The organism is candidate division WOR-3 bacterium (genome assembly GCA_016867815.1).
Taxonomy (GTDB): Bacteria; Hydrothermota; Tepidihabitantia; order Tepidihabitantales; family Tepidihabitantaceae; genus UBA2258.
The window spans coordinates 1-57,671 of the sequence record VGIR01000007.1 but is presented as its reverse complement, the minus strand read 5'-3'; the positions used below and the strand labels follow the sequence as shown (position 1 = coordinate 57,671).

54 protein-coding genes and 1 tRNA gene (1 of these 55 running past the window's edge) are annotated in these 57,671 nt (G+C 62.7%); 22 read left to right on the top strand and 33 right to left on the bottom strand.

What is annotated here, in order from left to right; genetic code table 11:
- The 10 genes from FJY68_02255 to FJY68_02210 form a co-directional block, all read right to left on the bottom strand.
- A protein-coding gene (locus tag FJY68_02255) for a signal recognition particle protein (GenBank protein ID MBM3330659.1) crosses the window boundary here: on the bottom strand, nt 1-428 show its 5' portion. The gene continues 859 nt to the left of window position 1, outside the view; the window shows 428 of its 1,287 coding nt (coding positions 1-428); it begins with the start codon at nt 426-428; the stop codon falls past the left edge of the window.
- 143 nt (nt 429-571) lie between these two features.
- Nucleotides 572-1,210, bottom strand: coding sequence for a ribulose-phosphate 3-epimerase (gene rpe, locus FJY68_02250; protein ID MBM3330658.1), 639 nt, complete (start codon nt 1,208-1,210; stop codon nt 572-574).
- Entirely contained in the window at nt 1,207-1,950 is a 744-nt protein-coding gene (locus FJY68_02245; GenBank protein ID MBM3330657.1) for a PASTA domain-containing protein, read from the bottom strand. The genes rpe and FJY68_02245 overlap by 4 nt, the downstream gene beginning before the upstream one ends.
- Nucleotides 1,947-2,876, bottom strand: coding sequence for a methionyl-tRNA formyltransferase (locus FJY68_02240; GenBank protein MBM3330656.1), 930 nt, complete (start codon nt 2,874-2,876; stop codon nt 1,947-1,949). The genes FJY68_02245 and FJY68_02240 overlap by 4 nt, the downstream gene beginning before the upstream one ends.
- Entirely contained in the window at nt 2,867-3,466 is a 600-nt protein-coding gene (gene def, locus FJY68_02235; protein ID MBM3330655.1) for a peptide deformylase, read from the bottom strand. Before def ends, FJY68_02240 begins: the two co-directional genes overlap by 10 nt.
- Nucleotides 3,402-3,737 (bottom strand): preprotein translocase subunit YajC, encoded by a 336-nt coding sequence (yajC, locus tag FJY68_02230; GenBank protein MBM3330654.1) that lies wholly within the window; start codon nt 3,735-3,737, stop codon nt 3,402-3,404. The genes def and yajC overlap by 65 nt, the downstream gene beginning before the upstream one ends.
- 23 nt (nt 3,738-3,760) lie before the next feature.
- Nucleotides 3,761-4,369, bottom strand: a complete 609-nt coding sequence (gene nadD, locus FJY68_02225) for a nicotinate (nicotinamide) nucleotide adenylyltransferase (protein MBM3330653.1) — start codon at nt 4,367-4,369, stop codon at nt 3,761-3,763.
- A gap of 1 nt (nt 4,370) precedes the next feature.
- Entirely contained in the window at nt 4,371-5,120 is a 750-nt protein-coding gene (gene bamD, locus FJY68_02220; GenBank protein MBM3330652.1) for an outer membrane protein assembly factor BamD, read from the bottom strand.
- Nucleotides 5,117-5,932, bottom strand: coding sequence for a purine-nucleoside phosphorylase (locus FJY68_02215; protein MBM3330651.1), 816 nt, complete (start codon nt 5,930-5,932; stop codon nt 5,117-5,119). Before FJY68_02215 ends, bamD begins: the two co-directional genes overlap by 4 nt.
- Nucleotides 5,886-6,386, bottom strand: a complete 501-nt coding sequence (locus FJY68_02210) for a DivIVA domain-containing protein (protein MBM3330650.1) — start codon at nt 6,384-6,386, stop codon at nt 5,886-5,888. The genes FJY68_02215 and FJY68_02210 overlap by 47 nt, the downstream gene beginning before the upstream one ends.
- A 562-nt stretch (nt 6,387-6,948) precedes the next feature.
- Here FJY68_02210 and FJY68_02205 point away from each other — a divergent pair.
- From FJY68_02205 to FJY68_02175, 7 genes are all read left to right on the top strand, one after another.
- Nucleotides 6,949-7,578 (top strand): hypothetical protein, encoded by a 630-nt coding sequence (locus FJY68_02205; protein MBM3330649.1) that lies wholly within the window; start codon nt 6,949-6,951, stop codon nt 7,576-7,578.
- A 147-nt stretch (nt 7,579-7,725) separates the two neighbouring features.
- Nucleotides 7,726-9,663: an ABC-F family ATP-binding cassette domain-containing protein gene (locus FJY68_02200; protein MBM3330648.1), complete on the top strand. Its 1,938-nt coding sequence runs from the start codon at nt 7,726-7,728 to the stop codon at nt 9,661-9,663.
- Between the two features lie 129 nt (nt 9,664-9,792).
- Entirely contained in the window at nt 9,793-10,206 is a 414-nt protein-coding gene (locus tag FJY68_02195; GenBank protein MBM3330647.1) for a peptide chain release factor-like protein, read from the top strand.
- A 91-nt stretch (nt 10,207-10,297) separates the two neighbouring features.
- A complete protein-coding gene (locus tag FJY68_02190; protein ID MBM3330646.1) occupies nt 10,298-10,948 on the top strand; it encodes a GyrI-like domain-containing protein in 651 nt (216 codons plus the stop codon).
- Nucleotides 10,949-11,023: 75 nt separating this feature from the next.
- A complete protein-coding gene (locus tag FJY68_02185; GenBank protein ID MBM3330645.1) occupies nt 11,024-12,199 on the top strand; it encodes a T9SS type A sorting domain-containing protein in 1,176 nt (391 codons plus the stop codon).
- Nucleotides 12,200-12,356: 157 nt separating this feature from the next.
- Nucleotides 12,357-13,586, top strand: coding sequence for a tetratricopeptide repeat protein (locus FJY68_02180; protein MBM3330644.1), 1,230 nt, complete (start codon nt 12,357-12,359; stop codon nt 13,584-13,586).
- 92 nt (nt 13,587-13,678) lie between these two features.
- Nucleotides 13,679-14,899 carry a tetratricopeptide repeat protein gene (locus FJY68_02175; protein ID MBM3330643.1) on the top strand — a complete coding sequence of 407 codons (1,221 nt, stop codon included), beginning with the start codon at nt 13,679-13,681 and terminating at the stop codon, nt 14,897-14,899.
- Between the two features lie 60 nt (nt 14,900-14,959).
- Here FJY68_02175 and FJY68_02170 read toward each other — a convergent pair whose 3' ends face one another.
- Nucleotides 14,960-15,535: a hypothetical protein gene (locus FJY68_02170; GenBank protein ID MBM3330642.1), complete on the bottom strand. Its 576-nt coding sequence runs from the start codon at nt 15,533-15,535 to the stop codon at nt 14,960-14,962.
- Nucleotides 15,536-15,801: 266 nt separating this feature from the next.
- Here FJY68_02170 and rocD point away from each other — a divergent pair, with 266 nt between their 5' ends.
- The 11 genes from rocD (at nt 15,802) to FJY68_02115 (ending at nt 31,357) form a co-directional block, all read left to right on the top strand.
- Nucleotides 15,802-16,998, top strand: coding sequence for an ornithine--oxo-acid transaminase (gene rocD, locus FJY68_02165; protein ID MBM3330641.1), 1,197 nt, complete (start codon nt 15,802-15,804; stop codon nt 16,996-16,998).
- 126 nt (nt 16,999-17,124) lie between these two features.
- Nucleotides 17,125-18,318, top strand: coding sequence for a dihydropteroate synthase (gene folP / locus FJY68_02160; protein MBM3330640.1), 1,194 nt, complete (start codon nt 17,125-17,127; stop codon nt 18,316-18,318).
- Nucleotides 18,319-19,077 carry a TIGR00159 family protein gene (locus FJY68_02155; protein MBM3330639.1) on the top strand — a complete coding sequence of 253 codons (759 nt, stop codon included), beginning with the start codon at nt 18,319-18,321 and terminating at the stop codon, nt 19,075-19,077.
- A 3-nt stretch (nt 19,078-19,080) separates the two neighbouring features.
- On the top strand, nt 19,081-21,927 hold the full coding sequence (locus FJY68_02150) for a tetratricopeptide repeat protein (GenBank protein ID MBM3330638.1): 2,847 nt from the start codon (nt 19,081-19,083) through the stop codon (nt 21,925-21,927).
- A 162-nt stretch (nt 21,928-22,089) separates the two neighbouring features.
- Nucleotides 22,090-24,918 carry a DUF2723 domain-containing protein gene (locus FJY68_02145; GenBank protein ID MBM3330637.1) on the top strand — a complete coding sequence of 943 codons (2,829 nt, stop codon included), beginning with the start codon at nt 22,090-22,092 and terminating at the stop codon, nt 24,916-24,918.
- A gap of 95 nt (nt 24,919-25,013) precedes the next feature.
- Nucleotides 25,014-25,406, top strand: coding sequence for a hydrogenase maturation nickel metallochaperone HypA (locus FJY68_02140; protein ID MBM3330636.1), 393 nt, complete (start codon nt 25,014-25,016; stop codon nt 25,404-25,406).
- A 451-nt stretch (nt 25,407-25,857) separates the two neighbouring features.
- A complete protein-coding gene (locus FJY68_02135; GenBank protein ID MBM3330635.1) occupies nt 25,858-28,260 on the top strand; it encodes a YncE family protein in 2,403 nt (800 codons plus the stop codon).
- A 200-nt stretch (nt 28,261-28,460) separates the two neighbouring features.
- Nucleotides 28,461-29,735 carry an IS256 family transposase gene (locus tag FJY68_02130; protein MBM3330634.1) on the top strand — a complete coding sequence of 425 codons (1,275 nt, stop codon included), beginning with the start codon at nt 28,461-28,463 and terminating at the stop codon, nt 29,733-29,735.
- Nucleotides 29,736-30,135: 400 nt separating this feature from the next.
- Nucleotides 30,136-30,387 (top strand): hypothetical protein, encoded by a 252-nt coding sequence (locus FJY68_02125; GenBank protein ID MBM3330633.1) that lies wholly within the window; start codon nt 30,136-30,138, stop codon nt 30,385-30,387.
- 154 nt (nt 30,388-30,541) lie between these two features.
- Complete coding sequence (locus FJY68_02120) at nt 30,542-30,961, top strand: hypothetical protein (protein MBM3330632.1); 420 nt, start codon at nt 30,542-30,544, stop codon at nt 30,959-30,961.
- Between the two features lie 33 nt (nt 30,962-30,994).
- A complete protein-coding gene (locus FJY68_02115) occupies nt 30,995-31,357 on the top strand; it encodes a hypothetical protein (protein MBM3330631.1) in 363 nt (120 codons plus the stop codon).
- A gap of 154 nt (nt 31,358-31,511) precedes the next feature.
- On the opposite strand, the gene FJY68_02110 is transcribed toward FJY68_02115, so the two are convergent.
- The 7 genes from FJY68_02110 to FJY68_02080 all read right to left on the bottom strand — a co-directional run bounded on the left by FJY68_02110 (nt 31,512) and on the right by FJY68_02080 (nt 39,855).
- Nucleotides 31,512-32,543: a glycosyltransferase family 4 protein gene (locus FJY68_02110; GenBank protein MBM3330630.1), complete on the bottom strand. Its 1,032-nt coding sequence runs from the start codon at nt 32,541-32,543 to the stop codon at nt 31,512-31,514.
- A gap of 136 nt (nt 32,544-32,679) precedes the next feature.
- Nucleotides 32,680-34,239, bottom strand: coding sequence for a hypothetical protein (locus FJY68_02105; protein MBM3330629.1), 1,560 nt, complete (start codon nt 34,237-34,239; stop codon nt 32,680-32,682).
- Entirely contained in the window at nt 34,236-35,633 is a 1,398-nt protein-coding gene (locus FJY68_02100; protein MBM3330628.1) for a hypothetical protein, read from the bottom strand. Before FJY68_02100 ends, FJY68_02105 begins: the two co-directional genes overlap by 4 nt.
- Nucleotides 35,630-36,733 (bottom strand): glycosyltransferase family 4 protein, encoded by a 1,104-nt coding sequence (locus tag FJY68_02095; protein ID MBM3330627.1) that lies wholly within the window; start codon nt 36,731-36,733, stop codon nt 35,630-35,632. Before FJY68_02095 ends, FJY68_02100 begins: the two co-directional genes overlap by 4 nt.
- A gap of 32 nt (nt 36,734-36,765) precedes the next feature.
- Complete coding sequence (locus FJY68_02090; GenBank protein MBM3330626.1) at nt 36,766-37,731, bottom strand: histone deacetylase; 966 nt, start codon at nt 37,729-37,731, stop codon at nt 36,766-36,768.
- A gap of 70 nt (nt 37,732-37,801) precedes the next feature.
- Nucleotides 37,802-38,887 carry a hypothetical protein gene (locus FJY68_02085; protein MBM3330625.1) on the bottom strand — a complete coding sequence of 362 codons (1,086 nt, stop codon included), beginning with the start codon at nt 38,885-38,887 and terminating at the stop codon, nt 37,802-37,804.
- Complete coding sequence (locus tag FJY68_02080; protein MBM3330624.1) at nt 38,884-39,855, bottom strand: hypothetical protein; 972 nt, start codon at nt 39,853-39,855, stop codon at nt 38,884-38,886. The genes FJY68_02085 and FJY68_02080 overlap by 4 nt, the downstream gene beginning before the upstream one ends.
- A gap of 88 nt (nt 39,856-39,943) precedes the next feature.
- Here FJY68_02080 and FJY68_02075 point away from each other — a divergent pair, with 88 nt between their 5' ends.
- The 3 genes from FJY68_02075 (at nt 39,944) to FJY68_02065 (ending at nt 42,202) form a co-directional block, all read left to right on the top strand.
- Entirely contained in the window at nt 39,944-40,393 is a 450-nt protein-coding gene (locus FJY68_02075) for a hypothetical protein (GenBank protein MBM3330623.1), read from the top strand.
- Between the two features lie 73 nt (nt 40,394-40,466).
- A tRNA-Pro gene (locus FJY68_02070) sits at nt 40,467-40,540 on the top strand.
- Nucleotides 40,541-40,777: 237 nt separating this feature from the next.
- Nucleotides 40,778-42,202, top strand: a complete 1,425-nt coding sequence (locus FJY68_02065) for a fibronectin type III domain-containing protein (GenBank protein MBM3330622.1) — start codon at nt 40,778-40,780, stop codon at nt 42,200-42,202.
- 122 nt (nt 42,203-42,324) lie between these two features.
- On the opposite strand, the gene FJY68_02060 is transcribed toward FJY68_02065, so the two are convergent.
- The 15 genes from FJY68_02060 to FJY68_01990 form a co-directional block, all read right to left on the bottom strand.
- Complete coding sequence (locus tag FJY68_02060) at nt 42,325-43,644, bottom strand: PDZ domain-containing protein (GenBank protein MBM3330621.1); 1,320 nt, start codon at nt 43,642-43,644, stop codon at nt 42,325-42,327.
- Nucleotides 43,645-43,677: 33 nt separating this feature from the next.
- Nucleotides 43,678-44,226: a 2-oxoacid:ferredoxin oxidoreductase subunit gamma gene (locus FJY68_02055; protein ID MBM3330620.1), complete on the bottom strand. Its 549-nt coding sequence runs from the start codon at nt 44,224-44,226 to the stop codon at nt 43,678-43,680.
- Between the two features lies 1 nt (nt 44,227).
- Nucleotides 44,228-45,013, bottom strand: coding sequence for a 2-oxoglutarate oxidoreductase (locus FJY68_02050; GenBank protein MBM3330619.1), 786 nt, complete (start codon nt 45,011-45,013; stop codon nt 44,228-44,230).
- Nucleotides 45,010-46,074, bottom strand: coding sequence for a 3-methyl-2-oxobutanoate dehydrogenase subunit VorB (gene vorB / locus FJY68_02045; GenBank protein ID MBM3330618.1), 1,065 nt, complete (start codon nt 46,072-46,074; stop codon nt 45,010-45,012). The genes FJY68_02050 and vorB overlap by 4 nt, the downstream gene beginning before the upstream one ends.
- A 13-nt stretch (nt 46,075-46,087) precedes the next feature.
- A complete protein-coding gene (locus FJY68_02040; protein MBM3330617.1) occupies nt 46,088-46,312 on the bottom strand; it encodes a ferredoxin family protein in 225 nt (74 codons plus the stop codon).
- Between the two features lie 56 nt (nt 46,313-46,368).
- Entirely contained in the window at nt 46,369-47,298 is a 930-nt protein-coding gene (locus FJY68_02035; protein ID MBM3330616.1) for a hypothetical protein, read from the bottom strand.
- Nucleotides 47,299-47,635: 337 nt separating this feature from the next.
- Complete coding sequence (locus FJY68_02030; GenBank protein MBM3330615.1) at nt 47,636-50,395, bottom strand: cation-translocating P-type ATPase; 2,760 nt, start codon at nt 50,393-50,395, stop codon at nt 47,636-47,638.
- Nucleotides 50,396-50,460: 65 nt separating this feature from the next.
- Entirely contained in the window at nt 50,461-51,396 is a 936-nt protein-coding gene (locus tag FJY68_02025) for an SPFH/Band 7/PHB domain protein (protein MBM3330614.1), read from the bottom strand.
- Nucleotides 51,396-51,836, bottom strand: coding sequence for an NfeD family protein (locus FJY68_02020; protein MBM3330613.1), 441 nt, complete (start codon nt 51,834-51,836; stop codon nt 51,396-51,398). Before FJY68_02020 ends, FJY68_02025 begins: the two co-directional genes overlap by 1 nt.
- Nucleotides 51,837-51,892: 56 nt before the next feature.
- Nucleotides 51,893-52,522: an RNA 2',3'-cyclic phosphodiesterase gene (gene thpR, locus FJY68_02015; protein ID MBM3330612.1), complete on the bottom strand. Its 630-nt coding sequence runs from the start codon at nt 52,520-52,522 to the stop codon at nt 51,893-51,895.
- Nucleotides 52,486-52,980, bottom strand: a complete 495-nt coding sequence (locus FJY68_02010; GenBank protein ID MBM3330611.1) for a CinA family protein — start codon at nt 52,978-52,980, stop codon at nt 52,486-52,488. Before FJY68_02010 ends, thpR begins: the two co-directional genes overlap by 37 nt.
- The gene (locus FJY68_02005; GenBank protein MBM3330610.1) at nt 52,980-53,483 is read right to left on the bottom strand and encodes a phosphatidylglycerophosphatase A; all 504 of its coding nucleotides are present in this window, start codon (nt 53,481-53,483) and stop codon (nt 52,980-52,982) included. Before FJY68_02005 ends, FJY68_02010 begins: the two co-directional genes overlap by 1 nt.
- The gene (gene secF, locus FJY68_02000; protein MBM3330609.1) at nt 53,447-54,349 is read right to left on the bottom strand and encodes a protein translocase subunit SecF; all 903 of its coding nucleotides are present in this window, start codon (nt 54,347-54,349) and stop codon (nt 53,447-53,449) included. The genes FJY68_02005 and secF overlap by 37 nt, the downstream gene beginning before the upstream one ends.
- A 3-nt stretch (nt 54,350-54,352) precedes the next feature.
- On the bottom strand, nt 54,353-56,074 hold the full coding sequence (secD, locus tag FJY68_01995; GenBank protein ID MBM3330608.1) for a protein translocase subunit SecD: 1,722 nt from the start codon (nt 56,072-56,074) through the stop codon (nt 54,353-54,355).
- Nucleotides 56,071-56,787, bottom strand: a complete 717-nt coding sequence (locus FJY68_01990; protein MBM3330607.1) for a pyridoxine 5'-phosphate synthase — start codon at nt 56,785-56,787, stop codon at nt 56,071-56,073. The genes secD and FJY68_01990 overlap by 4 nt, the downstream gene beginning before the upstream one ends.
- Before the next feature lie 177 nt (nt 56,788-56,964).
- Here FJY68_01990 and FJY68_01985 point away from each other — a divergent pair, with 177 nt between their 5' ends.
- Nucleotides 56,965-57,156, top strand: coding sequence for a hypothetical protein (locus FJY68_01985; protein ID MBM3330606.1), 192 nt, complete (start codon nt 56,965-56,967; stop codon nt 57,154-57,156).
- Nucleotides 57,157-57,671: the final 515 nt, after the last annotated feature.

The window sequence follows — 57,671 nt, the reverse complement described above, 5'->3', positions numbered from 1 at the left end:
TGGTCGGAAGCGGCCGGCCGCTTGGGGTCGCAGGCGACGAGCAGAGGCTTGCGGTTCCGGAACTTGTGCGCGAGCTTGCCGGCAAAGGTCGTCTTGCCGGTGCCCTGCAGGCCGACGAGGCTGATGACCACAGGGTTGGAACTCAAGTCGAGCTTGGGCGTTGTCTCGCCCAGCAGCTCGACCAGTCCCTGGTAGAGAGTGGCGTTGATGAGTTCACCGGGCTTGAGGCTGGCCGCCACGTTCTTCTCTTTGAGCTTGGCCTCGACCGAGCGGATGAAGTGACCGACGACCTTGTAGTTGACGTCGGCTTCGAGCAGCACCGTGCGGACCTCGCGCAGGGCCTGCGATACCTCGCGGTCTGATAGGCGTCCGAAACCCAGCAGCTTGCGGCGAAGCTGGGTGAACCGGTCGGTCAGTGCGTCGAACATATCTAGAAAAGGGTTCGAGGGCTGGAGGGTTCTAGGGTTCCAGTGTCATACACCGGGCCACAGGAGAGACGTCCGAGAGTGGCGGTCCCAGGTCCGGACTTCGTCATTGCCCCTTTCCACTTTGTCATCATCTTCTACATTCGTTACGACTTCAGGGCCTTGATGACTGCGGCGTAGTCCGGGCTGCGGAAGATGGCGCTGCCGGCGATGACCCAGTGCGCGCCTGCTTCAGCCACCAGGTTGCAGTTCTGCGGGTTGACCCCGCCGTCGACCGATATCGTCGCTCTGGAGCCAGACTCGGCGATGAGCCTGGCCGTCTCGCGGATACGGGCCGCCGATTCCCGGGAGAACTCCTGGCCGCCGAAGCCCGGGTAGACGCTCATCACCAGCACGTCCTGCACGTCGGCGATGACCGGGCGGAGGGACTCGACCGGAGTGTTGGGGTTGAGAGATATCCCGGCAGCCTTGCCGGCGGCGCGGATTGTCTCGATACACTGCTCCGGCGACTCAGCTGCTTCGATGTGGAAGGTGATGAGGTCGGAATAGGCGAGAAACTTCTCAACCAGCCACTCCGGTTCCTGCACCATGAGGTGAGAGTGGACAGGCACGTTCACGGCCCGGCGCACGGCCTTTGCCAGCGGGACTCCGAAGCTCAGGTTCGGGACAAAATGGCCGTCCATCACGTCGAGATGGATGGCGTCCGCGCCCGCGTTCACCACCGCCGCCAGTTCGTCGGAGAGACGGAGGAAGTCGCAGTCGAGTATCGACGCGGATACCTTCATCTTCTGCCCGGCGGGATGGCTACGATCAGGCTTACCGTATCGAGGTCACGGACCGTCATGCCTTCTTCCGGGTACTGGATAAGCACGTTGCCTGCAGGTTCGTCGCTCGGGGCCTGTTTCACGTTTCCGAGGATGAGTCCCTGTGATGCCAGTATGCCGGAGGCGGCTCCCACGTTCATGCCGACCAGGCCCGGCATCGGGAAGTTGCCGACCCGGGAGGAGATCTGGATGGTTATGCGTTCGCCTTCGTCGACCTCGAAGCCGGCGGGGGGACGCGTTGATACCACTTGTCCCGCCGGCAGAGTTAGTGAGCGGAGTGATTCGACTCCGGCAACGGAGATCCCCGACGCGGAGAGCAGGGTGGTGGCTCGGGCGAGAGTGAGCCCTTCGACATGGGGGACCTTCATCCGGGAGCCGCCTATGCTCACGTCGATGTGCACCTTGCGCCCGAGCTTGACCCTTTGCCGGGGTTCAGGGTGCTGGGTCACTACCCGGTCCGGGGGTACGGTTGCGTTGGAGACGCTGCGAACGTCGCCGAGAACCAGCCCGGCCTTGATGATCGACTCCTCGGCTGCGAATCGGTCAATGCCGACGAGATCTGGTACTGTTGTTTCCCGTCCGCGCCCGACGACCATCGGCATCACGAGCCAATTGAGGACGACGATGAGCAGGGCGATTGCCAGCAGAATGAGGATGAGCGTGCGCAGGGCGTGGCTGCGGCGCTTGCGGCGCTGTCTCATGCGGCAAACCTTTCACCGGCAACCGGACGGTGGCCGTTGCGGAAATCCTGACCGGTCTGGGCCCGCTTGCCCTCGGGCTTGAGTTCGGTGATCTCCAGCGCGCCCGCACCGGCGGCGACCACAAGACCCGGGTGATCGAAGAGGATCTGGCCGGGCTCTCCCGGGTCTGAAACCGGGCTGACCTCAGAGCGAAGCAGGACGATGCGCCTCTGGCGGAAGCTGGTTACCGCTCCGGGCTCGGGGGAGAGTGCCCGAATCCGATTGTGTATCTGTTGAGCCGATTCCCGCCAGTCGATGCTGCGTTCTGCCTTGGCTATCTTCGCGGCACGGGTGGCCAGTTCCGGGTCCTGCAAAGCGCGGCGGGCCTTGCCTTCTGCAAGCTGAGTCAGGGACTGCAAGATGAGCCGGGCGCCGACATCCGCCAGTCTGCGCGACAACTCGCCCGCCGTTTCGTTCGGGCCGACGGCGACGACCTCCTGCTCGACTATGTCGCCGGCGTCAACCTGCTCGGAAAGAGCGATGATGGTCACGCCGGTTTCGTGTTCGCCCGCAAGCAGGGCGCGCTGAATCGGCGCCGCACCTCGATACCGGGGAAGTAACGAAGGGTGGATGTTCAGGAAACCGAAGGCAGGGACTGAGAGTGCGGCTGGTTTCAGGATATAGCCGTACGCGGCCAGGACCGCGGCGTCCGGGGCTTGAGATCCAAACTCAGAGATGAACGCCGGAGCGTTGGGGTCCTGGGGGGTCAGGACTTTGATGCCGAGCGCACGCGCTTCTTGTTCTGTGGGGCTGGGGACGAGCTTCCGGCCTCGGCCGCTGGGTTGCGGCGGCGCGGTGACAACAGTTTCGATCCTGTGCGCGGACCGGGCGAGGCTACGCAGGGCAGGCACCGCGAAGTCAGAAGTGCCGAAGAAAGCTACGCGCACCGTTCCCTTTCCTCCAGTTCCTTGAGCTTCGTGCCGAGCATCCGCCGCCGCGACTCGCTCAGGTGGTCGATGAACAGCACCCCGTTTAAGTGGTCTATCTCATGCAGCAGTGCCCGAGCCAGTAGCCGCGTGCCTTCGACAGTGATCGGCTGCAGTTCCTCGTTGAGCCCGGAGATGCGCACGAATTCGGGACGGGGCAGGAAGTCGAACAGCCCGGGCAGGGAGAGACACCCTTCTTCGGCTTCGACGAGGCCCTCGGTCGCGACCACCTCCGGGTTGATGATGCAGTACGGCTCCCGGTCGTCGTCGACAGCGCGCGGGTTGATGGCAAACGCAGCGACCGTCTCGGCAATCTGGTTGGCGGCGAGTCCCAGCCCGTCCTGCGTCAGCATACTGACTTTCAGGTCCTCCAGGAACTTGACCAGATCGGACGTAAGTTCCCCGATGAGCCGTGACTTGGTCCTGAGTGCCCGGTGGCCGTACAGGACTACCCGGCGGTTGACGCCCGCCGGTTTCGCTGCCGGGCTACTTTTCGGCGCCAAACTTGTAGCTGACCGCTGACTTGTCGACCTCGAGTTCGGTGTTCTCAGCGACCTTGACCAGGAAAGTCTGTTCCCTGACGTTGGACACTATGCCGTGGATGCCGGAACCGAGCACTACGCGATCGCCCCGCTTGATCTGTTCCAGCATTTGCGTGTGCTTCTTCTGGCGGCGCTGCTGGGGCAGGATCATCAGGAAATAGAGGACGGCGAAGATCAGGATAATGGGCAGGAACCCGAGGATCGAGTTCATGCCGCCGGCAGCAGGCGCGCCCGGAGTCGCGGTTGGGGCCGGCGTCTGGGCGAGGGCGATTCCAAACATAAGGTCTCCTTTGGGCAATTGCCCTATGCGGTTCTTCTTGTTCGCGGGCCAGGATACAGGCGGTGTCGCCGCAGGTACTCGGCGACAACTACAGGTAACATATAGCGGATAGAGAGGTTCTTGGCAAGTCTTGCCCGGATGGCTGCGGCCGAGATTCCGACCGGAATCACCGGGCAGAACCGGACCCGTTTCGGGTCGTGTCCGGGGAAGAGCGGAGGCCGCTCCTCTCCGGGCCGGCTCATGACCACGATCCGCGCCAGGTTGGTGAGCCGGCCGGGTTGATGCCAGGACGCGACGTCCCGGTATTGGTCACTACCCACGATCAGGTGCAGTGTCGCTCCCGGGTGCAGCGACCGCAGTTCGCGCAGCGTATCGACTGTATAGGAGGGCCCAGGGCGGCTTTCCTCAATCGCGCACAGCTTGAACCCGGGTTCGCTATCGATGGCGAGCTGCGTCATGGACAGCCGATGGCGATAGGCAGTCAGGGGACCATGTTTGTGGGGAGGATGGTAGGCAGGAACGAAGAGGATGCGGTCCAGGCGCAGCTGATACCGCATATCCCCGGCCGTCAGCAGGTGACCGAAATGAATGGGATTGAACGACCCTCCGAACACACCGAGCCGGAGCGGCACTTCAGTCGGTGCGGGCCAGCGCGCCGCGAGCGAGCTTCTTGACCGTCTCCTCCGACGAGCCGGTTGCGATCTCCATCAGCACTTCGCGTGCCTTCGCTGTGTCTGCGGTCTCCAGCAGGCTGACAGCGAACCGGTACCTTTCGATGCCGGGCCAGCGATCTGCCGGGTAGGTCCCGTTCACATAATGATAGTAGATCAGTGCCGATTTGTACTCGCCGGAGGTGTAGTAGATCCTAGCGGCGTCGAATTCTCGTAGGGCGAGCCGCTCGGCGATGTCCCCGAGCAGCTGCTCGGCCTCCGGGCGGAACGGCGAGTCCGGGTAGGATTCCAGGAACTGGTCGATGGTCTCGCGGGCCTTGAGCGCCCGGACCTGATCACGCACATGACTTGGCGCGGATCGCAGGTAGGAGACTGCGAGCTTGTAGGTGGCTTCCTCCTGGAACCGGGCGTTCGGGAAGTTCCTCAAGTAGAAGTCGAACTCGCTCTGGGCCTGGATGTAGTCCTTGCTGCGGAAGTAGGTCTCGGCCAGGTAGTACTGGGCGTCCGAGGCCTGGCGGGAGCCGGGAAAGTTGAAGATTACGAACGTGAACTGCTCCTCGGCCTCTTTATAGAGTTTCGCTTCCAGGCTGGCAGTTGCCCGGTCTATTGCCTGTTGCGCGTCCCGGGGAACGTTCTGGAGTTGGGCGCGCTTCGTGCACCCGGCGGCGGCAAAGAAGAGCAAGATGAATGTGAATCGGCGCAAGCGCATCATATGAGTTTCACCACCTCGCCGACGACTGCCGTCAGGCTCGGTTCGGCTTTGGCTGCCATGGCCAGGACTTCCTGCAGGCCGACCGGTTGCATGGCGTCCGGCAGGCCCATGTCCGTAATCACGGAGAATCCAAGCACGCGCAGCCCCGCGTGCCGGGCGACAATGACCTCGGGGACGGTAGACATGCCGACGAGGTCGGCACCGATGGTCCGGATGTAGCGGTACTCAGCTGCGGTTTCCAGGTTCGGGCCCGTGACCCAGGCATAGACGGCGGGGTAGAGACGGATGCCGAGCTTCAGCGCCGCATCCATGGCAAGGCTCACCAGCAAGGGGTCGTAGCAGCCGGCCATGTGCGGGAAGCGGGGACCCAGGGTGTCGTCGTTTGCCCCGCGCAGGGGATTGAGTCCGGTCAGGTTGATGTGGTCGGTGATGACGGCAACCTCGCCTGCGTGGAACTGCGGGTTGACGCCGCCGGAGGCATTCGAGACAATCAGCGTGCCCACGCCCAGCTCCTTCATGACGCGTACGGGGTGGGCGATCTGATCGGGTTCGTAGCCCTCGTAGTAGTGGAACCGTCCCTGCATCACGGCCACCGGGCGACCGCCCAGCATGCCGAGTAGCAGACGGCCGCGGTGGCTTTCTACGGTTGGCGGCGGGAAGTGTGGTATCTCCGAGTAGGGGATGGCGGTGTCTACAGCGACGTCCCCGGCCAGCTTCCCGAGTCCGGTGCCGAGGATGATGCCGAGTTCTGGTTGGAAGTCGGTCTTAGCTCTTATCGCCTGGACGCTTTGGGCTATCTGCTGTTTCAGCATTCGGTTTCCTGTTGCTCATTCGCTCGGCCAGCGCCAGGTAGGTCCGGGCGACTGCGGCCACCTCTTCACTCAGGGCCAGGCGCTTCGCCTCGAGCGCGCGCAGTTCTTCGCCGGTGCCCCGGGTCTGTTGTTCGGCATTGCGCTTGATCTGCTCCGCCTCGAGCTTCGCCTTCTCGATGATCAGTTGAGCTTCCTTCTTCGCGTCATCACGCAGCTGGTTGGTGGCCTTCTGCGCGGTCACCAGCGTATCCTTCAGCAGCTGCTCAGTGTCCTCGTACGCCTTCAGGTGTTTGGCCAGCTCTTCCGCTTTCTCGGTGAGCTGCGCACGTTCCTTGCGCAGGTTCTCTATCTCAGTGGCGAGCTCGCCGATGAACTCCTCGACCTCGGCTTTGTCAAGGCCGCCCCGATGGGTCGAGAAGGTCTTCTTTCTGATGTCCATGGGTGTGATAGCCATCACGGGATTCTATCGGTAGGCTCAAGGCTGTCAACGGAAACGGCAGGCCCTGCCTCGCAGGGAAGAGGTCGGCTGTCGAAGACTGCGACCTCCGGTCTGCGGACTGGAGCTTGTGGCTTGAGGCCCGTGCGACAAGGCCGCGCCTGCCGTGCTGCGTTCCTAGACGGGCCGTGTCCTCGAAACCCCCGGTTCATCTAAGTGAACCGCGGGGTTTGGCCTCGGAGATGTGGGAGAGAGCGAAAGACCCATGGGACAAGGCATAGCGGGAAGCCGTCAGCCGGCTTGGTCTTGCGTCATGACGACCCGCTGCCTCTTGCGCCGGCTCGAACAGCTTCCTGCGAGGACGCAGTGCTATTCGGCGTGGTTTGACAGGCCAGCCCTTGGCGAGGATAGTCGCTCGGAGGTAATGACCATATGAAGAAACTGCTCCCGTTCCTGTCCATCCTGATGCTGGCATTCGTCGGCTGTCCGAAGAAGCAGACCGTCGCCAGACCGCCCAGCGCCGACATCGTCGTCGCAGCGGACGGCTCGGGCGACTACAAGGAAATCAACGAAGCCCTGGATGCGGCCGATGACGGCGTCGTCCTCTATGTTGCACCCGGGGACCTACAAGGAGGAGGTCGAGGTCGAGAAGGACGAAACTACCCTACTCGGCGCCGGTCCGGGCAAGACCGTCATTGACGCCGGCGGCGAGTTCGCGGCGCTCACTCTCTCGGGCGAGGACTGCACGGTGGAAGGTCTAACCCTCACCGGTGGTGTATCGCACGTCATCAACGTCAAGGACGGCCATCACGACATCAGTCGTTGTCTGATCTACGGCAACGACGACCGAGGTATCTACCTGTCGAACATGTTCGGGACCGGCACCGCGCGTATCGAGTACTGCACTATCGTCGACAACGGTCCTTCCGGCATCTACTCGATAGACGACCCGTCGGGGACCGAGATCCGTTTCTGCATCATCGCGGGCAACGGCCGCGGTGTCGTTTCGGACGAAGACAAGGGCGGGATGACGATTGAGTACAATGTGCTCGACAACGAAGGTGAGAACTTCGATGACGTACCCGAAGGTGAGGGTAACGTCGAGAGCGACCCGAGGTTCATCAATCCGAAGGGCGGCGACTACAGACTTGAGAAGAGCTCGCCGGCGATAGACGTCGACGGCAAAGGACACACCGCCGGCTGCTTCTAGAGAACACGGGACGCGACCCGCGACCATTCTTCGCCGCCATAGACCTCCTGGCGGCGCTCCTTGGCGCTGGTGCGGGACTCTCGACCGAGGTCTGGCGGCTACGTCCACCGTTCTTGAATGGCGGACGTTTCAGGGTAGGCTTGGCACGTGATTTCCCTGTCAAACATCACGATGGAGTTCGGTACGCAGGAGCTCTATCGGGACGTGAACCTCTTTGTCGGGCCTGAGGACCGGATAGGGCTGGCCGGGGCCAACGGGTCGGGCAAGTCGACGATCATCAAGTTGATGTCCGGCGAGCTGGAGCCGACCCGCGGTTCCGTGGACAAGCGCAAGGGCACCTGTATCGGGTATCTTCCTCAGACCGGCGCGGTCGTGGGCACGCGCACCGTCCTGGAGGAGGCGCTCACGGCCTTCAAGCACCTGGATGAAGTCCATGACGAGATGCGGGCGCTCGAGCACCGGATGCAGGACGCGAACATGCCGGCCGAGGAACTGCAGGAGATTCTCGACCGCTACGCCGTGCTCGATCACCACTACGGCCATGAAGCCTACGACCGGCAGGCCCGGGCCGAGAAGGTGCTCATGAGCCTCGGGTTTGAGGAGGATGACTTTCACAAGCAGACCCGCACCCAGAGCGGCGGATTCCAGGTCCGACTCGCACTGGCGAGGATGCTGCTCGAAGACCCGGATGTGCTGCTGCTCGACGAGCCGACCAACTACCTCGACATCCGATCCATCGAGTGGCTTCAGGAGTACCTCACCAGCTTCAAGGGTGCGGTGGTGATGATCGCCCACGACCGGTATCTGCTTGACGCGCTGGTGCAGAAGATCTGGGCGATCGAGTCGAAGCGCGTCCACATCTTCCCCGGCAACTACTCGAAGTACCTGAGTGACAAGGTGCAGCGGGATGAGCGGCAGCTCAAGAAGTACGAAGAGCAGGTGCAGTTCATCAAGCGTACCGAGCAGTTCATCGCCCAGTACAAGGGGCGCAAGGATACCGCTCCGCGGGCGATGAGCCGGCAGAAGATGCTCGACCGGCTGGAGCGAGTGACGCCGCCGGAGTCAGCGCCGGCAATCCGCATCCGGTTCCCGGAATCGGATACCGTCTACGGAAAGGCAGTCGACCTGCGCGGAGTGTCCAAGTCGTTCGGCCCGAAGCAGGTGCTCCGGGACGTGAACCTGGCGGTAGGCGGAGGAGAGAAGATTGGTCTCTTCGGCGCGAACGGTCAGGGCAAGACGACGCTGCTGCGGACCATTGCCGGCAAGCTGGAACCTGATTCGGGCGAAGCCTGGACCAGCCAGAAGACGCAGGTTGCGTGCTATGAGCAGGGCGCGGAGGAGACCATCAACCCGGAGATGACCGTGCTCGAAGCTGCCGCCGACGCGGGTGCCGGGTTCACGGAGAATGAACTCAAAGGCATTCTGGGCACGTTTCTCTTCTCGGGAGACGCAATAGACAAGAAGGTAGCGGTGCTGTCCGGCGGCGAACGCAGCCGGCTGGCGATCATCCGGGCGCTGCTGACGCCGTCGAATCTCCTGATCCTTGACGAGCCGACCAACCACCTTGACATTCAGTCGCGGGAGATACTCTTTGAGGCGATAAGACGGTACAGTCGGACCGTCGTGTTTGCCGCGCACGACCGGTTCATGCTCGATGAGCTGGCAGACAAAACGGTGCGGATCGAAGGCGGCAGGGCGGTGCTGTTCCCCGGGAATTACAGCTATGCGGCAGGCCGCGTAGTCAAGCGCGAGGCGGCAGGCCCGAAGCCTCAAGCGCCAAAGACAAGGCAAGAAGGGCACCCGACGAGGCCCGAAGTCAAAACTCCGAAGTCGCATGTACACGGTCCCACGTCCCATGCCCGGGGTCCCAAGTCCAAGTCCCATGGTCCGAGTTCTGCTCATCAACACCAGGGCGATGGGGTGGCCGACATCGAACGCCGGCTGAGGCAACTCGAGAACGAGTACGATTCAGCCCGGCAGACGATGGATTTCAACCGGGTGCGGGAGCTGGCCGACGAGCGCAGGTACCTCGAAGCCGAGCTTCAGGCCCGCAAGGCCGACCAGGTCGACGGCGGTAGGGGGTAGGTTCGAGGGCCTGGAGTACTGAGCCACGAAAGCACGAAAACGGATGAAACGGATTCCTGGTCTCTTTCTGTCCCTCTGTATTGTGTCTCTCGCGTTTTCGTGGCAACCTCGAGGGTCAGTGGCTGAGTAATGGCCTCAGGTGTGAGCACCGACAAAGAGGCGGTACTTACCGCCCGGCTCGCAGCACTCGGCGTCAAACCCGGTGACCTGATTGAGAGGTTCATCAGGGCCGGGGGCCCGGGCGGGCAGAACGTCAACAAGACCTCGACAGCGGTCTATCTCAAGCATGTGCCAACCGGTATCGAGGTCAAGGTCCAGCAGGAGCGGTCGCAGGCTCTCAACCGGTTTCTGGCGAGAAGGGCGCTGGCGGACAGACTTGAGGCCCGTCTGTTGGGCGAGCAAAGCGCGGAGGCGGCGAGGGTCGCGAAGTTGAGACGCCAGAAGCGGCGCCGCTCGCGCCGGGCGAAGGAGAAAGTTCTTGCGGCTAAGTCGTTGCAGGCCCGCAAGAAGGCGTTGCGCACCGCCCCGGCTGACGACTGCTGAACAGGGGTACTGGACTTGACAAGCGGACAGCCGGGTCTATAATCCCGCCGTTCCTCGACATTCGTAGAAACCCAAAAAAGGAGTAGTGCAGATGAAGAGAGTCCTGAGCTTCGCCATCGGCCTGATGGTAGTAGCCATGATGGTCGGCTGCGGCGGCAGCGAACAGCCGGCCAAGACCGAGAAGCCGGCCGAACCGGCGTTTGTTGCGCAGACCATGAACCTCCCGGCGATGAAGGTGGCCTCGATTGCCAAGACGGGGCCCTATGCCGAGATCGGCAAGGACCTGAGCGTCCTGATGGCCGCGGTGCAGGAGCAGAAGCTGACCGTGCGTGGCACGCCGTTCGCCGTTTTCCATGACAACCCGGCGGCCGTCAAGCCGGAGAGCACCCGCTACGAGGTCAGCGTCCCGCTCGACACGGCCACCAAGAATATGACCGACAAGAAGACCGGTATGGTCGTCAAGGACGCAGAGCCGATGATGATTGCCGTGACCGACTACATGGGTCCCTACGATCAGGTCGGGCCGGTCTACGAGAAGCTCTACAAGTGGATCGCAGAGAACAAGTACGAGGCCGCCGGCCCCATGCTTGAGTACTATCTGAACGATCCCGCCAAGGTCAAGCCCGAGTCGCTGCAGACCAAGGTCGGCGCCGTGATCAAGCCGGTCGCTCCGCCTGTCGATACTACTAAGAAGGCCGAGGAGCCGAAGAAGGAAGGGCCGAAGCCCCCGACCAAGAAGTAGCCCGCGGGTTTCGCCTACGCGATTTCCGGCCCCGCCTCGCGCGGGGTCGGCCTTTTGTGTGTGTGGGGGGGCGAGATGACTTTACTTGACAGGCGGGTGAGAGCGCCAGAGAATAGGCCCTCGGGTTGCGGCCGGAGATACTCAGAATGCGGCTTCTATCCGGCCGTGCCCGTGTCCGGTAGAAGTGGATGTTTGGATGTCCGCAACCAGGGAGGACAGAGGATGAGGATGTTGGTACTGCCGCTGACGCTTTTCGCAGCCGTGGCTCTGGCTACTGAGATCAAAGTGGCCATCGAGATCGACTCCGCATCGACGGGCCGCATTCCGCCGAATGCGTGCTACCGGATTGACTCGCTCTGCAAGGCGCAGGGCTGGGAGGACTCCATCGTCACCGGTTCCGATATTGACGAGGCTTCGGAACTCGCGGAATATGACGTGGTCGTCACCGGCGATCGTGGATACGCCGACAACGATTTCCAGACCTATCAGAGCGCGTTGAAGGACTGGGTTCGAAGCGGAGGAGGTTTTGTCGGCCTCGGCTGGATTGTCTACGGCGTATACCGCGCCAGCGCCTGGCAGATGGACTCGATACTGCCGGTGAGTTGCTCCCTGGACTACAACTTCTTCGCATCCGGTCGGATCCTCGTCACCGACAGCACCCATCCGGTGACTCTGAATGTGCATGACTTCGACATCCAGAGCCATGGCGAGTGGGCCAACGCCGGACTTCAGCCCGGAGCAACGGCCCTCGGCGGCTACAGTGAGGATACCACCGGTCAGGCTTCGATAGCGGTGCGCGAAGTCGGCGCCGGGCGCTCCGTGTACCTGGGGCCGATCTACTTCGGGGACTTTCAGAACTACGAGAACGAACCCTACTACGACGATGCCGATGCGATGCTCCTGCTCAAGCAGGCGATCGAATGGGCGGCATCACCTGATTCTACGGGAGTCGATGACTCAAGACAGACTCCGGGACCCGGCGTCGAACTGCGCGAAGCCATACCGAGCCCATTCCGTTTCCGCACGAGAGTCAGCTATGATCTGGCGGTTGCTGGCCGGGCTTCGCTCGTTGTCTACGACCTTGCCGGTAAGGCGGTGAGGACACTGTTATCGGGCAACCAGCCGGCGGGTGCCGGGCAGGCAGCGTGGGACCGAACCGACTATTCGGGACTGGTCGTGCCCAGCGGTGTCTACTTCGTCCGGCTGCACGCCGGCGGCGCGAGTCTCTCTCTCAAGCTGGTGGTCAGATAGAGGAGGAACATCAGCGTTTGGGGTGGCGCTGCCGCCCCCATCCCGTCCTGTCGGGCCCGAGCCGGTGACGATGCCCGGCCCGGGCTCTCGCTCTTCCACTGCGTCAGCGTCCGCTCCGACATTTGACTGAGAGTCGGGGGTCGTTAGACTGATCTGCTTGGCTGAAACTCCCGGTCTCGATCTGCCTGCTTCCGTTACCCGCAACGCGCCGTCAACCGGCGCGGCCACGGGAGCGGCCGCGTTTGTTGCCCGACTACTGAATACCAAGGAACGCAGTCCGGAGTCTCGGCCGGAGAGGCCGGAGTGCGTGCGGCGCGACCTCGGCAGGATGGCGGAGTATCTCGATGGCCTGCCACTGTCGCCGCCAGTGGTCAGACAGCCGTTTGAGCTTGGCCTGGCGGCGATGCGCGCGTGCCGCTGGGACGAGGCAGTCGCGTACTTCAAGCAGGCGATGTCGGTCACGAGCGGCGTCCACCTTGTCGCGCTCTTGAACCAGATCGGTGTATGTCGCTATACGCAGGGCCGCGTTGAAGACGCGTTGCGCTGCTTCCATCAGTCGGCCCGACTGGCAGATGAGCTGCATACTAAGCGCGGTCGGGTCCAAGCACTCAACAATATCGGGCTTATCCATCGCGACCGCGGCGAACTGGATGGAGCGCTTGAGTACCTGGAGGAATCGCTGACTCTGGCGCGCGAGCTCGATGACCAGTGGGCAGTTGCCATACTGCTGGGCAACACCGGCAACGTCTGGCACGACCGGGGCGAACTGGAGAAGGCACTTGAGTACCACATCGAGGCGTTGAAGATATCCCGCGAGATCAAGGACCAGTGGGGCGTGGTCAGCGAGCTGGCAGATATCGGCAGTATCTACATGGACAAAGGGAGACCAGACCTGGCGCTCAAGTACGACGAGCAAGCGCTGGCGAACGCCCGCAGCGTCGGTTATCCGCTGGGCGTGGTCACCTGTCTTGCCAACATCGCGGACATCCATCGCCGGCGGGGCAGGCCGGACGACGCGCTGAAATGCGAGGAGGAGGCCCTGGCGGTGGCGCGGAAGGCCGGGTACGGCCTCGGGGTGGCGAGCGAGCTCGGCAACATAGGACTTGACCTGCTGGCCAGAGGAAAGCATGAGGAAGCCGTTCCCAAGCTGGCCGAGGCGCTGTCCATTCTCCTTTCAATCAGAGTCGCCGACGGGCCGCGCCAGGCCCTGACCGGACTGGACAGGTGCGCGGACAGGCTCGGGCGACAGCGCGTGGAAGCGCTCCTCAAGCAGTCGGGCTTTGATGACGACAGTGCATCCGACCTTCTGAGCCGGGTAGATCAGACGCGCATGAAGCGGCCCGCGAAAACGGCCGACCGTCAACTTCTTCCTCCGGTGGCCGGCTAACAGCCGACCTGCCCCAGGATCACAACCCGCGAAAAGCCTGGTGCCGACCTCCTGCGGTTGACAGTCGGCCCTGCAATGCTACACTCACTAGCTTGGCTATGGCTCCCGGACACGAGTTGATTGCGGCCTGTCGGGCTATTGCCCCCGGCCTGTGGGTCAGCGTGGGTATGGGAGGCGTCATCAAGCGCATGCTGGCTCCCGGGAGACGGCAGCCGCAGACGGATCTGAAGAGGCTAGATGCGCTGCGGCGCAGCATGGGTCGGATGGCGGAATGTCATGACGGCCTGTGCGCGTCGGACCCCACAGCTAGACGGCTCTTCGACCGCGGCATTTCCGCCATGCGTGCCTGCAACTGGCACGACGCGATCTCGCACCTCCAGCAGGCGAAGACGGAAACGAACGGTGTCCACCTGGTCGCGCTGCTCAACCTGAGCGGTGTCTGCAACTACACCAGCGGCCGCGCGGACGCGGCGTTGAGGGACTTCGAGGAGTCTGAGCGGCTGGCAGCTACGCTGCATGCCGGGAGGGGGAGAGCTCGTGCCCTCAATAACATCGGGCTTATCCGTCGCGACCGCGGCGAACTGGACCCGGCGCTCGCGACCCTGTCCGAGTCGCTGGCCCTGACCCGTGGACTGGCGGACCAGTGGGTGGTCGCAATCCTGCTCGGCAACATCGGGAATGTCTGGCACGACAAGGGTGACCTCGCCACTGCTCTCAGCTATCACGAGCAGGCGCTGACAGCGACACACGAAATCGGGGATCGCTGGGGCGAGGCGTGCGAACTTGGCAACATCGGGAGCGTCTACCTGGACAAGGGCGAACCTAACCGGGCGCTCAGGTACTACCTTCAGGGTCTGGCGATGGCCCGCGCCATTGGATACCAACTCGGCGTGGCTACGGGTCTGGCAAATGTCGCGAGCATCTGCCGCAGTGAAGGCAGGCTCGGCAAGGCCCTCCAGCTCGAGAAGGAAGCGCTCGCCGTTGCCCGGAAGGCCGGAGACAGGATCGGTATGGCGGCCTACCTTGGCAACATCGGGCTCGACCTGATGAGCCGGAGAAAACACTCGGAGGCGGTACCCAGGCTGGCGGCGGCCCTGACGATTCTCTCGTCAGTCCAGGTTGCTGATGGGCCGAGGCAGGCCCTGACCGGGCTGGTCGTCTGTGAGGACAGGCTCGGCCGCGGCCGCATCGAAGGGTTGCTGAGAGAATTCGGGCTGCGTGAAGGCAAGGTCGAGGACGTGCTTGATCGCATGGACCAGATTCGCATGAAGCGACCCGCCCCGCTACTCAGTCTGCAGGCTGCCGGCCCGTAGCCTGCAGGCCGGCGACAGCCGGGCTCGCGCGAGGCTGGGGAGTCGCCGCTAGGGACCTGCCTACCAGGATACCTTCAGGCCGAATAGCTCAGCCGATGTGCCCGAGCTGGTGCGGTTAGCCTTGAACGGCGTGGCGCCACTGACGTCGCGCATCTTCGTACCCCGCTCGGAGGAACCGGCCACACCTAGATTGGCCGAACTGTATGAGAGACTGACGTAGCTCGATGACCAGGTGCCATCCTCGCTGACTATCCCGTTCAGTGTGAGGTCGACGTTCAGGCTCGAGGAAGACGAGGTGGAGGACACTCGGCAGTTGGTCAAGTCGTACTCCAGGTGCACGGTCTCGATGCCGTTGCCCGAATCGTAGCTCGTGGTCCCGGTGATGTGTACGGTGCCGCCGAACGGTCCATTGGCGACGATGTCCACCGGTCCTGCGGGCGTGCCGGCGATGTTCTGGTTATAGATGTCGACGAGCCCGGTCATGATACCCCAGGCGATGTCCTCGTAGAACGACTCGTCGCTGTAGCGGGGTGCTCTGGTGCAGGAGAGATTCGGAAGCACCAGGAACAGCGCAGCGACGATCAGGACGGTTGACCGGCAGACCAGACGATGCAAGTCGTGAGAAGTCAGTGGCATCTTGTGCTCCTTTTCCAGTTTCAACACTCGTGACCCAGGTTGCTTTCCAAGCCAGAGGACGATCGCGCCTCCGCACGGATCGTTGGCAGTGACCTCTTCTATTTGACTCAAACGCGTCCGGATGTCAATCTTTGTCTCAGGATGTAGCCAAGGAAGCCGCGGCGCAGATTGTTGACCGGAAGTTGCGGGTCCGGTTCGAGCGAGCTTGCCTCAGTGCAGTGTATCGGCTAGAATACGAGTCCAGCCCGCAAGCGAAAGGAGTTCTAGTGAAGAGCCTGGACTACATTCATCTGGCCGAAGCACACAGCGCCCGCAACTACCTGCCCTTGCCGGTCGTCCTGGCCAAGGGCGAAGGCGTGTGGGTCGAGGACGTCGAAGGGAAGCGCTATCTTGACATGCTCTCCTCCTACTCGGCCCTGAACCAGGGGCACCGCCATCCGAAGATACTGGCCGCGATGCGAGAGCAGATGGACAGGCTCTGCCTGACCTCTCGTGCGTTCCACCATGATACGTTCGGGCCTTTCTGCAAGACCGTGACTGAGGCGTGCGGGATGGACCAGGTGCTCTTGATGAACACCGGGGCCGAGGCGGTCGAGACTGCGATCAAGCTGTGCCGGCGCTGGGGCTACACGAGGCGGGGAGTGCCCGAGGGCAAGGCCGAGGTCATCGTCTGCGACGGCAACTTCCACGGCCGGACCACGACCATTGTCGGTTTCTCGCCGGAGAAGCTTTACAGTGACGGCTTCGGGCCTTTCACGCCCGGGTTCAGGATGATTCCGTACAACGACACTGCGGCGCTGGAGAAGGCCATCACGCCGAACACGGTGGCGTTCCTGGTTGAGCCGATCCAGGGCGAAGCCGGGATCAAGGTGCCGAAGGGCGGATTCCTTAGGGCGGCGCGCGAAATCTGCACGCGCAACAATGTCCTGTTGATGACCGATGAGATCCAGACCGGGCTGGGTCGGACCGGCCGGCTCTTCTGCTACGAGTACGACGGCGTCAAGCCGGACGTGCTGATTGTGGGCAAGGCGCTGGGCGGAGGTTGCTTCCCGGTATCCGGCGCGCTTGCATCCAAAGAACTCATGTCGGTCTTCACGCCCGGCAACCACGGCTCGACCTTTGGCGGGAACCCGCTGGCCTGCGCTGTCGGCAAGGCAGCGGTCGAGGTCATCCTCGAAGAGAAGCTGCCGGAGAACTCGTTTGCGATGGGCGAATACCTGCGCACCGAACTAGCGAAGATGAACTCGCCCCACATCGCGGAAATCAGGGGCAGGGGTCTACTCATCGGCGTAGACATCAAGCCCGAGTCAGGACCGGCGCGCGGTTTCTGCGAGAAGCTGATGGGGCTGGGCGTGCTGGCGAAAGAGACACACGGAACGGTCATCCGTCTCGCCCCGCCGCTCATCATAGCGAAATCGGAGGTCGACTGGGCACTGGACCGTATCGGGCAGGTCCTGAGGTAGGAAGGTGGTCGAGTGATCTAGTGGCCTAGTGATCAAGTGTTGCAGGTTCCACACTGGAGCACTGGACCACTAGACCACTTGTCCACTATTGCTTGACTTCCGGCGTCAGCTAGCCTATAAGTTCACATGCGTCTGCTCTCCGTAGCGAACCAGGCCGACCTCGATGTTGAGCTCACCCGGGTTGGAGCCGACCCGCTGAGCTGGCCGATTTTCCGGGCCAAGAGCCGGGTGGTCGCCATCAAGGTTGACTGCCTATCAACGGCGACAGCGAACATCCTGAAGCAGACCGCGATGGCCTGCGGAGGGGACTGTGCGGTGAACCGGTTGGTCGTCTCGGGTCGAGTCAGGCGCACGGATGCGATTCTCTTCCTGACCAAACGACAACTGCAGACGCTCGGGTACCGACTGGCAGACCAGCCGGAATGTGTGGCCCGACTTGTCCCGGAACTCAGCGAGTTGGTTGGAAACCTGCAGTCACGGACGCGGTCCATCAAGCTGGGGCGGAAAACCCTGGATCTGGGCAGACGAACGTACGTGATGGGCATACTCAACGTCACTCCCGATTCCTTCTCCGACGGCGGAAGGTTCCTTGAGCCGTCGGCTGCAGTCGAGCATGCGTTGTCGATGGCGGAGGAAGGTGCTGATTTCATAGACATTGGAGCGGAGTCGACCAGGCCCGGTTCCCGACCGGTTCCGGTGAGGGAGCAACAGGCGCGGCTTCTCCCGGTGCTGCGGGCGGTGAAGAAGAGGCTGAAGACACCGGTGTCAGTTGATACAACCAGCGCGACGGTCACGAGCATCGCGCTCAGCGAGGGCGCGGATATCGTGAACGACGTGTCTGCCTTTGCCGGAGACAGGCAAATGGCAGTGATTGTGGCGCGAGCCGGAGTCCCATGTATACTGATGCACATGAAAGGCCGGCCCCGCACCATGCAGAAGAAGCCCGAATACTCCGACCTGATGGCCGAAGTAACCGACTTCCTGGCTGAGGCGTTGAGGCGGGGAGAGGCCGCCGGCATCGCGCGCACGCAGATGCTCGTTGACCCGGGCATCGGCTTCGGCAAGACCGTGGCGCACAATCTCGAAATCCTGCGCCGGCTGGCTGAGCTTGAGTCCCTGGGTGCACCGGTCGTAGTTGGCCCGTCTCGCAAGCGCTTCATCGGTGCGGTTTCGGACTCGCCGCCGGGAGAGCGAGTCGAGGGAACAATCGCTGCGTGTGTGCTGGCGGCGAGGAACGGGGCGAACGTTCTGCGTGTTCATGACGTCAAACCGGTTGTGAAGGCTTTGAAGCTGGCCGATGCCGTGGAGATGAGAGCCTAGGTGCTGTCGTTCGTCAGTTTCCGCTGGGTAGACGCCTTCGACATCCTGATGGTGGCCCTGCTGGCCTACTATTTCCTCCGTTTCCTGAAGGGCACGCGCGCCATCCGCATGCTCTACGGACTTTTCTTCCTGGTAGCGGTGTCGTTCGTTGCACGCTGGCTCGACCTCAAAGCAGTCGGTCTCATCGTCAACTCGCTGACTACCGTCTGGATTGTCGCCTTCGTCATCATCTTCCAGCCCGAGATTCGGAACATCCTGTCCCGGTTCGGCCGCTACCGGCCGCTGCGGTTCCTCCTGAAGCACGGGGCGGATGCTGCCGCCGTCGAAGAGATCGTCGAGGCGGCGGCGCAGATGAAAGACCACAGGATCGGTGCGCTGCTGGTCATCGAACGCGATATCGGGCTCCGCGACTATGTTGAGACCGGGACCAGGGTGGAAGCGCGGGTTTCGGCGCCGCTGTTGGTTTCGATCTTCACTCCCCCTGCGCCTTTGCACGACGGCGGTGCCATCATCATCGCCGGGCAAGTTGTGGCCGCCGGCTGTACGCTGCCCTTGAGTGAAGAGCGGTACGTCGAGAATGCGTTGGGGATGCGCCACCGGGCCGGACTCGGCATCGCGACCGTGACCGATGCCATCGCCGTGATTGTCTCGGAAACCACGGGCAAGATCAGCTTTGCCAACCGCGGTGCGCTGCTGTCCGGGCTCACGCCGTCCCAGCTCAAGTACAACATCCAGCAAGCCCTGGCCACGGAGGTCTGATTCATGAACGATACTAGAGTCCGGCTGCTGGTGTTCGCGGCGGTGTTCGTCGTCGTGGCCGGTGTGTACCTGTACAGCGCCGCCCCAACCGCGGCGTTCTGGGACTGCGGCGAGTTGATTTCGGCGGCGTTCACGATGGGCGTCCCGCACCCGCCCGGCACGCCGTTGTTCGTAACCCTGGGGCGCATCTTCTCCATGCTGCCCGTGGCGAAAGAGGTGGCTTTCCGAGTCACCCTGATCCCGGTGCTCTTCGGTGCCTTCTCCTGCGGGCTCATCTACCTGCTTGTCCTCAAACTCATTTCGTCCTACGTCGTTCCCGAACGCCGGCACGACAGGTGGCTGCCGCACGTCGCCGGCGTGTTCGGCGGCCTTGCCTGCGCCTTCGCGTTCTCGTTCTGGGACAACTCGGTCGAGGCCGAGGTCTACGGCCCGTGCGTGGTCGTCGCTTTGTCGGTGCTCTACATGGCGCTGGTCTGGCGCGAACAACTCAAGCGGGCGGGCGGCGACAATCGCCTGATTCTGGCCGCGATTTTCCTCCTCTTTCTTTCCACCGGTATCCACTTCACCCCGATGATGACCGTATTCGCAGTGCTGGTGTTTGCACTCATCGTCGACCGGGAAGCGGTACTGCAGCTCAGGCTCTTCGAGCTGTTCGCCGCCTACCTGGTGATACTGACGATGGCCGAACTGGGGCTCTCCGTCGCTGCCTTCGTCGCCATACCGCTGATGCTGGGCGCGGCCTGGTACGGTATCAGGGTGATGGATCGCTCCACCCATACGCGGTCGGTGTTCTACGGCCTGGGCCTGTTCTTCCTCGTGTTCGTCATCGCCTACGTGGCGGCAGGGAACGCGATAATGGACGATACGGTGCTGTTCCTTGCGTCGCCGACCGTGGCTTTGATCGAACGGTGGGTGCGCTCGCCAATGCTGCTGCTGCTGCTGGTAGCGAGCTACGGTGGGTACCTCTACTGGCTCCACCGCCAGCGGCGGCTGAGCCCAAAGTACGTGGGGTTGATGCTCGGACTGGTACTTCTCGCCGGTACGGTGCAGTTCATCATGTTCATCCGCGCGAGTCACTCGCCCACGATCAACGAGGCGGACCCGTCAAACTGGCGCGATTTCGTCAGCGTGCTCAAGCGCGAGCAGTACGATCCAATGAAGCTCCTGCCGCGCAAGACGCAGTTCCTGACCGAAGATGACTGGCGGATGAATCGGAACCCGCGCTTCGGCGTGCTGGTTGCGTACTTCGAGCAGGTCAAGTTCTACCTCCGCTATTTCTTCTGGCAGTGGGGCAACGCGCGCTTCTTCGACATCTTCCTGCACGTTGGCTGGCAGGCCCTGCTCGGCTTGATACCGCCTTTGCTTGGGCTGTGGGGCATGTGGCATCAGTTCCGACGCGAGAAGCGATCCTTCGTCCTCATCTTCGTTGCCTTCCTGGTGGCTTCGATCGGCCTGGTCACCTACCTGAATCTGAAGTACTCGCCCTCGGATCCAAGGCGCGGCAACCCGGCCCAGGGCGGGTACGGATACCTGGAGGTGCGCGAGCGCGACTATTTCTACGCCTTCTCCTTTGTCTTCTATACGATCTTCGTCGGTGTCGGGGCATACGCATTTCTTCGGACGGTCATCGATCGACTCCGATTCAGACGCGCACCGGCCTACGCGCTGTCCGGCGCGCTCCTTGCATTCGGGTTCGTACCGATGCTGCTGAACTATCCGGAAGTCAGCCGCCGGGGCGACTGGATACCGGCCGAGTACGGGTACAATATGCTCGCATCTTGCCCGGGCGAGCGCGCAGTCCTCTTCACCAATGGCGACAACGACACTTTCCCGCTCTGGTTCATGCAGACGGTGCCCTCGCGTATTGCCGGCTATAGCCACGATTTCGGCAAGAACGTCCGGGTCGGGATCCTCTCGCTTCTGAACACGAACTGGTACATCAAGCAACTGAAGCGGTGGGGCGCGCCGATCTCCTTCACCGAGGAGGAGATAGAGCAGCTTCCGCGCGGCTTCGTCGGCAAGAACAACCGGACGTTCCTGCTTGAGGACGTAATGATCCGCGATATGGTGGCGACCGCCGGTGGAGTCAAACTCAACTGGCCGGAAGACTACGCTGCGACCTCCGAGGAGTACATTGCGAAGGTGTTCGGCCCGGGCTACAAACCCCGGACGCCGGTCTATATCGCGACCACGGTTTCGCCCGGCAGCCTGCAGGATGTGAAGTCGCACCTCCGGTTGGAAGGCCTGGTCTATCGCGTCGTACCCGACGCGGGGAGCGAGCAAGTGGACCTGGACCGGAGCCGCTACCTGGTTGACTCCGTGTACAGCATGAAGTCGATACTTGACCCTCGCGTCAGCAAAGATGAGAATACCAGGGGACTGCTTCTGACCTATGCCGCGACTTTCATGTCGATGGCCAATGGCTACCGGCGCCTGAATCGTCCGCTCGACGCCGAGCACGTCCTGACCCTGGCTACCGGGCTGGATCTTGACCGGGACCGCCGGATGACGGTCCTCTATCATCTTTCGAGTGTCGCGCTGGAGAACGGGAACTATGACAGGGCCCTGGCCGCGCTCGATACTATCCAGGCGCTCGGGTTCACGCAGCCCGACTTCGCATTGCGACGCGGCCTGGCCCACGAGGGCAAGGAGAACCTCAAGCAGGCTGAGTCGGCCTACATCGAGGCAATGAGCGCTGACCCAGGCCGGGGCGAAGTCGTGCAGGCACTGGTCCATCTCTACCTGGGCAAGCTTGGCGATACGGCCAAAGGCAAGGCACTTCTTCAGCTCTGGTTGCGTCGCGCCCCGTCCGACTCGGCCGCCGCCCGCCAGCTGCAACAGCTTTCCTAGCCGGGGTTCGCGGCTGCCTGCGGACGTCTGATTTGACTCCATTTGGTTCTCTCTATAGTATCAGCCTGCGTGAGTGAGCCACAGAACCGTGCTGCCGGGCCGTGTGCCTGGCACCTGACTCCTTGAATCCTTGACTCCTTTCTTTTCCCGGAGGCCCGCCTGATGAACGACCGAAGAATACGCATCATTCTCTTCGCCGCTGTGTTTGCCGTGGTGCTGGTTGCCTACCTCTCGACTGTCGCGCCGACCGCGGCATTCTGGGACTGCGGCGAATTGATCGCGACTGCCTGCATATACGGAGTCCCACACCCGCCGGGCACGCCGCTCTTCGTGACCATCGGTCGCATCTTCTCGATGCTCCCGACCAGCCCGGAGCACGCCTTCAGAATCAACCTCATTCCGGTGTTGTTCGGCGCCTTCTCCTGCGGGCTCATCTACCTGCTCGTCCTCAGACTCATTGCGCCGTACACGAGCCCGGAACGGCGTCACGACAAGTGGCTGCCGCACGTCGCCGGCGTCTTTGGCGCCCTGGCCTGCGCCTTCGCGTTCTCCTTCTGGGATAACTCGGTCGAGGCCGAGGTGTACGGGCCGTGCGTGGTAGTCGCTTTGTCCGTTCTCTACATGGCCTTGGTCTGGCGCGACCACATCCAGCGTTCCGACGGCGACAACCGCCTGATACTGGCCGCACTGTTCCTGCTCTTCCTTTCGACCGGCATCCACTTCACGCCGATGATGACCTTGTTCGCGGTGCTGGTCTTCGCGATGGTGGTGGATCGCGAATCCGTGCTGCAGTTGAGGCTCTTCGAGCTGGTCGCCGGATACCTGATCATCCTGACGATGGGTGAGCTGGGCTTCTCCGCGGGCACGTTTGTCGCGATCCCGCTGATGCTGGGCGCAACCTGGTACGGCATCAGGGTGATGGAACGTTCGACCCATACCAGGTCGGTGTTCTACGGACTCGGCCTATTCTTCCTGGTCTTTGTGATTGCCTACGTGGCGGCGGGAAACCGGGTGATGGACGACACGGTCCTGTTCCTTGCTTCACCGACCGTGGCCTTCATCGAGCGGTGGGTGCAGACGCCGGTACTACTCCTGCTGCTCGCGGCCGGGTACAGCGGATACCTTTACTGGCTGCACCGCCAGGGCAAGCTGAGCCTCAGATACGTCGGCCTGATGCTCGGGCTGGTGTTTCTTGCCGGCTGCGTCCAGTTCATCATGCTCATACGCGCCGGACGCGAACCCAGCATCAATGAAGTGAACCCGTCGAACTGGCGTGACTTCGTCGGCGTGCTCAAGCGCGAGCAGTATGACCCGATGAAGCTCTTACCGCGCAAGACCCAGTTCCTGACCGAAGATGACTGGCGGATGAACCAGAACCCGCAATTCAACCTGTTCGTCGCCTACTTTGAGCAGGTGAAGTTCTACATACGCTACTTCTTCTGGCAGTGGGGCAACCCGCGGTTCTTCGATATCTTCCTGCACGTCAGCTGGCAGGCCCTGCTCGGGCTGATCCCGCCGTTGCTCGGGGTCTGGGGTATGTGGCACCAGCTCAAGAAAGAGAAGCGGTCATTCGTGCTTATTCTGGTGGCATTCCTGGTCGCATCGGCCGGTCTCATCACCTACCTGAACCTGAAGTACTCGACCTCAGATCCGCGGTCTCAGCTCCGGTTCCGCGAGGTGCGCGAGCGTGACTACTTCTACGCCTTTTCGTTCGTGTTCTACACCATCTTCATCGGCGTCGGGGCCTACGCGTTCCTGCGCTGGTTTGCCGACAGGGTGAGGGCGCGGAAGCTCCCCGTCTACTCTATGTCCGGAGCGTTGCTGGCATTCGCCTTCGTCCCGATGCTCCTGAACTACAAGTCGGTGACCCGCCGCGGCGACTGGATACCGGCGGAGTACGGGTACAACATGCTGATATCCTGCCCGGGCGAGCACGCGGTCCTCTTCACGAACGGTGACAACGATACGTTCCCGCTCTGGTTCATGCAGACCGTGCTGTCGCGGGTCTCGAACTACGATCCGAAGTTCGGCAAGAACGTGGCGGTCGCCAACCTCTCGCTGCTCAACACGACCTGGTACTGCAAGCAGCTCAAGCGCTGGGGGGCGCCCATCTCGTTCTCCGAGGCGCAGATCGACAGGCTGCCGCAGGGCTTCGTCGGCAAGGACAATCGTACGTATCTGCTCAAGGACATCATGATGCGCGACATCGTCGCCACGAGCGCGGGCGTGAAGTTGAGGTGGCCGGATGACTACGCTTGCACGCCGGAGGAGTACCGGGCCAAGGTCTTCACTGCTGACTACAATCCCCGTTCGCCGGTCTACTATGCCACGACCGTCTCCAGCGACAACCTCGAGGAGGTGGATCCGCATCTCCGTCTCGAGGGTCTGGTCAATCGGGTGGTCAAGGAAGAGGGTCCGAACATGGTTGACGTCGCGAAGACACGCCACATGATGTACGACGTGTACAAGATGGATGCCATGCTCGACCCCAACGTTGAGAAGGACGAGAACACGCGCGGACTCCTCATCAACTACGCCGCGAGCTACCTGGCGCTCGCCGGCGAGTTCCAGAAGGCGGGCCAGAACGTCGAGGCGCTTGACGTTATCGAGAAGGCTCTGCGCTTCGGCCTCGACCAGGACAAGAAGGTCCCGCTGTTCTACCACGCGTCCATGTTCGCGATGCTCAACGGCCAATACGACAAAGCAATCGGTTTCCTCGATTCCATCCAGGCCCGCGGCTACCAGGACCCGGACCTGTCTTTGCGCCGCGGCTACGCCTACCAGGGCAAGGGCGAGTTTGCCAGGGCCGAGTCGGCCTATCGAGCGGCCGTCCTCGAAGATCCCACCCGGCCGGATCCGATCCAGGCGCTCTACCGGTTGTACCTGGACGACCTGCACGATACGGGCAGGGCGCGGATTCTGATGCAGCAGTGGCTCCAGCGCGTCCCGTCGGACACGACCGCGGCCAATCTGCTGAGAGAGATATCGTAGTGGCCAAGTGGCCCAGTGTTCCAGTGGTCTAGTGCCCCGGTCCGTTTCTCCACTGGATCTCTTGACCACTTGATCACTGGAGCACTCTCCCTGTTATGCACGAGCTTTCCATCACCCGTGCGCTGCTCGACCAGGCACTGGCTGAAGCTGAGAAGCACGGCGCCAAGCGCATAGGCCGCATCCGGCTGCTGCTCGGTACGGGCGGCAGCGTCGTGCCTGACTGCGTCCAGCTCTACTTCGACGAGATGAAGAAAGGCACGGCCGCGGCCGAGGCCGAGCTTGAGTTCAAGCGAGTCCCCTTGCGCATCCGTTGCCCCAAATGCAGCGCCGAATGGGGTACTTCGTCTGCTCCAGGCCGAGCTGACTCAGTCGACCAATCGGCCACTGGACCACTAGACCACATCCTTCAAGGCATGTGCGCCTGCAACGCCGGTGGCGACATCATTTCCGGACAAGAACTGGTCATCGAGTCCATGGACGTAGATTGAGCAGAGCGCTCAAGTGCTCCTTGGGTCCGGTGGTCCAGTGATGGAGAGCGTTCTGGCGCGCAGGGATTCGCCGGGCCGGGTTCGGGCCGCAATTCCAGTCTCCGGGTTCTGGACTCTGAACTCCGGACTATCCTTTGGCCTCCGGCACGGCAACGCCTCTTCCAACCCGATAACACTCACAGTCAGACCCAGGCCGTAGCGCGAACGCTGGCCTACGGCGCGCGGCTCTCGGCTTGACCTGATGGCAGGGGAGAGGGCGAGCGGCGGGCGGGGCGGAGGAAGCTGCGTTCCCGCCACTTGCCCAAGAGCGGGGGAGAGGGTGGAGGCTATGGTTGATTCTGCTGCCAACCTCGGAGCGGGGCGAAGAGCATGGGGAAGAACGAACGCGATTGACCATTGACAGAGCGCCACGGCAGGTCTAGACTCCTTGCAGCTAGGGCGTGGTGCCAAAATGAAGAAGCCAAGCCTGGTCCTCCTCTGTGCGCTGGCGCTGGGCGTCGGGGTGAGTCTGGCGTGGACGCCGACGGTTCCGGATACAATCCTGCTGCCGGACTCGCTGGGGCCGCTGCGGCCGGGCTATCATCTGGCGTTCGGCAGCTCGACCGACAACATCTACGTGGCAAGTGAGTCGTCAGACATCATTGTCGTGGATGGGAACACCTTCCAGCGCATCAAGCGCATCAACACCGGCACGCCCGTCGGCGGCGCGCTGCTGGTCAGCAAGCACAACCGGCTGTACGTTTCTCATCCGTCGCAGGGCCGAGTCGGGGTCATCGACTGCTCGACCAACGAGGTGGTCGGCTCGATTCTCGTCGGGTCCCGACCGACGCTTCTCTGCTACAGCTCAGGCAGCGACAAGCTGTATTGCGGCGACACCATCGACAAGACCGTCTCGGTCATAGGCTGTGCCAGCAACGCGCTTCTGAAAGTTGTCCCGGTCGGAAGAAGCCTTGCTGCCATGGCCTACGACCCGACTTCGAATAAGGTGTACGCCGCGACGCGCGATGGTGTGCTCGCGATATCCTGCTCCGCCGATTCCGTGGTCGCAGCCATCACTGCGGCAAAGAGGCCGGTCAGCCTGTGTGTCAACAAGCGCCGCCAGAAGCTGTACGCGGTGGGTCCGGAGTACCAGGGCCTCGACACCATATACGTTATCTCCACCCAATCCGACTCCGTGATAGCCGCGATGCATGGCGTGGCTTTTCGGCGGGGTCGCCTGGCGTGCAACGAGGCCACCGACCGCCTGTACGCAATGAGGAGTTCGGACCCGGACCGCATACTCGAGTTCGACTGCTCGGGCGACACGTTCACGCGCGCCTGCTACATTTGGGATGATGCTTACAGCTTGGCAATTGCCTGTGACACTGTGCGTGACCGGCTGTACAGCCTCACAAACTGGGGCAGTCTCATCGAGTTCGACTGCGAGACCTTCGATGTCGTTTCCAAAGTTGGATGCGCGGGGTGGGGCAGGATTATCGAGTCGGACCCGGACCGACGCAGGATGCTGTACGTCTATGGAGATTCGGAGGAGGCCGTGCTGCTGCCGGTTGACTGCAGGTACGACACCACGTCGGTGGTCACGGCCGTCCCGCTCTGCGGCTGGAGGCGTGTAATGTACCACAACCCTGCGACCAGCAGGCTGTACTGCCGTTGGGGCGTAACCATCGGTGGGGTAGGTGTCGTAGACGAACGAGTCAACAGCGTGGTCAAACAGTCGTTCTTGGGTGAAGCCTACTACGGCCATGAAATGACGTATAGCCGACACAGCAACAAGTTCTACTTCGCCGCCCGGAAAGGCATTGGCGTGCTGGACGGGGCGACAGACAGCCTGCTCAAGGTCATCGACACCAAGAGGGATCCGGACCTCAGCCCCAGCTGGTGCCCGGACGGGAACAAGGTCTACAGCTTCGTGGATGACTCAACTGTCCAGATCGCCGTGGTCGACTGCAACACCGACTCCGTGGTACGGAACATAGCAGCCAGCGATATCGTCATGCGGCTCGAATACCTGGGCGATGGTCGCATGCTCTGTTACTTGGGGGAGAGCCTTGCCGTCATCGACAGCCGGACGGACAGCATCCCGCTCTATGCGCCGATTGGCGGCGTGGGCGCGACCGCCCACACTGGAGACGGTGGGAAGATGTACGTTACTCGCAGGGACCCGGACCGACTAGAGGCCTGGGATTCCCATTCGTTTTCCTTGCTGACGACAATCTACTGGCCGTACTACGACGGTAGATACAAGAGCACTTTCCTGGCATATGCGGACACGACCAAGAAGCTCTACTGGTTCGTGGGTGATGACAGCGTTCTCGCGATTGACGCCACCAGCGACACGGTCACGGCCCGGATGGCGACCAGTGTATCGCTCCATGGCACATGCCTTGACCACACCGGCAGGTACATGTTCTGTTCTTCTCCATATGATAGCGCTCTCAGAGTCTACGACACGCGGGCGGACAGTCTGGTTGGCGTCTATTCACACCTGCCCTATCCCTACCCCGGGTGTATTGCATCGAACCCGGAGCAGCGGTGCATCTACGTAGGATGCGGCGACGTGATCCTGGTTTACCCGGACGCGCCGCCGGGGGTCGAGGAAATGCCGAACGCCGACGTGCGAACGACGAGTCCCGGCCCGACGGTTCTGCGCGGCAACCTGCATCTGCCTCTGGCGTCGGGCGTTGAGCGTAGGGCGTCAAGCGTGTTGTTGGACGCCACGGGACGAGAGGTCCGGAACCTCAAGCCGGGAGAGAATGACGTGCGGGCACTCGCTCCGGGTGTGTACTTCGTCCGTGGACCGATGACCGAAGACGGGAGACCGGGCGACGTGCGGAAGGTTGTTTTGACCAAGTAGCCCTTCCTCGAACCCGCCGTAACATCGCTGCCCGCGTTCTCGCGGGCAGCTTGCTCTTGGGTGGCTTGGCCGAGGGCCGCAGCCGTTGTCCGGTTCGGCAGGAGGTATCATCAGAAGTTGTGGAAAAAGAGAGAGCGGTGTCTACGATTCCATGTGATTGTTATGACGGGTTTTAGCCCGAGAGAGGAGACACCGCTACGATGTCAGACTATCAGAAAGAGCAGGAAGCCGTAAGAAGAAGGCAGGAGCGACGTGAGAGGCGATCGGAGCGCCGGATGCGGCGCGTGATGAAGCAGGAGGCAGCCTGTCTCTTGGACAAGGTTGCGCTCACCGGAGCCCGGGAGAAGATCCAAGATACACTGGAGGCGGAGCGGGATGAGTTTCTTGCGCGCGAGCCATATGTGCGTGCCGGTAGAGCCAAGCTGCGGGGGTATCGAAACGGGTACGCGAAGCCACGGCAGGTACACCTGAGCGGCGGCAGCGTCGAAGTCGAGGCACCGCGGGTGAGCGAGGACGGCGGTGACTTCAGGTCCGGCCTCTTGGCGCCCTATCAGCGGACCAGTCCGAAGGTGCTGGAGACATTACCGCAGCTCTATCTCTACGGTATCTCGACCGGTGACTTTGAGGCAGCGCTGGAGTGTCTGTTGGGAGTCGGCGCAGCATTGAGTCCGGCAACGATCTCGCGGCTGAAGGAGAAGTGGGCCGAGGAATACGAGGCCTGGCGGAAACGGCCGCTTTTCTCACACTACGCCTACATCTGGGCCGATGGCATCTACATCAAGGTGGGCCGTAACAAAGAGAAGCTGGCGCTGCTCGTAGTGATGGGTGCAGACGTGGACGGTCGGAAGCAGCTTCTAACTTTGATCGCCGGGCAGCGGGAGAGTGAGGATCAATGGTTGGAAGTGCTACACGACCTCAAAGAGCGGGGTGTGACTTGGGTCGGGCTGGCAGTAGCGGATGGGATAGCCGGATTCTGGAGTGCTCTGGTCCAGGCTTTCCCGGCCACGCGGCGGCAGCGTTGCTGGGTGCACATGATGCGGAACATCCTGGACAAGCTGCCCAAGTCGAAGCAGAGCCAGGCGCGCAAATCACTCCAGCGCATCTACGGTGCGGTGACGAGAGCCGAGGCTCTGGCACGCATAGCTCGCTTCGCCGAGAGCTACAAGGCCTATCCGCCGGCAGTGAGGTGTCTAGTTGAGAACCAGGACGACCTGTTGGGATACTTCGACTTCCCCAAAGAGCACTGGCGGCACCTGAGGACGACGAATCCGGTCGAGTCGCCGTTCTCAGCGGTCAAGAGCCGGGTGAAGCGGGCGAAGCGGATGATGCAGCACTGGTCGGCCTTGGGGCTCGTGTTCAAACTGATGCAGGACCAGCAGACACGCTGGCACCGATTGAATGCGCCGGAACTGGTCGCGGCGGTGGTGGCCGGTGCCAGGTACCGCAATGGCCTTCAAGTGAAAGCAGCAGCATGACCCCAAGACACCGCTCAGCTATTTCCACAACATTTGACAGGACCTCGACGTCAGAAGTCAGAAGACAGAGCGGAGAAGGCAGAAGTCCGGAAGTTGGACGAACTGCACGAACGCTGGCGTTGACCTGTGACCTGATGGTTCGGTCTGAAAGCGGGTGGGGTTCTGCTGCCGGACCCCGCCCGCTATCGTTTCTCCAAACGCCTCTCCTCGGTGAGGAGAGGGAGAGAAACGAGTCAAGGAGGAGAGGGGAGAGGCACGACGATGAGGAGGCAGGAGCATGGAGCATGGCAGCAAACCAGAACGCCGGGCGAGCCGTCTGACATAGTATCCTTTCGCATAACTATCAAAGTGAAAGAACCTTTACCTGCCAGTTTCGTCGCTATCCTGTAAGGAGGAATCCGTGTCGGTACTGCGCTGTTTCCTGTCCATCGTCGGTGCCTCGCTGTTCGCCGCCGTGGTCGGCGGGCTGTTCGGTTCAGCGGTAGCCCTGGTAGCGCCCGAACTGGTCAGAAGCTGTGCCGCGCCTCCGGGCAGCGCTTCGCTCGTCCGCTGCGGCGCCGGGCTGGGTATGGTCGCCGGCCTGTTCATGGGCGCGGTGGCCATGGCCTTCTCGGTCTTGCTCTTCGCGGTGATCAAGCCGCGCGACCGCTGAGCAACTCGCCGCTGCGACCGGTTGCAGCCACCGGCTGCCGGACTCCTTTCGCTTCTTCTGACCTGACACTGAGCGGCACGCCGCCGGCCGTCAATCTCGGCTCCAGTGCTGCCCGACTGCTTGACTTAGGTTGTCGCACCGTTATAATCGGGCGTTGGCAGACGCTACTTTGAAGGAAATCGGGCCTGCGGCTGAGGAACGGGCGAGCTCCGACGCGGTCCTGCTGGCCGCGCTCGGGTACGTGCCACTCTTGTTCTTTCTGCCTTTGTTCGTCGGGACCAGGGAGCCGTTCGCACGGTTCCATGGCCGCCAGAGCCTGGTGCTCTTCGCCGCGGTCCTGGTCTTCAACATCGGTGTCGGGATAACCGACCTGGTTCTCGGCAGGATGCTGGGTGGCATGTTCTTGATCGGGCTCTTTTTCCGGGCCGTGGCCTGGCTGATTCACTATCCTGCCGGGTTGGTGGTAGCTCTTGCCTACGTGGCGGTTGTCATTGCCGGTATCGCGCAAGCCGCGACCGGTCAGTACTGGCGCATACCCGTAGTCGGCGTTTTCGCCGAGCGGCTCAGGTTGTGATGTTCCTTATAGAACCAATGCGAGGAGGCATGAATGGATGAAGCACCGAAGTCCGTGAGCACGCCGCCGGCTGGTGGCGATGAGGTTGAGAAGGCCAAGGGGACTGCCTGGTTGTCCTACGTCGGTATCCTGTGGCTGATACCGCTGCTGACGATGAAGGAGAACGAGTTTGCCAAGTTCCATGTGAAGCAGGGCATCGTGCTCACCATCTACGGAGTTGCCGTGGGCGTGGTCGGCGGAGCGATTCCGTTCCTCGGGTGGTTCATTGTCGCGCCGGTGGGTTCGATCATCGTGCTCGTGCTCGCGATTATGGGCCTCATCAACTCGCTCGGCGGCAAGTACTGGAAGTGCCCGCTGGGTGTTGCGCCCCTGGCCGAGAAGTGGTTTAAGTTCTAGGCTTATCGTCTGCCGTCGAGGAGAAGCGCCGCCTTCGGGCGGCGTTTCCTTTGCCTGCATCCGTCCACATTCTATTCACCCCTTCTTCCGATAATATGGATTATGTAAACTGCATGTGGAAAACCTCTGTAGGGCCGTATGAGGAACCGACGGGTTATGTCTGGGCTGCGGTCTTGTAGATTGAGGCGAGTATCTCCCCCGCCTTGGGCCAGAGGTAGTTCGCGCGGATGCGGTCACGCAGGGCGGAGTCCTTCTTTCGCTCGCGCGCCTGCTTGATCGAGTTGACGATGGATTCTTCCGAGCCCGGCTCCAGGTAGGTCGCGTGCTCGTCAAAGTACTCCCGGGTGCCGCCGTAGCGCGTGATGCAGACCTTGGCGCCGGCCAGACCGGCCTCGAGCGCGGCCAGGCCGGGAGTTTCATACAGGGACGGCAGGACAAAGGTGTCGCAGGCCGCGTAGGCCGACTCGAGCACCGGCGAGTCCGGTGCCAGCCCGGGGATGACCTTGATGTTCGGCGTCTCGGCAACCAGCTTCATGCACTGGTTGGCATAGCCGGTCTCAGAGACCGGGCCGATGAGCACGGTTGGGAGGCCCAGGGCTTTCACCGCCTTGAGCATGGGGAAGACGTTCTTGCGGGCCGGGCCGATGTGCCCGACGTAGAGGACGAAGTCCTTCAGGCCGTGCTCCTTGACGAACAGGTCAGGGGTGGCATTGGCGAACCTCTCCTCCACGCCATTGGGCAACTCGTGCATCTTGCTTGCCGGCACGCCGAACCCGCGGGCCAGCATCTCCATCTCATCCCTGGTGTCGGGCAGGACCAGCTCGGCCATGTCACAGAGTTCCTTGCAGAACATATGCTCGGTCCAGAACCCGCCTCGCTGTCTGACCTTGCCGGCAATGCCTACCGCGGTCGCCACCCGGGCCGGGTTGTGGCGCGAGTAGAAAACCGGCGTAACGATGAGCCTGATGCCCAGGCCGTGCATGGACCGGCCCAGATGGTAGGTGCCGACGTGCGAGCCGAACAGGTGGAAGTACGAGTAGTCCTTAAGACCGTATCGCTTCCACGGGTCGAACAGCTCGACCTCGATACCGAGCCTGCCCAGTTCTCGCGCGAGGGCGCGCATCTGGACCTCTACGCCTCCGCCGAGGACGGTTATCGCCGAGAAGGAGCCGAAGATTACTCTCAAAATGAAGCTCGAAGCACGAAGCGCGAATGACGAGTCAAGCTCTAAGCTCGAATGACCAATTCGGGCTTCTCCGCCATTCGGGTTTCAGTCGTCATTCGGGATTCGTCATTCGGATTTTACCTTGAGGGACTATAGCTCAGCCGCGATGCCCCTGCAAGTTCTTCCGCACCTGTCGATGCAGGCTCTTGGCTTGAAGCAGCAGACTGGGCTTGCGGGCCAGTAGGGCATTCGGGTCGAACGGGATGGGTTCAGGCATTGGTCGCCACTTGAGTTCAGAGAGGTTGTATTCGCTCGAAACGGCAGGCAAAGTGACGGAACGCTTATCCTGCTCCACGCCCACTGATATGTTGCTATAGTCTTTCCTGGTAGTGAGTTGCAGAGTCTTACCAGAAACGGTGGCGCCCCATTTGCAGCGCTCGCGCTCCTGCCACCAGCGCGCATACTCGGTCATGGTCGTCACCGAGCCGCAGCGCTTCTTTCCGTACTCGATGACGTCGGCCAGCAGGTCGCCGTACTGGGCGATTCGTTCCGGATGGTCATAGAGGAAGCATGGCTCCTGGCGCGCGGCCTGCAGGTCAATCACGGAACGGTAGTAGGCCGCCATCTGCTTCTCGCTGGCCCGGGCTGCAACCAGCCTGCCCAGACAGATGGGATGAACCGGCACCTGCAGGACCTGGCTGAGACGCTCGCCGACTACCGGTCGAAACGGCAGGTCGTCGTAGGCAAGGCAGAACTCGGAGGAATACTCGAAGCCGAGCGTCTCGAAGGCGCGGTTCAGGTTGGGGTTCCACTCGCCGAACGGGGCCACGACCCCAACCGGTGGAATGCCGGCAGCTGCCATCGCTTCTTTGCCCAGTCTGAAATTCTCAAGGTTGCGTTTGTAGTCAGGGTAGACGGTATGGCGCTGGCAGTGGAGCTGGATGTCGTGGCCCTGGCGCGCGAGGTCGGCGAACAGGTCGAGATGGGCTTTGTGCGCGCCCACGTTCACGAACCAGCTGAACTTCATGCCGACGCGCTCGGCGAGCCGGGCTACCGCCTCCAGGTCCCGGCGCGGGCCGAAGTCGGTGTCCACGCGGAACGCGAACGTGCTACCGGACCGGCCCGGAACCGATGCCAGGTGCACATAGGGAAGGCCCTTGCCTTCAAGCAGCAGCCTGAGGCAGTTGGCCACCAATCGCCGCACTTCTCCCCTGCTGCAGCTTGCCACTTTATCGAAGGGGAACCGCGGTGTTTTGGCCGGGAACTGCTTGACCCCGGAAGCGACGGCGGTCAGGACCTGGGTGACTTCGAACGGCAGCAGTACCAGATAGCCCTTTCCGGCAGGAGTCGCCTGAACTGCCTTGGGGCCGGAATCGGTGACGCCGACGTTCGCTTCCAGTAGAAGCGAGCCGGTCGTCTCGGTATCGACGATGCCGACGTTGCGGAACAAGGACGAATCGCCACCCGGCGCGATCCAGCGCAGGCGCGCGGACGTGGGCCTCAGTTCCTGCCACACCGCGGCCGCGCTCCGTCCGCCGGCAAGCAGCCTGCCACCGCTCTCTATGTGCTGCCAGAGCCGATGGGCGTGGAGTGCGCCCGGCTTCTCGTTCAGGATTATCACCTCCCGGCCGGCCAGGCGCGTACCAACGTCAAAGCTGATGCCCTCCTGCTTCAGGAGTTCCTGCCAGCAGAGGTTCTCGCTCCAGAGCGTTATCATACGTTTCTCGTCAGGCCGATATCCTCGGCCGTGACAGCACGCAGGACTATCAGCAGTACGGAGTATGCCAGGAGCCCATACCCGATGCAGGCGGAGAGGTTCATGCCGCGCAGGAAGTAGACGACGACGGCCATGCCTGCGGTCGCGGCCAGCGGCGCAAAGGTCCTGAGTCCCAGCCTGGGCCTGACCAGCCGGAGCAGGCCTCTACCCATGAGCAAGAGAAGGAATGCCTCGCCGGCCACAATCGCGAGCGCCGCGCCCATAGCGCCGGCGAGGGGAACCGCCACCAGATTGAGCACGACCGCAGCCACGACACCCTTCGCCGTGCTGCTGAAGAACTGGCGCTCGCTGCCCGCGGCCAGCAGTGTGGACCCGGCAAGGCTGTTGAGCATGCTGAGCGGCAGGAACCAGACGAGGATCCGGAGGACCGGAACAGCACCAGCGTACTCGACTGTGAAGACCGTCTGCAGGATCGGCCGAGCCAGGATGAACGCACCGGCGCAGAACGGGATACTGAGTGCGAGAATCATCCTGACCGCCGTGCCGATGAGTTCGGCCAGCCGGCCCGGCTGGTCTTTGACGAACCGCGAGACGACCGGAAAGAAGACGGTGTAGAAGACGCGGTCAAGGGTCATCAGAAAGAAGACCAACCGGTACGCGCTGCTGTATATCCCCGCCTGCTGGAAGGTGGCGATGAGGCCGAGCAGTATCAAGCCGAGGTTGACGTGCAGTTGGGTGAGGAGCGAGGATGCGCCGATCGGCCAGGCGGTCCTGAGTAGGTCGCGCCATCTGGTCGAGCCAAGTCGCAGCCGGGGCGGCCCGAAGTCCGCAACGAAGGCAGCGAGCAGAACCAGCCCGCCCAGCGCTGCCGCCGCTCCGAACGCTACCGGGACATGGAGTATGTTGCGGGAATGCCCGACCAGGACCACCACCAGCCCGAAGTAGGCGCAGTTCGTCACCACTCGGGAGACCGACACTATGCCCGTCTTCTCAGCCCCGATGAATACCCATTCGAGTATGGTGCTCTGGACAACCACGGCCCCGGCGTACAGCAGGACCAGCCACCTCACTGTTGCCGGCCGAGGCAGGACCAAAGCGACCAATACCATGACCGTGGCGGCGGCCAGTCCGAGGAGAAGCCGCAACGGCGCGAGGTCGCCGGCCAGACCCGCGGCAACCGTCCGATCCCGGGCGATCGAGCGAGTGCCGACCGTTATCAACCCGAGGTCAGTAAAGACAACGCCGTAGCTCATCATTGCGGCAGCAAAGCCGATCTGGCCGAACCCATCCAACCCGAGTCGGCGAGCCAGCACGGCAGTAGTCAGGAAACCGAGAATCCGCGACGCCGCTTCACCGGCAAGTAGGTAGCTAGCGTTCCGGAACGGGCTTCTCATTCCGCCAGTCTCGCGTAGAGGCCGAGCAGCGCCCGCTCGGCAATGCCCCAGTGATAGCGGGCGACGACTGCCCGCCTCCCGGCCTCTCCCCTGGCTCGACAGGCTTCCGGGTCGGAGAGAACTGAGGTCAGGGCGGCGGCGATCTCCTCCGGGGCGCGCGGGTCGACGAGCCAGCCGCAGTTCGCTTCCCGCACGGCCGGGGCGATCTCCGGGAATTCGCTCGCAATCACGGCGAGCCCGCTACCCATGAACTCGAAGAGCTTGTTCGGCTGGCCCGTGAAGTCGTTTCCCCGTTTCGGCTGGAACAGAATCAGTCCGGCAAGACAGGGACGGAGCGCCGCGAACATCGCCTGGTAGGACAAAGATCCCAGGTACTCCACGTTGGCCTCGATGCCGTGCGCGGAGGTGAACTGCCGAGCCCATGCCTGGATGTCGTCGCGGGGATCAAACTCGCCGATTACCCGCAGCCTGACAGCCGGAAACCGCCGGGCGACCGGCACCAGCGCCTGCAGCAGGCGGTCGAAACCCCGCGGCCGGCTGACGAGCCCGGTCCACGCCAACCAGGGCTCGCGGTCCGGCGCGGGTTCGGGTAGCAGGTCGAGCGGCGGGTAGTTCGGCACCAGCACCGGGGTGCAGCCCCGCCGGGCAAACCGCGCGGCGCGCGTAGCATTGGTCTCAACTACCGCGTCGGCGCTGCGACAGGCAGCTGATTCGTAGCGCGTCACCGCCAGCCAACCCAGCCAGCGAGTCGGCAGAGGTTTGTCCCTGCGGTCCAGCCACATCCGGGGAAACCACTCGCTCGATTCGTAGATGAGCTTTCTGCCGGCTCTGCGACGTTTGAGCGTGAACCCGGTTCGCAGCGTCCAGGGATCGAGACACTGGTAGATGTCGCAGGATTCCTGTTCCGCGGCTCGGGAGACGTCGGCGATCAACTGGCGCTTGGTCCTGCGGACCACACTGACGAGTTTCACGCCTGCTTCCGACTGCCATTCGTCCCGGGAGCCGATACCGACGATCCTCACATCATAGCCGGCCCGGGCTAGCGAGACCGCCTCACGGTCAAAGAACCGGCTGTATCTGACCGGGTGCGAGGTGGTCATGAGACAGACTCGCGTTGGTCTTCCGACCTGACTCAAGACGGCAGTTCTTCTGCTTGGGGCGGCGCAGCCTGAGGGGCCGGCTCCTCCGGCTTCACCGACGGTTTGAGCTGACCCAGCACGCGCAGGCTCTCCCGTGCCGTGTTGGTGTGGATGTCGGCGGTATCCTTCGGGTCAAGCGCATAACCGCCCGACGTTACCGTCGCCACCGGTATCCCACGCCTGTAACAGCTATCAATGACCAGCCGGTCACGGAGGGCCAGGCCGCGCTTGGTCAGCCGCAGGGCTCCCAGTTGGTCGTACTTGTAGGGGTCGGCGCCGGCCACGTAGACGACCAGTTCGGGCTTGTGTTGCGCGAGTATCTTCCCGACAACGCCCTGCAGTTGTGCGATGTAGGCTTCGTCGCCGGTCTCCTCATCCAGCCCAATATCCAGGTCGGACTTCTCTTTGACCGGGTAGAGGCGCTGCTGGTGAATGGAGAAGGTGAAGACGGTCGGGTCGCCCTGGAATATCCTGGCGGTACCATTGCCCTGGTGCAGGTCGCAATCGATGACCGCGGCCCTTTCTATCAGCTTCTGCTGTTGCATCTTGCGGATGCCGACCGCGATGTCGTTGATGTAGCAGAATCCCTCGCCGTGGTCGGCGAAGGCGTGGTGCCAGCCGCCGCCGATGTGCATCGCGACCTTCTCTTCGAGCGCGATCCGGCAGGCGGCGACGGTGCCGGCAGCGAACAACATGAAGCCGTGAACCACCTCGGCGGTCAGAGGCATCTCGGAGTGGACCGTCCGCGGACTCCAGCGCAGGTTCAGTAGATCATCGAGGTACTCCTTCGTGTGCACCAGTTGGACGTCCGCGAGATCCGGCTCCGGCGGCTCAACGAAGTCGTCGGGGACGGCCTGGTTGGTCGTCAACAGGTTCTCCCGAACCATGCCGTATCTCTCGGTCTGGAAGACGTGGGCGCCCAGGTCCAGCTTGTAGCGATCAGAGTAGACGAATCTCATCGGGGTCCTTTCGGTTCACGTTCGTGCCTCGAAATCGAGGCGCTGAATTATAGATTGTCCGCATCGGCTGTCAAACCGCATGGCGACGGTGCCGTTTCTCAAGCAGCGAAGCGAAGGCCTCGAGCCGCGTCAGGATTCCGGTCTCGCTGGAGTGTTCGTCCAGTGACAGCGGCAGGTAGGCGATACCGACGTCGCGCGCGGCCTTGGTCATGGTCGGCTGAACCACGGTACCGGGCATGCATCCGAACGGGTGTACGTGTATGACGCCGTCATAGCCCTGCTGAGCGGCCAGCAGCAGTTGGCCAACCGAGTTCTGATCCTCTCCCCCGACACAGTATCGCCAGTAAGGTTCGCTCAGGACGCGCATCTGCTGGACCTCTCCCTTGCCGATGCGGAACCCGTGAAATCCCAGCCAGCGGTGCGAGGTCAGGAAGGGCTCGACCTGCACGCCCATCTCTCCCATCCGGGAGATGACGTCGAAGTTGATGAATGGTTCGACGACGCAGAAACTCTCACCCACCAACTTGACTCTCGGGACCCGCGTCCTGCCGTTTCTCCCCAGGGCCGCGAACCTGCAACCGGCCGAGGTGCGGACGCGGACCATCTCCTCTGTGTTGCGTGCCGCCCGGACTTCTTCCAGCATCCGGTCCTGCAACTCACGGCACTTGCCCGGTTCCTTCGCATCCGGCATGACCTGCCGGAAACGACTTTCGACCTCGTCAACAGCAGTGGACTTCAACCACCCGACCCGGAAAGCGCGCAAGCTGTTGACCACCGCCGACGACAGCCGGCCCCCATTCAGCGCGCAGATTTCTCTGACGATGTCGGGAATCCGGTCGTGGCGCAACTCCAGCAGTCGGAACCGGTATCCCTCATCGCGCAGAATCTGAGCCTGGAGTCGGCCGTAGTAGCCGAAACGACACGACCAGGACCCGGTCACATAGGCAAGGACATCGGCGCCCGCCTCGAGGCTGCGGACCATGTTGCCGAGGGTGAGCTTGAAGGGAATACACATCATCTCCGGTGCCAGCCGGGCGCCAAGTTCGACCGTCTCCCGGGTCGGCTTGGGCGGCAACACCACATCGGCTCCCAGCACCTGCAGCAGTCCCTGCAGGGCTATCGGGGCCGTGCCCATGTAGGGGAAGGCAACCCTCATCGTCTTCTCAACCGCAGCAGGTCGACGAAAGACTCGACCCGGGTAGTCAGCCCGGCCTCGCCGGTATGCTCGTCCAACAACACCAGTATCGTCGGTACGCCGTGACGGTGCACCGCCTGGCGCTGAATCAACCCGTTCGTCACTGCGCCGGTTCCGCAGGCGAAACTCGCCACTAGCAACAGGCCGTCGACTCTCTCGACCTCCAGCAAACGGCGTGCGGCAGCGAGCAGCTCGAGCTCGTAGTACCAATTGATGGCTGTCTCGCGTTGGGACTCCTGCCTGACTTCGGCATCGGAGGGAAAGACCACCACTGGCAGTGCCCCGGCCTCGCGAACCTTGTCCAGTACGCCGAGGCCAATGCCGGAGTCGAACAGCAGGTAGGAATGGCCCACGACCCCGATCCTGACCACCGCTCTCCCAGCTTCGGCCTCCGGTCCGTCATACCTGTTGCTGTGTTCCGAGAACATATGCAGAGGCGACTTGTCGCCTCGCGTCCTTTGGTTTGCCGTGGCGGCCGCGGCCGCTGCACTCCTGCAGGCGCTGCGAACGTCGGCCCTGTTGTTCGTGCGCGACACCGCGGCACCATAGGCCTGCTCCTCGGTCACCTTCTGTGCGTCCAGAACCGGCTCGACAATCACGGGCAGCGAGTCAAACACGGCCCGGGTCAGATCGGGGAGCGCGATAGCCTTGGGACAGCCAAAGAACCAGTCGTTGGCGACCCGGGTGCAGACGATCCTCGGCAAGAAGAGTGCATCGACCTGGTCCTTGAGCTCCGCAACATGGCCGAGGAACGCTTTGGCAGGCAGACAGAGTTCGGAAGGCGACAAACGTACTCCCTGCTCGACCGCCGGCCGGCTGGTCACCGGCGAAAGCACCACCTCCCAGCCCAGCTCGGTGAGGAACGTTCGCCAGAAGGCAAAGTGGTGATACGCGTGCAGAGCGCGGCAGATACCAATTCTCTTGGCCAAGCAGAGATGATAGAGAACCCGACAACGGAATCAAACCGGGCGGCCGAACCTACCATTGACACGGACGGCCCTGCACCTACACTAGACCATGCGTCACTGCGCGCTCTTCCTGGCGTTCCTGCTCCTTGGGGGATGTCACCGCTCGCTTCGGTGCGGTGTGGTCGGAGCTTCTCAGTCGGTGACGCGGTTCACGGTTGCAGATGGACCGCCCGTGGACAGCGGACGCTATCCCGGGTCTCTGCAGATGCTCAGATCGGATCATCCGCTTGCGGTCAAGGCCAACAGTCTACGTGCCGATGCGGAATCCCACGAACAAGTCTTGCGCCGTTTGGTGCGGGACCGCATCTCCGTCAAATCCCCGCTTGAGTTTCAGTTCATGTATGCAGGTCACGATTCCACCAATCACCGACTCATCCTGCGCTACTTCTCGCGCGCCGCTGTTCAGGATGAGATCGCCGGATGGCAGGTTCAGCTTGTCTACTCGCTGCCGTCATTGCATCCGGAGCACGCCTACGTACAGGCCGTGCCGCTCGAGTAGGCGATAGCATCTCCCCCGTACCGTCAGCCTGCAGCTTGACTTCCCGGTCGGTGTCGGTTACGATTGCCGAGTTCGGGGCGTGGCGCAGTTGGCTAGCGCACCAGCTTGGGGTGCTGGGGGTCGCCCGTTCAAATCGGGTCGCCCCGACTTGAAGTCGAGGCCCTGCCGAGACTGGCAGGGCCTCTCTTCACGAAGCCAGGTGGCCCGGCACTTCGGCCTGGTGCCGCAGGACCGGTTGTGTCCCAGTTGACACATCACTCGACCAGCGTAACATCATTTGAGGTTTCGGACCGGCACCCAGCGGGAGCACCAGCAGCACGACCGGCTTCCATCCGCCGGCACGGTCACCGGAACCGGCTTTGATGCAGGGACTAAGGAGGACCGATGACTTTATCGCTACGTTTCGCGGCTGCGGCCGCCGCCCTGGCCATTTTGCTCGGAGCCGGATGCGAGAAGAACTCCGCACCTGAGCCGCCGACCGTTCAGGGCACGACGAGAGCCCGGCCGGGAGATACCCTCAGCTTTCGTTTCAGCAGTACCGACCCGGAAGATGACAGTGTGTTCTTCATGATCTCATGGGGTGACGGTGCCACCAGCCAGTGGTCGCCGGCCACCGCGAACGGGGAGGAATACGCTCAGGCTCACGTCTACACCGATTCAGGAGATTACTACATCAAGGCCAAGGCCAAAGACGGACTCAACGCCGAGTCCGACTGGTCGGACTCGATCCGGGCAAGGGTCGGGTCGTATCCGCCCGAAACGCCGTTCCGGCCCAGCGGCCCTGTCAGTTGCTCTACCGGCCTTGCCTACACGTGGAGAGTCAAGGCCGTGCACCCGTTGCACGATAGCGTCTCCTTCCAGTTCTCCTGGGGCAGCGGCGACACCTCAAGTTGGGGACCCTTCGTTGCCAGCAACCAGTCCTATGATGAGGTACACACCTATAGCCTGGCCGGCCTGTTCCGGGTTACCGCCCGTGCCCGCGATGCCCGGGGACTGGAATCAGGGTGGTCGGAGACGCTGCTCGTCAGAGTGGACTCTGCTTCGACCATTCCGCAAGGAGCGCCGCGTAACCTAGCGCTTTCCGCCGCCACCGATTCGACCGTCAGGGTTGTCTGGTCTGCTCCGACCGACACCGCTTTCAACCCGAGCCGCTACGTGGTCCTGTTCAAGGAAGTCGGCGCGACCAACTTCGACTCAGTGGGCGGCGCCCCTGCCGACAGCTTCGTCCACAACCCGGTTGGCCGAACAGGGACATACAAAGTCGCGGCCGTGTACGACAGCAGCAAGGTCAACTCGGCTCAGTCGCCGTCCACCATACCGGTCGCCAACAGCCTGCGGTGGATTCCGGAACTGAGTGTCACCGGGACAAACACCGGCTACGGCTGGGACCGGACAACCGGTCAAGCCTTCCTGTACGACATGACGACGCCCGACAGCCTCGCCAAGGTTGACTTCTACATCTCCGACTTTGCTGCCGGTTTCACCGGCCCCGACTACTTTACGGCAAGCCCGGACACGGCACCCGATGACCCGGGTGGCGCAGTGCCGTCGGGCGCCTGGCACATCACGGAGTTCAGTCACCTCGACAGCACCGCGACCGAGCAGAGCGCCCTGCCCAGGTACACACCTTCGCGGTACGACAAGACCGGCGCGCTGGACTCTCTGCCCAGGCTGGTCGCCTGCTACACCACTGAAGACCAGCGCTACGCGCTGATTCGCGTGTCCGACGCCAGGCCGACAGCTGGCGAAGTCTACCTGGAAACCTGGTTCCAGTTGATCAAGGGACTGCGCCTGATCCAGCACTTCTAGCTCCTAGCAGGAGCAAAGAGCAACCGGCAGGGGCGATTCGCTCCTGCCGGTTGAGGTTTGTGGTCAGCAGTGCCGGGCGGTCACGCGAACGGACACGGGCCGGTAGGCTGCGGGAAGGCGGACTAGGGCCGAACCGTGGTATAGAAAGACTGACGTCCCCGGAAGACCCGAAGGAGCAACGGCCGACCGGTGTTGGCCATCACCTTCTCGATGCGCTCAAAGTCCGCCACGTTGCGTACCGGCGCGAGGTTGACTTCGTTGACCACGTCGCCCGTCCGCAGCCCGGCTTCCGCGCCGGTGCCGCCCTCGACCTGGGTGATGGCGATTCCGTATTCCGGCCCGCCGGTTTCCGACTCCGAACCGCGGTAGTCGCTCACCACGATCCCCAACCAGTTCCTGGTTGAGATGATCTTCGGACCTCTCTGCACCGGTACGACCCATGATGCGAGAGTCGCCGTCACCGTCATCCGCTGTCCTGCGCGAACCAGGTTGAACGTGACTGCCGTGCCCGGCCTGCGGCCGGCTACCTCGCTCTGGAACCAGCGTGCGTCCGGAATCGGCTTGCCGTCAACTGTGACAATGGCATCGCCCGGCCTGATGCCGGCATTGTCGCCGGGCCGGCCCGGCTCGACCGCCGCAACCAGCACACCGCTACGCGTGCGCAGGCCCAAAGCCTGACGGATGCCTTCGGTTATCGCCTGGGTCGAGATGCCGAGAAAGCCGCGGGTCACCGTGCCGTCGCGGATGAGCTGCTCGGCAACGGACCTCGCCAGGTTCATGGGCGTAGCGAAGCCGATACCGGTCGGACCTGCGCGGGTCGTGCGGATGAAGCTGTTGACTCCGACCACCCGTCCCCGGATGTCGATGAGTGGTCCGCCCGAGTTGCCCGGGTTGACCAGCGCGTCGGTCTGGATGAAATCCTGGAAGTCGGGTCCGGACGACTTGGCCTCGCCCCAGCGCGACAGCCCGCTCACGATGCCCGCAGTTGCCGTGCCTTCAAGTCCGAACGGACTGCCCATGGCCATGACCGGCTGGCCGATCTCGAGTTCCGCGGAGTTGCCAAGTGGCGCCGGCGCGAACACCCGCTTCGTTTTCACCCGGATGACCGCGAGGTCGGTGAGTGGATCCACACCGACCACGACGACGGCGTTGCCGCTGTAGGTCTCACCGTCAGAGAACCGGACAGTCAGGTCCGCATAACCTGCCACCACGTGGTGGCAGGTAAGGATGTGACCGAGGGTGTCGATGACGAACCCGCTGCCCAGCGCCTGTGTCTCGGCGAGCCCGGGGCGGCCCGTGTCCGCTCCTGCTGCTGGGCCCACCTTATCGGTGATGATGCTGACAAGAGACGGGCGCACGGCGTCGGCCGCGGACACGAAGCTGACCTGAGCCGCCGTCGCGCCCGCCAGCGCCAATATGCCCGCCAATAGCTTGATACCCATTCTCCCCGTTCCCTTTTCGGCGACCTTTGGTCTCTACCCTCTGGCGCCGGCCTTTCCGATTCGGAAACCCTCTTCCAGGCACTTGACGTTGAGAGGGATCAGCGTGGCCTTCTTGGCGAACTCGTGTTTGGTCATCTCGACCACGGCGTCGAATGGCACGAGTCCGCTGGCGCCGACATAGGCGCCGAGCATCACCATGTTCGCGGCCTTGCCTGAACCTGCGTCTATCGCAATCTGGTTGGCCGGCACATCGACGACGACGACATCTTTCCGGTCCGGCCGGACCGTGATGAGCGACGTGTTCACGATACAGAGTCCGCCGGGGCGCTGTGTCGGACAGAACCGTTCGAGCGAGGGCCGGTTCATCACCACGGTGTCACGGGGATTCGATACAATCGGCGAGGCTATCGGCTCGTCGCCGATGATGACCGTGCAGTTGGCCGTGCCGCCTCGCATCTCGGGTCCGTACGACGGCAGCCAGACGACTTCCTTTCCCAGTTCCATGCCGACCTCAGCCATCAACTTGCCGGCAAGCATCACTCCCTGTCCACCGAAACCGGCGAAGACCGTCTCGACCTGCATCTCACACCGCCTTTCCCACGGCTTCGGCGGGCTTCTCCCCGGCCGGAGCTTCCTCGAAGACCTTGAAGTTCTGCACCGGGTAGTAGGGAACCATGTTCTCCTGCAGCCACTTCGTGGCGTCGAAGGGCGTCATTCCCCAGTTGGTCGGACAGGTGGAAAGGACCTCGACGAAAGTGAAGCACTTGTTGTCGCGCTGCAGTTCGAAGGCGGTCTTGAGCACGCGCCTGGCTTTCACCACCTGCTGCGGCGTGTGGACCGCGACGCGTTCGATGAAACCCGGGGTGCGCAGGCTGGCAAGCAGCTCGCACATCCGTATCGGGTAGCCAACGTCCTTCACGTCGCGGCCCTTGGGGCTGGTAGTACTGACCTGTCCCGGCATCGTGGTCGGGGCCATCTGGCCGCCGGTCATCCCATAGATGGCATTGTTGACGAATACTACCGTGAACTTCTCGCCCCGGTTGGCGGCGTGGATGATCTCGGCCATGCCGATCGAAGCCAGGTCGCCGTCGCCCTGATAGGTGAAACAGATGAGGTCCGGCCTCGCCCGCTTGACGCCGGTGGCAAGGGCCGGGGCGCGCCCGTGCGCGGCCTGCTGGAAATCCATGTTGAAGTAGTTGAACGCGAGCACGGAACACCCGACCGGCGCGATGCCCACGGTGCGCTCGCGCAGGCCCAGTTCGTCGATTACCTCGGCCACCAGCCGATGGATGACGCCGTGCGTGCAGCCCGGGCAGTAGTGCGTCGACGCCAAGGTGAGAGACTCAGGTCGCTTGAACAGGGTCTTCATGACTTGCCTCCATTCAGCCGGGTCTTGACCGCGGTGACGACCTCTTCCGGAGACGGCACGATGCCGCCGGAACGTCCGAAGAAGTAGACCGGCTTCTCGTGCCCCATGGCACAGCCTACGTCCTCGACCATCTGGCCCATGGACATCTCGACCGACATCAGGAACTCGGCCTTGCGCCCCAGCTCCAGTATCTTGGCATCCGGGAACGGGAAGAGCGATATCGGCCGCAACAGCGCCGCGGCGATGCCCTGCGCGGCAAGTTGAGCTATCGCCGTCTTGCAGATGCGGGCGGTCGTACCGTAGGCAACGAGCAGGACCCGGTAGGGCTTGTCGGTGTTGTACTCCTCGAACCTGACCTCCTCTCGCTTCATCTTCTCGTATTTGGCCGCCAGCGTGATGTTGAGCTCCTCTTCGACCGACGGCGCCAGGTGGAGTGAATTGACCACGTTCGGCTTGCGTCCCCTGGCTCCGGTCGTGGCCCAATCCTTGGGCGGCAGGGGCGGGAAGTTCGGTTCCTTGAACTCAACCGGCTCCATCATCTGACCGATCATGCCGTCGCCGACAACCAGCACCGGACCGCGATACCGGTCTGCCCGGTCAAAGGCCAAAGGCATCATGTCAACCGCCTCCTGTACCGAGGAAGGAGCCAGCACCAGGCACCGGTAGTCGCCGTGACCGCCGCCCTTGACCGCCTGACGATAGTCGCCCTGCGAAGGAAGGATGCCGCCCAGGCCCGGGCCGGCGCGGACGATGTTCACAAACACCGCCGGCAGTTCGGCCGCGGCAATGTAGCTGATCCCCTCGACCATCAAGCTGATGCCCGGGCTCGACGACGTGGACCAGGCTCGGGCTCCTGCCCCGGCCGCGCCGTAGACCATGTTCACCACCGCCACTTCGCTCTCCGCCTGCAGGTAGGCCCCTCCGACCTCGGGCATGCGGCGCGACAGGTACTCCGCCACCTCGGACTGCGGGGTGAGCGGGTAGCAGAAATAGACCAGTCCGCCGGCCCGAATCGCCGACTCCGCAATCGCCTCGTTGCCCTTCATCAGTACTTTTGCCATGTGCTTGCTCCCTCTAGGCCGCGTCTTCCTGCTCTACTGTGATTGCCACTTCCGGGCACATGAACGCGCAGAAGCGGCAGCCGATGCAGGCCGGTTGGTTTTCCGGATAGGAGAAAAAGTAACCCTTGTCGTTTATCTCCTTGGTCAACGCCAGCACCTTCTTCGGGCAGGTGTTGACGCATAGCCCGCAGCCTTTGCAGCGGTTCTTCTCGATGGTCACCTTGTTGACTTTGGCCATAATGCTCCTGTCATACTACAGCCCGCCATCATTAGGAATCAGTGATTGGCAATCGGTCATTGCTGGACCCGGTACTTTCCTATCCAGTTCGACCGCTCCCACGGCTTCAGCATCAGCCGGTCCAGGACCATTACCGGGTAGCGGCACTTGTCCGCGGCGAAACGGTCGAGCATGGCTCGCTGCACCGCCACAAAGGCGATGCGGGCGCCGGTCTTTCTTGCCAGCGCCTCGCCCAGCTCAATCCCCTCCTCGATGACCGACGGAGTGGTTTCCTCGACCAGGTGGGAGTTGACCACGATGCGGTCCACGTTGATTCCCGCTGCGGCGCTGATGCCGGCCATCATCCTCTCGGCCTCCTCCACCGTGGCCGTGAAAGGCCGCCGCGAATTCAGCACTAAGAGACTCGAGTAATCCTCCGGCCGCATACCTTCGGCAATCGAAGCCATCACCCTGGCCCCGGCCGGGTCCCCGCCCAGGTCGAGCACGACCACGGGGCCCTCGCTACTCGCCTTTCGCCCTTCGCCTTCCGCTTGATTCGAGCTTTGCCCTCTTCGTGCCTTGGTGTCTTGGTGGCAGTCTCCGTTCCGTCGTTCTCCGTCCTCTCGCCGCTCAATCGCTCCCTTCACCTCCGGCACAATAACCGGCAGGTCCGCGTTCGCCAGCGCCCCGCCCGGGATCAGCACCTCGACGCCCTGGCTCCGTAGCTGCTCCCTCACCTCGCGACTGCGGAAATAGAGGTTCACGATGTCCAGGTCGGCAATCGACACCCTGCGTCCGAGTTCCCGCATCCGCAGCGTGAAGTTGACCGCGACCTCGGTCTTGCCCGACCCGAACCCGCCGCAGAAGATGCTGATGCGTCTCAGTTCCTTCAGGAAGGCTTCAGCGTGGAACCAGTTCACCCGCTCCGCGGTCTTCGATCCCGGGTCTGGCGGTGCGCACGCGCCCGCCACACCATCGCCGGCAGTCCGTGGGCCTCGTGTAATCATGGAGTTGATAGACTACAGCCAACCGGCGTCATGGTCAAACTTGCCAAATGCCTGCAGGCAGGCTTCGACATCCTAACCCCGCCTGCTTCGCAGACCGAGCCATCGGGTCAGTTGTGTCTCGCGCTGCACCGCTCTTCGTTCATCGCGAGGCAGCGACCGTAGTATCGTTGGCCGCCTGCTCGTTTGCGTCAATAGTGATGAGCCACGCCCGTCGGCCGACAACAAACGCCGGTTTTACATCTCCCGCCCATCAGCAGTCATCGCAGATGGACGCTGCCGAAGGCCGTTAGTTATCCAGTTGGCAGATAGCAGCTAGGGCGAAGCGACCCCACACCGCTCATGACTGACGACTGCGGCGGCTACCGCGGACCCGCGCTGCCAGCTTGACCAGTTCGACTGACCAGAAAACCGCCGTACTCACTGCCAGGCTGAAGAGGAGTTCCAGCGGGGTCAACGCGACCGTGTAGAATACCCGCTGGAGGAACGGGACGTAGGTCACTGCCAGTTGCAGCCCGAGGGTCAGTACCACCGTAGCGTACAGCAGGTAGTTCACCTTCCGGCCGCGAGAGAATAGTGAGTCACATTCGGACCGGGTTGCGAGGGCGTTGCCCATCTGCCCCATCGTCAGCGTCGTGAATATCATCGTCTGCCAGTGGCCCTGGTGGTTCACTAACCACGACACGTAGCCGACGGCCAGCGAAGTCAGTCCCATCATCAACCCAACCCAGACAACATCGATGGCCAGGCCTCGACCGAATATGTTCTGTGACGGGTGGTAGGGACGTCGTCGCATCGTGTTCCGCTCAGCCGGCTCCACAGTCAACGCCAGGCCGGGCAGGCCATCGGTCACCAGGTTGACCCAGAGAATCTGGACCGGGAGCAGCGCCATAGGCATACCGAGGAAGGGAGCCAGCAGCATCACCCAGATCTCCCCTGCGTTTGACGTCAGGGTGTACTTGAGGAACTTGCGGATGTTGTCATAGATGACCCGGCCCTCTTCGACCGCCGCGACTATCGTTGCGAAGTTGTCGTCGAGCAGCACCATGTCGGCCGCTTCCTTGGAGACATCGGTGCCGGTGATGCCCATGGCGACGCCGATGTCGGCCCTTCTGAGTGCCGGCGCGTCGTTCACGCCGTCACCGGTCATCGCCACGATGTGGCCCTTCTTCTGCAGCGCCTCGACGATTGCCAGCTTGTGTTCGGGCGCCACGCGGGCGTACACGGACGTTCGTTCGACGGTACTCTGGAGCTCTTCGGCGGAAGTCCGCGAGAGGTCGACGCCGGTAAGCACTTCCGTGTCGGTGCCGGCCATGTCGAGTTCGGAGGCGATGTAGCGCGCGGTCAAAGGATGGTCCCCGGTTATCATCACCGGCCTGACCCCTGCCGCCCGGCACGTCGCGACCGCGTCCTTCACTTCCGCCCGGGCCGGGTCAATCATCGCCACCATCCCGACGAAGACCATGCCCCGCTCGGCTGTCGCCTCGTCCACCGTTGCCGGCAGCTCGGCCAGGGGCCGCACCGCCAGCCCGAGCACCCGCATGCCGCTCAGGGCAAGGCGGTCGTTGGCCGCCTCGACGCGGCCGCGTACCTCTGGCCCCATCGGCGTGACCGAATCGCCGGCAAGCACGCCGACGGCATCGGACAGAATGACGTCGACCGCGCCCTTCATTATTGCGGCGTAACGAGAATCCCCGACCACGGCCGCCAGCACCTGGCCGGCCCGGCCGCCTTTGTTGGCGTCCAGTTCGTGCACGGTCGTCATGCGTTTGCGCTCGGAGCTGAACGGCACTTCGGCCACGCGGGACAGCGCCTGTTCGAGTTCGGGCTTGCTGAAGCCGAACCGGCTGGCGGCGACCACGAGTGCTCCCTCGGTCGGGTCGCCAATCGCCCGGTGGCGGCCGTCCTCGCCGATTTCGAGTGCGGCGTCGTTGCATAGAGCGCCGCCGACCAGCAGCAACTCGATGGCGGTCACCGGCGCGCCGGCCTTCTCTACGTCGACATGCGTGGTGTCAGGCGTGACCTCCAACCGGTGGCCAAGGACATCAAGCACCGTCACCGTCATCCGGTTCTCGGTGAGCGTACCGGTCTTGTCCGAGCAGATGACGTCCACCGACCCCAAGGTCTCGACCGCCGGCAGCTTGCGCATCAGAGCGCGGCGCCTCAGCATCCTCTGCGCGCCCAGGGCCAGGGCGATGGTTACAACCGCAGGCAAGGCCTCGGGCACGGCCGCGACCGCCATGCTGATGGCGGTCAGCACCAGCACCCGGATGTCGGCCTTGTGCTGCAGCAGGCCAAGCACGAATACGATCACCACGAGTACAATCACGGCCAGCAGCAGCCCACGGCTGAGTTGCGCCATCCGCCGCTGGAGCGGAGTCGGCTCGCGTTCGACTCCCTGGAGCATATCGGCGATGCGTCCGAGCTCCGTGGTCATGCCCGTGCTGGTGACCACCATTGCACCGCGACCGGCCACGACCGCCGTCCCCATGTAGGCCATGTTTCGACGATCACCGAGGGCGCGGTCTCCCTCGGGTAGCGGCTCGCAAGTCTTCTCGACCGGCTCGGATTCACCGGTCAGCGTCGACTCCTGGATGCGCAGGTTGGCAGCGTCGAGCAGTCGGCCGTCGGCCGGGACATGGCTGCCGGCCTCGAGCATAACAATGTCGCCGGGCACGAGCTCGCGTGCCGACAGCTCAACGACATGTCCTCCCCGTCGGATACGTACCGTCGGCACGGCAAGCGACTTGAGCGCCTGTATCGCGCGCTCGGCGCGGTACTCCTGGAAGAAACCAAGGACGGCGTTCAGTATCACTATCGCGAGGATGACGATGGCATCGGTGTGTTCACCCAGCACGACGGACACGATGCCGGCGCCGACAAGAAGGAACACCATCACCGAAACGAACTGGTCTCTGAGAATCGCCAGCGGGCTCTTTCCCCCGTGCTCGATCAGCGCGTTCTGCCCGTATCTCGCCAGCCGCGCCTGCACTTCGCTCGCACTCAGCCCGTCCCGGTGCGATGCGACGCGGCTCAGCGCTGCATCAGCGGTAAGCTGATGCCATTCAACCTGCTCGTCGCCAGCTTCTCTCTGTGTCATGGGTGTCTATTCTGCCGACCGGCGGCGCATGGTCAAGCCCAGACGCCGCCGGTCAATTGACTTCTCTATGCCTTCTCGGTTGTTGCCTTCTCGTCTGTCTCTTTCCTGTCTTTGAGCAGGTCGGCAATCATGCCGACGCTGGCCATCACACCCGATGCCTCGTAGGGGACAAAGAGTTTGCTGGCTTTGCCGTCCGCCATCTTGGCGAGTGCTTCGAGGTACTTGATGGTGATCAGGTCCTTGGTCGGATTGCCCTTGTGGATGGCACCGTAGACGCGCTCGATCGCCTGTCCCTCGCCCTCGGCGACGGTCAGCAGCCGGAACTTGTCGGCCGCCGCGACCTTCTCGATGGCTACGGCCTGACCTTCGGCCTGCAGTATCCGCGACTGCTTCTCGCCGTCGGCCTTGAGAATCGCCGCCGACTTGATTCCCTCGGCCTCAAGGACTACCGCCCGCCGCTCGCGCTCCGCCTTCATCTGCCGGTGCATCGCCTCGGTCACGTCCGACGGCGGCTCGATCCGCTGCAGTTCGACGCGCGTCGCCCGCGCTCCCCACTTGTCGGTCGCCTCGTCGAGCACGTCGCGCAGCTTGGCATTGATACGTTCGCGCGAGGTGAGCGACTCGTCGAGGCTCATGTCGCCGATGACGTTGCGCAGGTTGGTCTGGGCCAACTTGATCGTCGCCAGCCGGAACTGGGCGACGTTGTACAGCACCTTGACCGGGTCGGTCACCTCGTAGTAGATGATGGCGTCGACCGTCACCGTCGCGTTATCCTTGGTGATGACCTCCTGCGGCGGCACGTCTACAACCTGCTCACGCATGTCGACCTTGATCAGCCGCTCGATGAAGGGAACGATGAAGTTCAGGCCGGGTTGGACGGTTCTCTGGTACTTGCCGAGCCGCTCGACACAGGCCCGCTCGTAGGGACGAATCGTCTTGATGCCCATCAGGGCCATCAGAAAGAGGAAGATCAGAATGACTACCAGCAGTGTTCCGCTCATCAACAACTCCCTTCTTTTTCGGGTTCGACCACCAGGTGGGTTCCATCGACCGCGACTACCCTGACCGTCGCGCCGGTCGGGAGCTCGCACTGCGCCGTTGCCCGCCACTCTTCGCCGCGCACCTTCACGCGACCCAGTTCGGGTGGCCGGATGTCGGCAATCACCCGGCCGCCCATGCCCACCCACCGGTTGGCGCCGACCGGCTCTGGTTCGGCATGAGTGATCCTCCGCGCAATCCGCTGCGAGAAGACGACCATCAAGCTCGACAGAACGACAAAGACCCCGAACTGGATGTAAGAGTTATACACGAATATCGCCAAGATGCCGGTGATGACGCCGGCGACGCCGAACCAGATAATGACAAACCCCGGCACGACCATCTCCAGGGCAGCCAGAATCAGGCCCGCGATTATCCAGACTGCCGGCGTTAGTTGAAACACGAGGACCTCCCGGTTAGTTCATGGCTCGCACAGTCCACTCATTATGATGGCAAGGACTATGCCGATGTCAAGTCGTCTGGACGGCAAGTCGTCTGGACGGCAAGCGGGAACTCGGCGAGGACCGAGTAGGCCGGCCCGGCCGGCCCAAGCACGCTGCGCATGAGGACAAAGCGGTCGATCACGAACGGCTCGGATTCGAACCGAACGGCGGCAGCCTTGCTCACATCATCGGGCGTACGCAGACGGCCGATGGTCAGGTGCGGACTGAACGGCCGCCGCTCGGGCTGGTAGCCAACTGAGGTCAGCGCTCGGACAACTTCTGCCTGCAGATTGCAGACTTCTCGCCTGCCCTGCTCTGTGCCAATCCAGACGACCCGAGCCCGCGACGAACTCGGAAACGCTCCGAGCCCTCTCAACTGTGCAGTGATTGAACTGTGCTGACGCGCAACCGCGGAAAGCCGGGCAGTCGCAGCATCAAGGAACTCCTGAGGCACTTCCCCGAGGAATGCCAGCGTCAGATGCATCAGTTCCGGCCTGACCCAGCGCACGACCGGGCCCTGCTGGCGCTGGAGACTAACCAGCAGGTCGGCAATCTGACGCCGCGCGCCCTCGGAAATGCTGAGTGCCACGAAGGAGCGGATCGCCTCGCTCAGGAGATTTCCCCCAGCACCCGGTGGCAGAGCCACAGCGCGGCTTCAGCCGACTGCTCCTTCACTGACCTGCGACCTCCTCGGAACAGGTGGCGCTCGACCATCACTCGTTCTGCGGTCGTCACACAGATGTAAACGAGCCCGACCGGCTTCGCCCCAGTCCCGCCGCCCGGACCGGCGATTCCGCTGACCGCAACGCCGACCTGGGTTGCGAACTTCCGGCGAACCCCTGCCGCCATTTCTCTGACGGTCGGTTCGCTGACCGCCCCCCACTTCGTGAGAGTCGGCTCTCTCACGCCGAGGACTCTCGTCTTGACTTCGTTCGAGTAGGCAATCACACCGCCGACGAAGTACTCGGAACTCCCCGGAACATCTGTCAGCCGGTCACCAATCAGACCGCCCGTACAGGACTCGGCAACGGACAGGGTCAAACCTGTCTTCTTGAGCAGCCGGCCAACAAGCCGCTCGACCCTTGTTGCCCTCGGGATCGACATCAGTGATACCTCAGGACCGGCAAGAGAAGGAGGACGAGTCGCAGTACAAGATTAGCGCAGATCCCGGCGAGCACGTCGTCCATCATGATGCCCCAGCCGCCCGGCAGACGCTGGGACTTGTCAATGAAGGGCAGCTTGACGATATCGAAGAACCGCCAAAGCAGGAACCCGACGCCCAAGCCCCACAACGACACAGGGTTGAGAAAGAAGGTCACGAGGGTCCCGACGACCTCGTCAATCGTGACCCGATGCGGGTCCTTGCCCCAGACTCGTTCGAGGTCCGTGGCAATCGGTACGCCCACGAAGAAAAGTAGGACAGCGGTCGCGGCGTTCCAGACGGGCAATCTTGCCAGAAAGAAGGCCGGCAACAGCACGAACAAGCTCGTCGCTGTTGCCGGCGCAATCGGGAAGTAGCCGGTGAAGAGGCCGCTGCCGACCAGCGCCTCCAGGAAGAAGCGCGTCCGCCCTAGCGGCGGCGCTTGCTCGGGAACTTCTGCTCCCACTCGACCACCGCGTTCGCCACCACGAAGATCGACGAGTAGGTACCCATCACCATACCGACCAGCATGATGGCGGCGAAATCTCTGATGCTGGCAGCGCCAAGGAGGAGGAGCGCAATCAGGACGAAGAACACGGAAAGCCCGGTGATGACGGTGCGGCTCAATGTCTCGTTCAGAGCCCGGTTCACAATCTGGAGGAACGTCTCCTTGCGGATCTTGCGCACGTCCTCACGGATACGGTCGGACACGACGATCGAATCGTTGACCGCGTAGCCGATGACCGTGAGTAGAGCCGCAATGACCGTCATCGTTATCTCCATGCCGGTCAGCGACAGGAAGCAGAGTTCGATGACGGTCACGAAGACCAGCGACATCACCGCGGCGACGCCGAACTGAAAGTTGAACCGGAAGCTGACGTAGATGAGTATGCCGATCAGGCCGATGGCCAGCGCCAGCAGCACCTTGCCCTGCAGTTCCCTGGAGACCTGCGGGCCGACCGTCTCCTCGCGCAGGACTTCGAACGGGTTGTCGGAGAACGCCGCTGACAACTGCCGGCCGAGAACCGAACTGAAGGTCTCCTGCCCGCCGAAGTCTTTCGGCTTCACCCGGACAAAGAAGTCACCGCGTTCGTCCTGCTGGATGGTCGCGCCGCCCTCACCGACGGCGCTCAACGCCGACCGCATCGCTTCGACCGAGACCCGCTTCTCGAACCGGATCTGCAGCAGGCTGCCGCCGGTGAAGTCTACGCCGTACTTGAAGCCGCGGAACACGAGGCTGCCGATGCTGATCAACAGCAGGACTCCGGTGAGTCCGAAGAAGAGCCCCCGCTTGCCGGCAAAGTCGATGTGAGTTTCAGGTATCAGTCTCATGTGTTAAACCCTCAGTTTGTTGACGTGGAAGCGGCTCAGCCACCAGTCGAATATCCATCTCGTAACGAATACTGCTGTCAGTACGTTGATGATCAAACCGGCGGTCAGCGTTATGGCGAACCCTCGAATGGCGCCCGTGCCGACGAAGTAGAGCGCGATGGCGGTTATGATGGTAGTCGCGTTGGAGTCGATGATGGTGACGAACGCCCGCGCGTAACCGGTATCGACCGCGGCAAGGTTGGTCTTGCCCGCCCGCATCTCCTCTCGTATTCGTTCGAACACCAGCACGTTCGCGTCCACGGCCATGCCGATGGTCAGAGCGATACCGGCCAGTCCCGGCAGAGTCAGGGTTGCCCGCAGGCCGGCCAGAACCGCGAGCAGAAAGAAGATGTTAAGCGCCAGCGCGATCACCGCCAGCACTCCGCCCACCGAGTAGTAGATGATCATGAACAGGACCACCGCCAGCGAACCGACGACGGCAGCCAGGATACCGCGCCGAATCGAGTCGCTGCCAAGCGAAGCGCCTACCGAGCGCTCCTCGACGATCCGTACCGGCGCCGGCAGCGCACCGGACCGCAGGACAATCGCCAAGTCACGCGATTCGTCAGGATTGACATCATTGGTGGTAATCATGGCGTTGCCATCCGGGATCCGTGACTGGATTACCGGCGCGGACTTCACGACATTGTCGAGCACGATTGCCAGCCGGCGCCCGATGTTGCGGCCCGTGACCTGCGCGAACACTCCCGCGTCCTTGCGTCCGAGCGAAAGATTGACAATCCAGGTATTCGACAGTCCCGGCTCCGAACCCTGGTAAGGAGCCGGCCTGGCATCCTTGATGGCGGAACCCAGCATCTCCGGTTCGGCCTTGAGCATGTACAGACGGCGCACTGGGCTGCCTTCTACCGGCTCGGACGGCCCAAAGAGGAACTCGTATCCTTCCGGCCAGTACGGCCGGGCGCGTTCCAGGAGCATCTTGAACTCCGCATAGTCGCGTTCATCAACGCTGAAATCGCCGCCCGTGGTTCGAACGTAGCTCAGGAGAGCTCCCTCTTCGATCTCGCCGGCAGCAGCCAAGCCGGTGTCCTTGCCGGTCGTGTCGAGCATCGCCTGTAGCACCGAAGTATCCGCCTTGACGGCCGGAGCTGCTTCGGCCTTGGCGGCCTTTCCGGTATCGGCACCGGACCCGGCTTTCGTCTTCTCGTCCACCACTTTCAGCGCGTCATAGGTCGCGCGTTCTTCCTGGACGAGCTGGAACTTGAGCTGCGCGGTCTGACCGATCAGGTTCTTTGCCCGTTCGCGGTCCACGCCGGGAAGCTGGACGAGTATGCGATCCCGGCCGACCTTCTGAATGACCGGCTCGAACACACCGAATTCATCAACACGGTTCCGGATGACCTCAAGCGCACGGTCGCCCGCGTCCTTGGCATCCTCGGCCGACAGCTTACTCTTATCGACCTCCAGGGTCAGATGCATGCCGCCAACTATGTCCAGCCCCAGATTGAGCGAGCGCTTGTGGACGCTCGCCTTCACATTCTGGAGTTCGGCGATCTCGAGTGCGACCCGGCCGCTGTCGTCCTTGTTCGTCGCCCGGGCGAGCCGCTCGTTGAGCGCTTTCTCCTGCTTTGGTATAGCCGAATACAGACGGTACGTCGGGTACAGGGCCCAGATACTCAGAGCTACGACGACTAGAAGCCCGATAAACTTGACTCTTATTCCCTTCAAGAGTGAACCTCCATGATCCGCTTCATTTCCGCAACCGCGTCCTGCAATCCGGTGTAGATCGCCCTCGCCACTATCGCGAACCCGATGCTGTAACCGGCGGCAATCCGATTCCCCAGAACCGGCACAACGTTTCGATAACCAAGACCGTGCCCCACGTGAACCAGCAGGCCCGCCTTTTCGGCAACCCGGCCGGCGGTCGTGAGTTCTTCCAGCAGCCGCGGGCCGCGCGACCAGCCCCGGCTGTAACGGTCAGTGTTCAGCTCGACCACTTCTGCCCCGATCCGGCCGGCTGCCTCGACTTGGGCGGTGTCCGGCTCGATGAAGGTGCTGACCCGTATTCCTGCCTTCTTCAGCCGTTTCACTACCGGCTCCAGCCTGCTCCGCTCCTTCAACAGGTCAATGCCGCTCGTGGTCGTTATCTCCGTCTTCAGTTCCGGGACCAACGTCACCTGGTCAGGCCTGACCCGGACCATCAGCCGAACCAGATCATCGACAGCCGCCATCTCCACGGTGAGTTCGGTCTTCACCGTCGCGCGCAACAACTCGACGTCACGGTCGGTGATGTGCCTGCGGTCCTGACGAAGATGAACTGTGATACCGTCGGCCCCTCCCAGCTCCACGGCAGCTGCCGCCTGTACCGGGTCAGGAAACGACTCGAGTCGTGCCTGGCGCAGCGTCGCGACGTGATCTATGTTGACGGATAGACTGGGCATGGTGGCGGGGATTCTAAGCCAGAAAGCCACAATAGTCAAGGCATGCGGGCCGGCAGGTCAACATCTTGGCGGCGAGCCACTTAGAGCCGAGGCCCGCAACCCGCCAACCCGTACCTCGCCCTCTTTCCCATTCTCAACCTTAACCTCAACCTGTCCCTGGAACTGATTCCCGGCGAATTGAACCACGCGGCGGACCCGCGGCTGGGTCTCTCGAAGCACAGCGCGAAGTACGTCGGGAAGTACGTCCAGAAGTGTCTTCAGCCGCGTAGTCTGTTGCGTCGGCACGTGTGTAGTTCGCTCCATCTCGACCTCAATCTCAACCTCTATCCTTCGCTGCTCCGCGCGTTGCTCACGAAGTTCTGCCAGTAGTTGCTCAAGTTGTTGCTCTCGGCGATGTTCGGTTCGATGTTCCTTGCGTTGGCTTTTGACTTCTACCTTTTGACTTTTGACTTCTCCTATGGGCTGATGCCACTCCCCAGGCAGCCTGTGGGCCGCCCACTCCCCGGCAGAACTGTGGTCCGAGAGCGGTATACCACTACATGTAGATGGCAATCAGGGCCTCTCCTTCTCCCTCTCCCTCTCCCTCTCCTACCCGAGGAGAGGGTCGGGGTGAGGAGTCCATCGAATTGGTGACTCCGCAGGGACAGGACTTGCGCACGAGACCGGCTGCGGGTCAAAGCAGAGGATGTCCCTGTCTTAGTTGAAAATCAGTAGCGGTTCCCCTGCCCGGATGGTAGCATCTGGGTTGTTTGAATGTTATGAAAGGAGAACCGCTGTGAGAAAGTACCGGAGATGGTCGTCGGCTGCAAGTCGGAACGTCAGGTCGGCAGGCAGGCAGGTGCTGGCTTCGCTGGATCAGGAGGATGCCTTGGAGCTATTGCAGG

Excerpts from the sequence above, each read along its gene's own strand:
- rpe (MBM3330658.1), bottom strand. The coding sequence starts at position 1,210 with ATGAAGGTATCCGCGTCGATACTCGACTGCGACTTCCTCCGTCTCTCC.
- FJY68_02245 (MBM3330657.1), bottom strand. The coding sequence starts at position 1,950 with ATGAGACAGCGCCGCAAGCGCCGCAGCCACGCCCTGCGCACGCTCATC.
- yajC (MBM3330654.1), bottom strand. The coding sequence starts at position 3,737 with ATGTTTGGAATCGCCCTCGCCCAGACGCCGGCCCCAACCGCGACTCCG.
- bamD (MBM3330652.1), bottom strand. The coding sequence starts at position 5,120 with ATGATGCGCTTGCGCCGATTCACATTCATCTTGCTCTTCTTTGCCGCC.
- FJY68_02215 (MBM3330651.1), bottom strand. The coding sequence starts at position 5,932 with ATGCTGAAACAGCAGATAGCCCAAAGCGTCCAGGCGATAAGAGCTAAG.
- FJY68_02210 (MBM3330650.1), bottom strand. The coding sequence starts at position 6,386 with ATGGCTATCACACCCATGGACATCAGAAAGAAGACCTTCTCGACCCAT.
- FJY68_02205 (MBM3330649.1), top strand. The coding sequence starts at position 6,949 with ATGCGGCCGATGACGGCGTCGTCCTCTATGTTGCACCCGGGGACCTAC.
- FJY68_02195 (MBM3330647.1), top strand. The coding sequence starts at position 9,793 with ATGGCCTCAGGTGTGAGCACCGACAAAGAGGCGGTACTTACCGCCCGG.
- FJY68_02190 (MBM3330646.1), top strand. The coding sequence starts at position 10,298 with ATGAAGAGAGTCCTGAGCTTCGCCATCGGCCTGATGGTAGTAGCCATG.
- FJY68_02185 (MBM3330645.1), top strand. The coding sequence starts at position 11,024 with ATGACTTTACTTGACAGGCGGGTGAGAGCGCCAGAGAATAGGCCCTCG.
- FJY68_02170 (MBM3330642.1), bottom strand. The coding sequence starts at position 15,535 with ATGCCACTGACTTCTCACGACTTGCATCGTCTGGTCTGCCGGTCAACC.
- folP (MBM3330640.1), top strand. The coding sequence starts at position 17,125 with ATGCGTCTGCTCTCCGTAGCGAACCAGGCCGACCTCGATGTTGAGCTC.
- FJY68_02150 (MBM3330638.1), top strand. The coding sequence starts at position 19,081 with ATGAACGATACTAGAGTCCGGCTGCTGGTGTTCGCGGCGGTGTTCGTC.
- FJY68_02145 (MBM3330637.1), top strand. The coding sequence starts at position 22,090 with ATGAACGACCGAAGAATACGCATCATTCTCTTCGCCGCTGTGTTTGCC.
- FJY68_02140 (MBM3330636.1), top strand. The coding sequence starts at position 25,014 with ATGCACGAGCTTTCCATCACCCGTGCGCTGCTCGACCAGGCACTGGCT.
- FJY68_02135 (MBM3330635.1), top strand. The coding sequence starts at position 25,858 with ATGAAGAAGCCAAGCCTGGTCCTCCTCTGTGCGCTGGCGCTGGGCGTC.
- FJY68_02130 (MBM3330634.1), top strand. The coding sequence starts at position 28,461 with ATGTCAGACTATCAGAAAGAGCAGGAAGCCGTAAGAAGAAGGCAGGAG.
- FJY68_02115 (MBM3330631.1), top strand. The coding sequence starts at position 30,995 with ATGGATGAAGCACCGAAGTCCGTGAGCACGCCGCCGGCTGGTGGCGAT.
- FJY68_02105 (MBM3330629.1), bottom strand. The coding sequence starts at position 34,239 with ATGATAACGCTCTGGAGCGAGAACCTCTGCTGGCAGGAACTCCTGAAG.
- FJY68_02100 (MBM3330628.1), bottom strand. The coding sequence starts at position 35,633 with ATGAGAAGCCCGTTCCGGAACGCTAGCTACCTACTTGCCGGTGAAGCG.
- FJY68_02095 (MBM3330627.1), bottom strand. The coding sequence starts at position 36,733 with ATGACCACCTCGCACCCGGTCAGATACAGCCGGTTCTTTGACCGTGAG.
- FJY68_02090 (MBM3330626.1), bottom strand. The coding sequence starts at position 37,731 with ATGAGATTCGTCTACTCTGATCGCTACAAGCTGGACCTGGGCGCCCAC.
- FJY68_02085 (MBM3330625.1), bottom strand. The coding sequence starts at position 38,887 with ATGAGGGTTGCCTTCCCCTACATGGGCACGGCCCCGATAGCCCTGCAG.
- FJY68_02075 (MBM3330623.1), top strand. The coding sequence starts at position 39,944 with ATGCGTCACTGCGCGCTCTTCCTGGCGTTCCTGCTCCTTGGGGGATGT.
- FJY68_02065 (MBM3330622.1), top strand. The coding sequence starts at position 40,778 with ATGACTTTATCGCTACGTTTCGCGGCTGCGGCCGCCGCCCTGGCCATT.
- FJY68_02060 (MBM3330621.1), bottom strand. The coding sequence starts at position 43,644 with ATGGGTATCAAGCTATTGGCGGGCATATTGGCGCTGGCGGGCGCGACG.
- FJY68_02055 (MBM3330620.1), bottom strand. The coding sequence starts at position 44,226 with ATGCAGGTCGAGACGGTCTTCGCCGGTTTCGGTGGACAGGGAGTGATG.
- FJY68_02050 (MBM3330619.1), bottom strand. The coding sequence starts at position 45,013 with ATGAAGACCCTGTTCAAGCGACCTGAGTCTCTCACCTTGGCGTCGACG.
- vorB (MBM3330618.1), bottom strand. The coding sequence starts at position 46,074 with ATGGCAAAAGTACTGATGAAGGGCAACGAGGCGATTGCGGAGTCGGCG.
- FJY68_02040 (MBM3330617.1), bottom strand. The coding sequence starts at position 46,312 with ATGGCCAAAGTCAACAAGGTGACCATCGAGAAGAACCGCTGCAAAGGC.
- FJY68_02035 (MBM3330616.1), bottom strand. The coding sequence starts at position 47,298 with ATGATTACACGAGGCCCACGGACTGCCGGCGATGGTGTGGCGGGCGCG.
- FJY68_02030 (MBM3330615.1), bottom strand. The coding sequence starts at position 50,395 with ATGACACAGAGAGAAGCTGGCGACGAGCAGGTTGAATGGCATCAGCTT.
- FJY68_02025 (MBM3330614.1), bottom strand. The coding sequence starts at position 51,396 with ATGAGCGGAACACTGCTGGTAGTCATTCTGATCTTCCTCTTTCTGATG.
- FJY68_02010 (MBM3330611.1), bottom strand. The coding sequence starts at position 52,980 with ATGTCGATCCCGAGGGCAACAAGGGTCGAGCGGCTTGTTGGCCGGCTG.
- secF (MBM3330609.1), bottom strand. The coding sequence starts at position 54,349 with ATGAGACTGATACCTGAAACTCACATCGACTTTGCCGGCAAGCGGGGG.
- FJY68_01990 (MBM3330607.1), bottom strand. The coding sequence starts at position 56,787 with ATGCCCAGTCTATCCGTCAACATAGATCACGTCGCGACGCTGCGCCAG.